General features: G+C 72.2%; 48 protein-coding genes and 3 pseudogenes (1 of these 51 running past the window's edge). 28 read left to right on the top strand and 23 right to left on the bottom strand.

Going from position 1 to position 57,671, the window contains the following annotated elements:
* The 5 genes from ACFC02_RS18770 to ACFC02_RS18750 all read left to right on the top strand — a co-directional run.
* Positions 1–203, top strand: part of the annotated coding region (locus tag ACFC02_RS18770; RefSeq protein ID WP_376358000.1) for a BadF/BadG/BcrA/BcrD ATPase family protein (this coding region is incomplete at its 5' end). The annotated region extends 665 nt beyond the left edge of the window; 203 of its 868 annotated nt are in view.
* A 2-nt stretch (positions 204–205) separates the two neighbouring features.
* Entirely contained in the window at positions 206–1,777 is a 1,572-nt protein-coding gene (locus ACFC02_RS18765) for a sodium:solute symporter (protein WP_376357997.1), read from the top strand.
* 115 nt (positions 1,778–1,892) lie between these two features.
* Complete coding sequence (locus tag ACFC02_RS18760; protein WP_376357994.1) at positions 1,893–3,077, top strand: anhydro-N-acetylmuramic acid kinase; 1,185 nt, start codon at positions 1,893–1,895, stop codon at positions 3,075–3,077.
* A 120-nt stretch (positions 3,078–3,197) separates the two neighbouring features.
* Positions 3,198–3,692, top strand: a complete 495-nt coding sequence (locus tag ACFC02_RS18755; RefSeq protein ID WP_376357991.1) for a GNAT family N-acetyltransferase — start codon at positions 3,198–3,200, stop codon at positions 3,690–3,692.
* A 177-nt stretch (positions 3,693–3,869) separates the two neighbouring features.
* Entirely contained in the window at positions 3,870–5,048 is a 1,179-nt protein-coding gene (locus tag ACFC02_RS18750; protein WP_376357988.1) for a PP2C family protein-serine/threonine phosphatase, read from the top strand.
* A gap of 71 nt (positions 5,049–5,119) precedes the next feature.
* Here the strand turns inward: ACFC02_RS18750 and ACFC02_RS18745 are convergent, their stop codons facing one another.
* Positions 5,120–5,578 (bottom strand): MarR family winged helix-turn-helix transcriptional regulator, encoded by a 459-nt coding sequence (locus tag ACFC02_RS18745; RefSeq protein WP_376357985.1) that lies wholly within the window; start codon positions 5,576–5,578, stop codon positions 5,120–5,122.
* A 63-nt stretch (positions 5,579–5,641) separates the two neighbouring features.
* Here ACFC02_RS18745 and ACFC02_RS18740 point away from each other — a divergent pair, with 63 nt between their 5' ends.
* Positions 5,642–6,010 carry a VOC family protein gene (locus tag ACFC02_RS18740; RefSeq protein ID WP_376357982.1) on the top strand — a complete coding sequence of 123 codons (369 nt, stop codon included), beginning with the start codon at positions 5,642–5,644 and terminating at the stop codon, positions 6,008–6,010.
* 188 nt (positions 6,011–6,198) lie between these two features.
* Positions 6,199–7,296 (top strand): FAD-dependent monooxygenase, encoded by a 1,098-nt coding sequence (locus ACFC02_RS18735; RefSeq protein ID WP_376357979.1) that lies wholly within the window; start codon positions 6,199–6,201, stop codon positions 7,294–7,296.
* Positions 7,297–7,890: 594 nt separating this feature from the next.
* On the opposite strand, the gene ACFC02_RS18730 is transcribed toward ACFC02_RS18735, so the two are convergent.
* Both ACFC02_RS18730 and ACFC02_RS18725 read right to left on the bottom strand, forming a co-directional pair.
* Entirely contained in the window at positions 7,891–9,882 is a 1,992-nt protein-coding gene (locus ACFC02_RS18730; RefSeq protein ID WP_376357976.1) for an ATP-binding cassette domain-containing protein, read from the bottom strand.
* A gap of 1,427 nt (positions 9,883–11,309) precedes the next feature.
* Positions 11,310–12,149, bottom strand: a complete 840-nt coding sequence (locus ACFC02_RS18725; protein WP_376357973.1) for an NAD(P)H-binding protein — start codon at positions 12,147–12,149, stop codon at positions 11,310–11,312.
* Between the two features lie 93 nt (positions 12,150–12,242).
* Here ACFC02_RS18725 and ACFC02_RS18720 point away from each other — a divergent pair.
* Positions 12,243–12,530: pseudogene (locus ACFC02_RS18720) on the top strand (winged helix-turn-helix transcriptional regulator); the annotation flags it as partial.
* Between the two features lie 26 nt (positions 12,531–12,556).
* On the opposite strand, the gene ACFC02_RS18715 reads toward ACFC02_RS18720, so the two are convergent.
* From ACFC02_RS18715 to ACFC02_RS18695, 5 genes are read right to left on the bottom strand one after another with little or no spacing between them, the layout of a single operon-like run.
* Entirely contained in the window at positions 12,557–12,997 is a 441-nt protein-coding gene (locus ACFC02_RS18715; RefSeq protein WP_376357970.1) for a hypothetical protein, read from the bottom strand.
* A 46-nt stretch (positions 12,998–13,043) separates the two neighbouring features.
* Positions 13,044–14,153: a hypothetical protein gene (locus ACFC02_RS18710; RefSeq protein ID WP_376357967.1), complete on the bottom strand. Its 1,110-nt coding sequence runs from the start codon at positions 14,151–14,153 to the stop codon at positions 13,044–13,046.
* A complete protein-coding gene (locus tag ACFC02_RS18705) occupies positions 14,150–16,144 on the bottom strand; it encodes a hypothetical protein (RefSeq protein ID WP_376357964.1) in 1,995 nt (664 codons plus the stop codon). Before ACFC02_RS18705 ends, ACFC02_RS18710 begins: the two co-directional genes overlap by 4 nt.
* Positions 16,141–16,896, bottom strand: coding sequence for a TIR domain-containing protein (locus ACFC02_RS18700; protein ID WP_376357961.1), 756 nt, complete (start codon positions 16,894–16,896; stop codon positions 16,141–16,143). The genes ACFC02_RS18705 and ACFC02_RS18700 overlap by 4 nt, the downstream gene beginning before the upstream one ends.
* A 13-nt stretch (positions 16,897–16,909) precedes the next feature.
* On the bottom strand, positions 16,910–18,199 hold the full coding sequence (locus ACFC02_RS18695) for a helix-turn-helix domain-containing protein (RefSeq protein ID WP_376357957.1): 1,290 nt from the start codon (positions 18,197–18,199) through the stop codon (positions 16,910–16,912).
* A gap of 738 nt (positions 18,200–18,937) precedes the next feature.
* Between ACFC02_RS18695 and ACFC02_RS18690 the strand changes: the two are divergent.
* From ACFC02_RS18690 to ACFC02_RS18670, 5 genes and pseudogenes are all read left to right on the top strand, one after another.
* Positions 18,938–19,372, top strand: a pseudogene (locus ACFC02_RS18690) (glycosyltransferase family 2 protein); the annotation flags it as partial.
* A gap of 705 nt (positions 19,373–20,077) precedes the next feature.
* Positions 20,078–21,481, top strand: a complete 1,404-nt coding sequence (locus ACFC02_RS18685) for a polysialyltransferase family glycosyltransferase (protein ID WP_376358006.1) — start codon at positions 20,078–20,080, stop codon at positions 21,479–21,481.
* A 405-nt stretch (positions 21,482–21,886) separates the two neighbouring features.
* On the top strand, positions 21,887–24,577 hold the full coding sequence (locus ACFC02_RS18680; RefSeq protein ID WP_376357954.1) for a YfhO family protein: 2,691 nt from the start codon (positions 21,887–21,889) through the stop codon (positions 24,575–24,577).
* Between the two features lie 127 nt (positions 24,578–24,704).
* Positions 24,705–25,622: a DUF6891 domain-containing protein gene (locus ACFC02_RS18675; RefSeq protein ID WP_376357951.1), complete on the top strand. Its 918-nt coding sequence runs from the start codon at positions 24,705–24,707 to the stop codon at positions 25,620–25,622.
* A gap of 777 nt (positions 25,623–26,399) precedes the next feature.
* Positions 26,400–26,834: a hypothetical protein gene (locus ACFC02_RS18670; protein WP_376357949.1), complete on the top strand. Its 435-nt coding sequence runs from the start codon at positions 26,400–26,402 to the stop codon at positions 26,832–26,834.
* A 224-nt stretch (positions 26,835–27,058) separates the two neighbouring features.
* On the opposite strand, the gene ACFC02_RS18665 is transcribed toward ACFC02_RS18670, so the two are convergent.
* From ACFC02_RS18665 to ACFC02_RS18655, 3 genes are all read right to left on the bottom strand, one after another.
* Entirely contained in the window at positions 27,059–27,544 is a 486-nt protein-coding gene (locus ACFC02_RS18665) for a nuclear transport factor 2 family protein (RefSeq protein WP_376357946.1), read from the bottom strand.
* 86 nt (positions 27,545–27,630) lie between these two features.
* Complete coding sequence (locus tag ACFC02_RS18660) at positions 27,631–28,158, bottom strand: hypothetical protein (RefSeq protein WP_376357943.1); 528 nt, start codon at positions 28,156–28,158, stop codon at positions 27,631–27,633.
* A 297-nt stretch (positions 28,159–28,455) separates the two neighbouring features.
* On the bottom strand, positions 28,456–29,100 hold the full coding sequence (locus ACFC02_RS18655) for a dihydrofolate reductase family protein (RefSeq protein ID WP_376357940.1): 645 nt from the start codon (positions 29,098–29,100) through the stop codon (positions 28,456–28,458).
* 314 nt (positions 29,101–29,414) lie between these two features.
* Here ACFC02_RS18655 and ACFC02_RS18650 point away from each other — a divergent pair, with 314 nt between their 5' ends.
* A complete protein-coding gene (locus ACFC02_RS18650; protein ID WP_376357938.1) occupies positions 29,415–30,527 on the top strand; it encodes an ADP-ribosylglycohydrolase family protein in 1,113 nt (370 codons plus the stop codon).
* Positions 30,528–30,542: 15 nt separating this feature from the next.
* Here the strand turns inward: ACFC02_RS18650 and ACFC02_RS18645 are convergent, their stop codons facing one another.
* Both ACFC02_RS18645 and ACFC02_RS18640 read right to left on the bottom strand, forming a co-directional pair.
* Positions 30,543–30,941 carry a hypothetical protein gene (locus ACFC02_RS18645; RefSeq protein WP_360968129.1) on the bottom strand — a complete coding sequence of 133 codons (399 nt, stop codon included), beginning with the start codon at positions 30,939–30,941 and terminating at the stop codon, positions 30,543–30,545.
* Complete coding sequence (locus ACFC02_RS18640; RefSeq protein ID WP_360968131.1) at positions 30,941–31,219, bottom strand: hypothetical protein; 279 nt, start codon at positions 31,217–31,219, stop codon at positions 30,941–30,943. Before ACFC02_RS18640 ends, ACFC02_RS18645 begins: the two co-directional genes overlap by 1 nt.
* Positions 31,220–31,365: 146 nt before the next feature.
* Here ACFC02_RS18640 and ACFC02_RS18635 point away from each other — a divergent pair, with 146 nt between their 5' ends.
* Positions 31,366–31,980, top strand: coding sequence for a GNAT family N-acetyltransferase (locus tag ACFC02_RS18635; protein ID WP_376357933.1), 615 nt, complete (start codon positions 31,366–31,368; stop codon positions 31,978–31,980).
* A gap of 36 nt (positions 31,981–32,016) precedes the next feature.
* Here ACFC02_RS18635 and ACFC02_RS18630 read toward each other — a convergent pair whose 3' ends face one another.
* The gene (locus ACFC02_RS18630) at positions 32,017–32,391 is read right to left on the bottom strand and encodes a MerR family transcriptional regulator (RefSeq protein WP_360968136.1); all 375 of its coding nucleotides are present in this window, start codon (positions 32,389–32,391) and stop codon (positions 32,017–32,019) included.
* A gap of 131 nt (positions 32,392–32,522) precedes the next feature.
* Here ACFC02_RS18630 and ACFC02_RS18625 point away from each other — a divergent pair, with 131 nt between their 5' ends.
* Both ACFC02_RS18625 and ACFC02_RS18620 read left to right on the top strand, forming a co-directional pair.
* Positions 32,523–33,602, top strand: coding sequence for an alkene reductase (locus tag ACFC02_RS18625; protein WP_376357930.1), 1,080 nt, complete (start codon positions 32,523–32,525; stop codon positions 33,600–33,602).
* A 165-nt stretch (positions 33,603–33,767) separates the two neighbouring features.
* Positions 33,768–34,289, top strand: a complete 522-nt coding sequence (locus ACFC02_RS18620) for an adenylate kinase (protein WP_376357927.1) — start codon at positions 33,768–33,770, stop codon at positions 34,287–34,289.
* Between the two features lie 112 nt (positions 34,290–34,401).
* Here ACFC02_RS18620 and ACFC02_RS18615 read toward each other — a convergent pair whose 3' ends face one another.
* Entirely contained in the window at positions 34,402–35,163 is a 762-nt protein-coding gene (locus ACFC02_RS18615) for an SDR family oxidoreductase (protein ID WP_376357925.1), read from the bottom strand.
* A gap of 399 nt (positions 35,164–35,562) precedes the next feature.
* Between ACFC02_RS18615 and ACFC02_RS18610 the strand changes: the two genes are divergently transcribed.
* Positions 35,563–36,690 carry an ABC transporter substrate-binding protein gene (locus tag ACFC02_RS18610; protein WP_376357922.1) on the top strand — a complete coding sequence of 376 codons (1,128 nt, stop codon included), beginning with the start codon at positions 35,563–35,565 and terminating at the stop codon, positions 36,688–36,690.
* Positions 36,691–36,726: 36 nt separating this feature from the next.
* Here ACFC02_RS18610 and ACFC02_RS18605 read toward each other — a convergent pair whose 3' ends face one another.
* Both ACFC02_RS18605 and ACFC02_RS18600 read right to left on the bottom strand, forming a co-directional pair.
* Positions 36,727–37,137, bottom strand: a complete 411-nt coding sequence (locus ACFC02_RS18605; RefSeq protein WP_376357919.1) for a GNAT family N-acetyltransferase — start codon at positions 37,135–37,137, stop codon at positions 36,727–36,729.
* The gene (locus ACFC02_RS18600) at positions 37,134–37,733 is read right to left on the bottom strand and encodes a TetR/AcrR family transcriptional regulator (protein ID WP_376357916.1); all 600 of its coding nucleotides are present in this window, start codon (positions 37,731–37,733) and stop codon (positions 37,134–37,136) included. The genes ACFC02_RS18605 and ACFC02_RS18600 overlap by 4 nt, the downstream gene beginning before the upstream one ends.
* Before the next feature lie 131 nt (positions 37,734–37,864).
* Here ACFC02_RS18600 and ACFC02_RS18595 point away from each other — a divergent pair, with 131 nt between their 5' ends.
* From ACFC02_RS18595 to ACFC02_RS18580, 4 genes and pseudogenes are all read left to right on the top strand, one after another.
* On the top strand, positions 37,865–39,556 hold the full coding sequence (locus tag ACFC02_RS18595) for an amidohydrolase (RefSeq protein ID WP_376357913.1): 1,692 nt from the start codon (positions 37,865–37,867) through the stop codon (positions 39,554–39,556).
* Positions 39,549–40,907 carry an APC family permease gene (locus ACFC02_RS18590; protein WP_376357910.1) on the top strand — a complete coding sequence of 453 codons (1,359 nt, stop codon included), beginning with the start codon at positions 39,549–39,551 and terminating at the stop codon, positions 40,905–40,907. Before ACFC02_RS18595 ends, ACFC02_RS18590 begins: the two co-directional genes overlap by 8 nt.
* 504 nt (positions 40,908–41,411) lie before the next feature.
* The gene (locus tag ACFC02_RS18585) at positions 41,412–41,843 is read left to right on the top strand and encodes an Rrf2 family transcriptional regulator (RefSeq protein ID WP_376358003.1); all 432 of its coding nucleotides are present in this window, start codon (positions 41,412–41,414) and stop codon (positions 41,841–41,843) included.
* 15 nt (positions 41,844–41,858) lie between these two features.
* Positions 41,859–41,984: pseudogene (locus tag ACFC02_RS18580) on the top strand (SDR family oxidoreductase); the annotation flags it as partial.
* Here the strand turns inward: ACFC02_RS18580 and ACFC02_RS18575 are convergent.
* Entirely contained in the window at positions 41,981–42,511 is a 531-nt protein-coding gene (locus tag ACFC02_RS18575) for a GNAT family N-acetyltransferase (protein ID WP_376357907.1), read from the bottom strand. The pseudogene ACFC02_RS18580 and the gene ACFC02_RS18575 overlap by 4 nt on opposite strands.
* Before the next feature lie 390 nt (positions 42,512–42,901).
* On the opposite strand from ACFC02_RS18575, the gene ACFC02_RS18570 reads away from it, so the two are divergent.
* The 5 genes from ACFC02_RS18570 to ACFC02_RS18550 all read left to right on the top strand — a co-directional run bounded on the left by ACFC02_RS18570 (position 42,902) and on the right by ACFC02_RS18550 (position 47,682).
* Positions 42,902–43,750, top strand: a complete 849-nt coding sequence (locus tag ACFC02_RS18570) for an oxidoreductase (protein WP_376357904.1) — start codon at positions 42,902–42,904, stop codon at positions 43,748–43,750.
* Entirely contained in the window at positions 43,750–44,364 is a 615-nt protein-coding gene (locus ACFC02_RS18565) for a TetR/AcrR family transcriptional regulator (protein WP_376357901.1), read from the top strand. The genes ACFC02_RS18570 and ACFC02_RS18565 overlap by 1 nt, the downstream gene beginning before the upstream one ends.
* A gap of 137 nt (positions 44,365–44,501) precedes the next feature.
* On the top strand, positions 44,502–46,262 hold the full coding sequence (locus ACFC02_RS18560; RefSeq protein ID WP_376357899.1) for an amidase family protein: 1,761 nt from the start codon (positions 44,502–44,504) through the stop codon (positions 46,260–46,262).
* A 303-nt stretch (positions 46,263–46,565) separates the two neighbouring features.
* Positions 46,566–47,264, top strand: coding sequence for a DUF4097 domain-containing protein (locus ACFC02_RS18555; protein ID WP_376357897.1), 699 nt, complete (start codon positions 46,566–46,568; stop codon positions 47,262–47,264).
* An 82-nt stretch (positions 47,265–47,346) separates the two neighbouring features.
* Entirely contained in the window at positions 47,347–47,682 is a 336-nt protein-coding gene (locus ACFC02_RS18550; RefSeq protein WP_376357894.1) for a hypothetical protein, read from the top strand.
* Positions 47,683–47,700: 18 nt separating this feature from the next.
* Here the strand turns inward: ACFC02_RS18550 and ACFC02_RS18545 are convergent, their stop codons facing one another.
* The gene (locus ACFC02_RS18545; protein ID WP_376357891.1) at positions 47,701–48,534 is read right to left on the bottom strand and encodes a helix-turn-helix transcriptional regulator; all 834 of its coding nucleotides are present in this window, start codon (positions 48,532–48,534) and stop codon (positions 47,701–47,703) included.
* Between the two features lie 103 nt (positions 48,535–48,637).
* Between ACFC02_RS18545 and ACFC02_RS18540 the strand changes: the two genes are divergently transcribed.
* On the top strand, positions 48,638–49,855 hold the full coding sequence (locus tag ACFC02_RS18540; RefSeq protein ID WP_376357888.1) for an MFS transporter: 1,218 nt from the start codon (positions 48,638–48,640) through the stop codon (positions 49,853–49,855).
* Between the two features lie 134 nt (positions 49,856–49,989).
* Here the strand turns inward: ACFC02_RS18540 and ACFC02_RS18535 are convergent, their stop codons facing one another.
* The 4 genes from ACFC02_RS18535 to ACFC02_RS18520 all read right to left on the bottom strand — a co-directional run bounded on the left by ACFC02_RS18535 (position 49,990) and on the right by ACFC02_RS18520 (position 57,474).
* On the bottom strand, positions 49,990–52,122 hold the full coding sequence (locus ACFC02_RS18535) for an FG-GAP-like repeat-containing protein (RefSeq protein ID WP_376357885.1): 2,133 nt from the start codon (positions 52,120–52,122) through the stop codon (positions 49,990–49,992).
* A 148-nt stretch (positions 52,123–52,270) separates the two neighbouring features.
* Positions 52,271–52,417: a hypothetical protein gene (locus tag ACFC02_RS18530; RefSeq protein ID WP_376357882.1), complete on the bottom strand. Its 147-nt coding sequence runs from the start codon at positions 52,415–52,417 to the stop codon at positions 52,271–52,273.
* A 567-nt stretch (positions 52,418–52,984) separates the two neighbouring features.
* Positions 52,985–54,373 carry a lanthionine synthetase C family protein gene (locus ACFC02_RS18525; RefSeq protein WP_376357880.1) on the bottom strand — a complete coding sequence of 463 codons (1,389 nt, stop codon included), beginning with the start codon at positions 54,371–54,373 and terminating at the stop codon, positions 52,985–52,987.
* Complete coding sequence (locus ACFC02_RS18520) at positions 54,370–57,474, bottom strand: lantibiotic dehydratase (protein WP_376357877.1); 3,105 nt, start codon at positions 57,472–57,474, stop codon at positions 54,370–54,372. Before ACFC02_RS18520 ends, ACFC02_RS18525 begins: the two co-directional genes overlap by 4 nt.
* Positions 57,475–57,671: the final 197 nt, after the last annotated feature.

Here is a 57,671-nt window from a genome sequence, read left to right as displayed (position 1 = left end):
CGCTGCGGTCGGCCCTCGCCGCCGCCCCCCGTCCGCTGCACCTGCGGCCCCCGCTCGGGGACCCGCTGGACGGCGCCCGCCTGCTGGCGCTGGACGCCGCCGCACCGCACGAACCCCATGTCGCCCGCGTACGGCGGACGACGCTCCCGCCCACCGCCCCCACCCGGCCGGCGGTGACCCCACCGGCCCCTGCCAAGGAGTGAGCGTGCGCCAACTCGACCTCGTGGTGGTCGTCGTCTACCTGGTCGCCATCGCGGTGATCGGACTGCGGCTGGCCGGCCGGCAGAGAACGTCGAAGGACTACTTCGTCGGCGAGGGCCACATGCCGTGGTGGACCGTCTCCTTCTCGGTCGTGGCCACCGAGACGAGCGTGCTCACCGTGATCAGCGTCCCCGGCGGCGCCTACAGCGGCCAGGGCTTCGGCAACGTGGAACTCGCGCTGGGCTACGTCGTGGGCCGCGTCGTCGTGGCCACCGTCCTGATCCCCCTCTACAAGCGCGGCGGCTTCGTCAGCGCCTACCAGTACCTGGGAAGCAGGTTCGGACTGAAGCTGCAGGGGCTGGCCTCGGTCACCTTCGTCTTCACCCGGCTCCTCGCCGAGGGCGTGCGGCTGTTCGCCTCCGCCATCCCGATCAAGCTGCTGCTCGACGAGTTCGGCGTGCACGCGAGCTACCGCACCATCATCGTCGTGCTGACCGTCATCACCGTCGTCTACACCTACCTCGGCGGCATCAAGGCCGTCATCTGGACCGACGCCATCCAGATGACCCTCTACCTGGGCGGCGCGGTCCTCGCCCTGGCGGTGCTGTCCTCCCACGTCGGCGGCGCCGGCTTCGCGGACGCCCTGCACGCGGGCCGGTTCCGGCTGTTCGACACGGACTTCGGCCTGGCACACATCCTCACCAGTCCCTTCGCCCTGCCCACCGCCATCATCGGCGGCGCCATCTTCGCCATGGCCAGCCACGGCTCCGACCAGCTCATCGTCCAGCGCATCCTGGCCACCCGCACCCTGCGCGACGGTCAGAAGGCCATGATCGCCTCGGGTGTCTTCGTCACCCTCCAGTTCGCCGCCTTCTCCCTGGTCGGCGCGCTGCTGTGGTCGTACGACCAGGGCAGGAGCTTCACGGACCTGGGCCTGGCCAGTTCCGACAACCTCTACCCGGACTTCATCCTGCACGGCCTGCCCGTGGTGATCTCCGGCCTGATGGTGGCCGGCATCCTCGGTGCCGCGATGGGCTCGCTGTCCTCCGCCCTGAACTCCATGTCGAACTCGACGGTCGCCGACATCATCCACAGCTTCTTCCGCGGTACGCCCTCCGAGGAGACCCTGCTCAAGCTCGCACGGGTGATGACGCTCGTCTGGGCGGTGCTCATGGCCGTCTTCGCCTGCGCCTTCAGCACCAGCACCGGCAACGTGTACCTCACCGGCCTGACCATCGCGGGCTACACCTACGGTGCCCTGCTCGGCGCCTTCCTGCTCGGACGGCTGGTCAGGCGCGCGGGCGAGACGGACTCGATCGTGGCGTTCCTGGTGACGGTCGGCGTGATGACGTACGTCGTGCGCGAGGTGAAGATCGACGTCACCACGGCCGGGACCACCGTGCCGACGTCCATCGCCGCCCAGTGGCTGGTGCCGCTCGGCGTGGTGATCACACTGGCCGTCGGCGGGGTGCTGAGCCTGTTCCACCGCGCTCCCGACCTCCCGCGCGGCACCGCGGACGACGACGAGCCGGACGCCGGCACCGGCCGCCTCACGCCAGCCGCCGGCCGGGAGTGATGACAGCACACCCCCCGGCCCACCACCCACGAGGAGAAGCCATGCCGCACCCCCACCCGACACCGCCCCCGCCCGCCTCCCCGTCCGCGCGGCGCAACCCCCGCCGGGAGGCGTCGTGCGGGTGATCGGCCTGATGTCGGGCACCTCCTACGACGCCATCGAGGCCGCCGCCGCGGACCTCGCCCTGGACGGCGACACCCTGCTCCTGCGGCCCCTCGGGCACCTCTCGCTCCCGTACCCGCAGCGGGTGCGGGACCTGATCGCCGCCACCCTGCCGCCGGCCGCCACGACCAGCCAGGCCGTCTGTGCCCTGGACACCGGCATCGGCCAGGCCTTCGCGGACGCGGCCGTACGGGCCCTGCGCGAGCTGTGCGACGGCGCCGCCGACCTCGTGGTCTCGCACGGGCAGACCATGCACCACTGGGTCGAGGACGGCACCGTCCGCGGCACGCTCCAGCTCGGGCAGCCGGCCTGGATCGCCGAGGCCACAGGTGTCATGGTCGTCTCCGACCTGCGCAGCAGGGACGTGGCGGCCGGCGGCCAGGGCGCACCCCTGGTCGGCATGACCGACACCCTCCTGCTGCGCGCCCTGCCCGGCACACCCGCCGCCCTGAACCTGGGCGGCATCGCCAACGTCACCGTCGTCGCCCCCGGCGCCGCACCCCTCGCCTTCGACACCGGCCCGGCCAACGCCCTGCTGGACGCGGCCGTACGCCACTTCACCGACGGCGCCGCCGGCTACGACGAGGACGGCCGCCGGGCCGCCGCCGGCCGCACCAGCCCCGCACTGCTCCGCGTCCTCCTCGACGACCCCTACTACCGCAGAGCCGCCCCGAAGACCACCGGCAAGGAACACTTCCACCTGCCCTACCTCCAGCGGGCGTTGGAGGCGGCGCCCACCCCCCGCGCCGACGACGTCCTCGCCACCCTGACCCGGCTGACCGCCGTCACCGTGGCCGACGCGTGCCGCGCCCACCGGGTCACCGAACTCGTCGTCTCCGGCGGCGGCACCCGCAACCCGGTCCTGATGCGCATGCTCGGCGACGAACTGCCCGGCGTACGCCTGCGCCACAGCGACTCCCTGGGCCTGCCCTCCGACGCCAAGGAGGCCCTCGCCTTCGCCGTCCTCGGCTACCTCACCGTCAACGGTCTGCCCGGCACCCTCCCCTCGGCCACCGGCGCCCGCCGGGCCACGCTCCTCGGCAGCATCACCCCGGGCCGCGGACCCCTGCGCCTGCCCGACCCCGCGCCCCGGCCCCCGCACCGGCTGCGCGTCACGGGCCCGTACGCCGACCGGTGACCCCGTCGCCGCTGGGCGTCGAATCAACGTCTGCCCCGCGCCGCCCAGCGGTGCGGGAACGCCTGCCCGAGCAGCCGACCCGCCGTACAAAGGCACCTCCCGGTGCGAAATACTCTCCCGATGAGTGCACGCACCTCCCCGATCAGTGAGCCGGTCACGATACGCAGGGCCGTCGCGGGGGATGCCAGACGGCTCACGCGGCTCGTGCGTGGCTCAGGCGCCTACGAGGGCAAGTACGCAGCCGCAGTCGCGGGCTACCGGGTCGGTCCCGACTACATCCAGGCCCATCGCGCCTTCGTGGCCGTGGACGCCGACGAGCATGGAGGCCGGGGCCGGGTCCTCGGGTTCTACTCGCTCGTCCTCGCTCCACCGGAGCTCGACCTGCTGTTCGTCGCCGACGAAGCGCAGGGACGGGGCATCGGGCGACTGCTCGTCGCACACATGCGGTCCGAGGCCCGTGCCGCCGGGCTCGACCGGGTCAAGGTCGTGTCGCATCCTCCCGCCGAGGGTTTCTACCACCGCGTCGGTGCGGTGCGGATCGGGACAGCGCTCGCGAATCCGCCCGCCGTACTGTGGGACCGTCCTGAATTCGAGTTCCGCATTCCTTCGGAATGACGCGGCGCGCCGGTTCACAGGGCACCGGCTGCGCCCGCCCGGCGGCCGGAAAGCAGGAACCCCGCCGGAAGCAGGAACCCCGCCGGAAGAGAGAACCGCGAGCGGGCCGTGATGGATGTACCAGGTGAAGAGGGGCGAACACGGGGAAGAAGGAGCGGCAACCGACAGGAGGTTGTCATGAGTGGCGGGGATCTGGAACTGGGGCAGCTGCTGGCCGCCGCCGAGGCGGCACCCCCCGGAGAGTCCGTCGAGGTGCTCGCAGACGACCTGCGCAAGCGCTTCGGGGCCGAGCGTGTGTCGTTCCTGTTCGTCGACCTCGTGGGCCGGCGGCTGCTGCGCCTGACCACACAGGCCGAGGATGACATGGGGGGCGCTCCCGAGCGGATCGACCTGGAGGGCAGCGTCTACGACGCGGTCCTGCGCAGCCAGCGCCAGCACGTGGAATCGGACGGCCAGGGCGGGCGGCGCGTGATCTCACCGGTGACCAACCGCGGCGACTGCATCGGTCTGCTGGAGGCGACGATGCAGAACGCCGACGACACCGTGCTCGCGCAGATCGAGGACGCGGCGCACGCACTGGCCTACATCATCGTCACGGACCGCCGCTTCACCGACCTCTACCACGCGGGCCGGCGCACCACCCGGACCAGCCTGGCCGCCGAGATCCAGCACCAACTGCTTCCCTCGGCCGCCTGCTGCGAGGCACCCCAGTTCACCCTCGCGGCAGGGCTGGTGCCGGCCGACGACATCGGCGGGGACACCTACGACTACACACTCGATCGCGACACACTGCACCTGTCCATCACCGACGCCATGGGCCACGACACCAACTCCGCGCTGCTGGCCACGCTCCTGGTCGGTGCTATGCGCGGCGCCCGCCGCAGCGGCTGTGACGCACTCCAGCAGGCGCAACGCGCCCACGACGCCCTGCTGACCCACAGCCGCGGTCTGGCCACGGGACAGTTGCTGTGCATCGGCCTCGCAACGGGCACCTGCGAACTGGTCAACGCAGGCCATCCCCGGCCTCTGCGTCTGCGCAGAGGCGCCACGGAGGCCGAAGAGGTCCAGCTCGCAGTCAACCTTCCCTTCGGCGTGGCAGCCCCCACCTCCTACCGTGTCCAGGAACTCCAGCTGCTGCCCGGCGACCGTCTGGTTCTGCTCACCGACGGCATGCAGGAACGCGGTGCCGGAGCCGTCGACCTGGCATCCCTCGTGCGGGACACCCGCACCTCACATCCCAGGGAAGCCGTGCGCAGCCTGACCACCGCGGTGCTGGACGCCTGTCGGGGAAAGCTCAGGGACGACGCCACTGTCCTCATCCTGGACTGGCATGGTCCGCGGCGCGAAGACGGGTAGAGCCCGGTTCGCCGATCAACCTGTCCGGGCGCGCGGAGACGTGCGAGGGGGGACGTGCGCCGGGGAACGAGCTAGGCACCGTCGGGGCCATCGCGCAGCGAACGAATCATGCTCTGCAGGATCCGGAACGCTTCCGACTGCTCGGTCCCGGTCATGCCGGCCAGCATTCTGACCTCGACGGACCGGACCGCTACGGTCGCCTTCGCCAGGCTCCGTCGGCCGCGAGGCGTGAGCCGGGCGGGAAGGACCTTCCCGACGGGCGCCTGGGCGGGCCGGGTCACGTAGCCCTCTCGTTCGAGGGTCTGGAGCAGCACGTTCATCGACTGCCGTGTCACGAACGCGCCACGCGCGAGCTCGGAGTTCGACAAGCCCGGCCGTTGAGCCAGCAGTTCGAGGCAGGAGTAGTGCGTCACGCTCATCCCGAGTGGCCGCAGCACCTCCTCCATGGCTGCGCGCAGGGCGCTCGAAGCCTCTTTCAGCAGGTAGCCCAGGGACTTGTCCAGGTCGACACCGGCACCGTTTTGACTCATGTCAGGATTCTGACATACCTTGGTCCGTGTCAGGAATCTGACACGAAGAGAAGGAGCATCACCATGCCCGCCACCGGCCCCGACTTCATCTCGCTCCAGGCGCGCGACCTCGACGCTGCGCAGGCGTTCTACGAGCAGTACCTCGGCCTCGTCCGCTCGCAGGCCGGACCTCCGCACGCCGTCGTCTTCGAGACGAAGCCGATCGCGTTCGCACTCCGCGAGGTGGTTCCCGGCACCGATCTCGCATCCGTTGCCCAGCCCGGCATCGGTGCCGCGATCTGGCTCCACGCCACCGACGTCCAGGCCATCCACGACGCCCTGGTCGCCGACGGTCACACCATCGTCTCCGCACCGATCGACGGCCCCTTCGGCCGGACGTTCACCTTCGCCGACCCCGACGGCTACCACGTCACTCTCCACGACCGCACCTGACGAGCCGGACATCACCGCCGTGGCACTAACAGATCAGAAAATGGACCAGGTAGTAAAGACTAACGGTTAGTGTTAAGTTGGCTGGGTGAAGAGAGTGAGCTTCGCCGAGTCCGACGGTCCTGCGCACGGTCGGTGTCTCCCGTCGTCGGCTGGTCTCACCACCGCACCGGCCGGCAAGGGGAGCAACGATGCGCACTGTGATCGTAGGAGCGGGCCTGGTGGGGCTCACCACCGCGGCTTCGCTGCGGTTGATCGGGCACGAGGTCATCGTGCTGGAACACGCACCGCAGGTGCGGGCCGCCGGGGCCGGCATCGCCCTGTGGCCCAACGGGCTACGGGAGTTGGACGTCCTCGGCGTCGGCGACGACGTCCGGCGCATGGGCAGGAACGTCGACGCCTGGTTCTTCGACGCCGCCGGACACCCGATACGCGCCGCCGGCTACGACGCTGCCGTCCACCAGTTCCTGATGGTGCCGAGGCCGGACCTGAACAACCTCCTCGCCGACACCCTCGGCAGGGACCGGATCCACCTGGGAACACACGTCACCGGCTTCACCGAACACGACACACACGTGGAAGTGCACCTCGCCGACGGTGCCCCGCTGCGGGCGGATCTGCTGATCGGGGCGGACGGTGTGTACTCCGACGTGCGCGCCGCCCTGGTGCCCGGCAGCGCGGCGGTCGCGCATGCCGGCAACTTCGCCTGGCGAGCCGTGCTGCCCTCCGGGAACGAGCGGCCAAAGGGCACAGTCGTCACGATCGGCACCGCCCGGACCCGAGGCGGGTACACACGAGTCGCACACGGCCGGACCATGTGGTGGGTCGGCCAGTTCGACGCCGGTGAACTGGCCGGCAGCAAGAAGGACCGGGCGCTGCGACGGGCCCGCAACGTGGCCGAGTCCGGCTGGCACGACGAGCTTCTGGAGATGATCGCCGCCACGCCGGAGGAGTCCATCCTGGAGAATCAGATCATGCTCGTCCCTGAGCTGCCGCGCTGGACCACGGACCGGGTCGCGCTGATCGGGGACGCCGCGCACGGCCTGTCCCCGCACATCGCGGCGGGCGGCACCCTGGGCATCGAGGACGCCGGAGTGCTGCGCGCCGAACTGGCGAGCGGATCCGCCACACCCGCCGCCCTCGCCCGCTACGAGAGCGCCCGCCGACTCCGGTTCGCGCAGGTGCGCGAGCATTCCGCCGCCATCGAGCACGCCGACGGGGCCGCCGAGTCCGCCGAGCGCTACGCCGCCTTCACCCACTGGATGATCACCACCGCGCCCACTGCCTGATCCCTGCCCAGGACCGTCATCCGCGGCAGCCGAGGTCATGGCGCCGACGCCAGGTTCCCGCCCGGTGGGCCGGGGGCTTGCGGGGTGTCATGCCATGCATCCACCGATGCCGAGGGCGGTGGGCCGTAGGCGAAGGGCGTGAAGTGCGCGGGGGTGTGGTCGATGGGCAGGCCGGGACGCCGGGCCGTTCGCCGGTCCCGCACCCGACGTCGAGAGCCCATCCGTCGGCACCGGGAGGCACATGTGCGGCGAGCAGCGAGCGTTCGGCGTCGGTGAGCGGCCGGTAACGCCGTCCTTCCGCGTAGCCGCGGTCCCATTCTTCCTGCGTGGTGAACATGGGTGGAAGTACGCCCTTCTCGATGTCGGTGTTCGGGCCATGCAGGCGCCGGAGCTGATTTCCAGGACGCGGTCGCCGGGCTCCGGGCGGGCGGCTTCCAGTGGGTCGGCCTGCGGTCAGGGCGCCGAGGCCGACCGCGGGGGTCCGGATGTGGTCGGCCTCGGCGAGCCGGTCGGTCAGCTGGTGCCGCGGTGTGCCTGCTTCGTCGAGTTCTGGGGGAGGAGGCGGCCTCACGGAGTGCCTCTCCGTCGGGCGGGTCACGCGTGATCCGCGACGGTGGGGGAGGTGGGGTTGGGGATGCCGGCGGTGGGGGCGTACTGGGCGGCCTGCGCGTCGAACATCGCGGCGTACCGCCCCTGGACGGCCATGAGTTCGTCGTGTGTTCCGTGTTCGACGAGGTGTCCCGCGTTGAGGACGTAGATGCGGTCGGCGTGGCGGACGCCGGACATGCGGTGGGTGACCAGGACGACGGCCCGGTGGGGGGCGGCGAGGCGGCGGATGCGGTCGAACGCTTCGATCTCGGCTTCGGGATCGAGGGCCGAGGTGGGTTCGTCGACGATGAGGACGCTGTCCGCCTGCGAGGTCGTGCTGCGCCAGTGGGTGCGGGCCAGACCCACTTTCTGCCATTCGCCGCCGGAGAGTTCGACGGCACCGCGGAACATGCGGGCCAGCAGACTGTTCAGGCCGTCGGGGAGTCGGGCGACGACCGGGCCTGCGCCGGCGTATTCGACCGACGGCCGCAGGTCCTGTGGTGCGGCGGCGTGGGCGGGGCGGCCGAGACGGATGTTCATCGCGGCGGTCACGGGCCAGCGTTGGAAATCCTGGGTGAGCAGGGAGACGCGCTCGAAGACCTGCGATCGGTCGAGGCCGGTGATGTCCGCCTCGCCCCAGCGCAGGGAGCCGGTCTGCGGCAGGAGCATGCCCGAGAGGATCTTCATGAGTGTGCTCTTGCCGGAACCGTTCTCACCGACCACGGCGGTGACCGACCCCATCGGCAGGGTCAGGGACACCTGTTCCAAGGCAGCCGTGTCCCGGTCGGGGTAGCGGTAGGTGACGCCTTCGAGGGCGACCTCCTTGATCCGCTCCGGCACCGGTTCGCCTCCCGTGGGGAGGGTGCGCTGCGCTGCCTGGGACAGGAACCGGCCGTGGTCGCGGACGTAGAGGGACTCCTCGTGCAGTTGGTTGATGTTCATCACCAGCGCGCCCAGGCTCGCCGATCCGGTCCGTACCGCGATCACGGCGGTGCCGGCGATGGCGAGACTCATGTGCCCGGCTGTGATCAGCCAGAACATGGTCCCGTAGGTCGCGGCCATCGCCAGGCCGGACAGCGCGGAGGCCACCCATTCGGTGGTCGCCTTGCTGGAGGCGAGGCGCTCCTGCTCGGCTTCGGCGCTCTCGGCCATGCGCTCGTAGCGGCTGAGGAGGAAGGCGCCGACGGCGTGCAGGCGGACCTCCTGGGCGGCGGTTCGCTCGGTGAGCAGGTTGCCGATGAGGCGGCTGGCTCGTACGTGCTCGATCCAGCTCATCCCCGACACGTACCGCTCCTGGGCGACGCGCATGGCGCCCCAGCCGCGCGGGGCGGCGATGAGGATCAGCATGGGGAGCAGGAGAGGGTGCAGCACGGCGAGGACGCCGGCGGTGGTGACCAGGGAGATGAGGCCGTTCAGGGCGGCGACGCAGGCGCCGATCATGCGGCGGGCGGAGCTGGGGCCGTGCTGGGCGATGTCGACGAGCCGGCGGAAGTCGGGATCGTCGATGGCCTCCAGCTCCACGTCGGCGGCGGCGGCCAGGTATTGGGTGGTGGCGATCCGTTCGACCTTCGGTTCCAGGCGTCCCGCGCGGGAGGTGGAGCATGCGGAGAGTGCGGAGTTGACGACGGCGATGGCGGCGGCGGCCAGCAGTCCGGGTAAGAGCGCGTGAAGCCTCTGGGCGGCGGTGCCGGTTCCGGCGAGCAGGGCGTGCATGACGGCGTTGATGGCGAGCAGGCCGATGGCGGCGGCGATGCCCTGGCCGAGTTCGCTGACCGCCACGGTGAGCAGGGCGCGCCGGTCGGCCTGCCACGCCATGCGCAGGGTGGTGCCGACGAGGGCGGGCATGGAGCGCAGCGCGGACATCATGGTCAGGTCCAGGCTCGCGTGCTCGTGCTGAGCCCAGCCCAGGTCGTAGCGCAGCGGTCCGCCGAACAGCTCTTGCTCGGCGTCGGAGACGCGGGGTTGGGCCATCTTCACCGGTCCGAAGAACCTCTTCACCGGGCGCCTCCTGGGGTGGGCCGGTTCTGGGCCCGGTATGACGGGCCGTGGGCGAGCATGCGGAAGACGACGGTGGTGGTGTCCGAGGAGACAGCAGGATTTTCGAACGCAGGATGAACGAGCGCGGAGCGGCCTACGGGATGCATGGGACTCCTCGGTGTGGGATGCGGACAGACGATCGGATAACGGGGGTTCTGCTGTCGCCGTAACGGGTGCGCGCGGGCGAAATCTAGAACCTGATTTCGAATATCGGCCTCTCTCCTTGTCTGGCCGCGTGTGTGGTGCCGTGATGCTGTGTTCGATCACTCTTGTGGGTTGCGATACCTCTTCCGGGGGATTGCCGGGTATCGCCTTGACGTTGAGCACCGGACGCTTCAGCCCGGTCTCCGCGAGTGCGACGGGCTTGGTCAGCGACTGCGGGCCGACGATGAGCAGGACGCCGGGCCCTTATCCCGTCGCCCGTGATCGCCTGCCGCGTCGAGGGTCCGCTCGGGCAGCGCTCAGGGCAGCTCGCGTGGCGGTACGGCGCGGGCCGCTCTCGCGCCCGGCGTAGGCGCTGAGTCGAAGTCACGGCGGCGACGGCGTCGAGCAGGGGACCCGCGTACGGCCAGCCGCGGCACCTCGCCGAAGGTGTGGAGAAGGCCGGATCGCGCCCCTGTTGCCAGCGTGGGCGGCCTCGCCGAGGCCGTCGCGGAGCGGCAGCGGGGAGGGGGCGGGAGGGGCGAACAGCGGCACCGACGACACGGTCCGGCCGATGTCTCGAAACTCGGCGACGCGGTCGGCTCAGCCCGCTTCGGCGGCGGGACGGTGGACACCGTCCGCGTCCCATGAGGCGCGCCGCATCGCGGGGGCGGCACTCCGGGAGGATCCGAAGGGGAATCGGCGGTAGCCCCTGAACCGGATCAAGGCCGGGCTGTGACCGCGAGGGCGCTGACGCGGCCCTCGTACTCGCGGCTCACCCGTGGCGTGCTCGCGGCGTGTTCGCGCCGGGCCGGGACCGGCGGGCCGCCCTGGGCGCCGCCGAGGGGGTGGCGGCGCCCAGGCACGCGGGGCGGGTCGTGTGGGTTGCCGGGGCCGGGATGCGGCGGGACGTGCCCGCGTCCTGCTCGAAGGCGCCCGGGGCCTCGACCCCGGCAGCGGCCAGGGCGAGGCTCTGCCGGGGGATTGACTGCTGGTCGGTCGGGACCTGTTGGTGGACCAGGCTCGTTCGCCCACGGGGCGGAGCAGTTGGAGATGTTCCTGGGCTCGTCGGGCCGACGGGGTCGGGCTGCCCGGCCGTACAGTGCGGTTGCAGGGCCGGGCGGGGCCCGGCAGGGGGCCATGTCAGCGTCGGCTTCGGCTTCGGCTTCGGCTTCGGCTGAGGTTCCTCCATTCGTCAGCAGTGGATCGCCGAGCACCGAGAGCGGTTTTGGCGGTGTCGACCGGGCTCAGCGGAAGGCGGCTGCATTGCGGGCGGCCCAGTCGGCGAAGGGACGTGGGGCGCGGCCCAGGACCCGCTGGACGTCCGGGCTGACGCGCAGCTCGGCCGGGTTCGGGGAACCGAGGATGTCCAGAGTGTCGTCGGCCAGCTCCGCCGGCATGCTCTGGGTCATGGCGGCCTTGGCTTCGTCGCGGGTGAGCTCGTGGAACCTCACCGGCGAGCCCAGCGCGGCCGCGATGGCCTCCGCCTGCTGGCGCGGAGTGATCAGCTCCGGGCCGGTCAGCTCGTACACGCCGCCTGTGTGCCGGTCCTCCAGCAGGCAGGCCGCCGCGACCGCGGCGATGTCCGCAGGGTCGATGATCGGCACGCCGACGTCACCGAAGGGCGCGGCGACGGCCTGTTGCTCGCGGACGGACTCGGCCCACCACAGGGCGTTGGAGGCGAAGCCGCCCGGCCGAAGGACGGCCCATTCCAGGCCCGACCCCCGCAGCTTGTCCTCCAGTGCGCGCATCGCCATTCGCGTCGGGCCGAAGGGCCTGGTCACCACGCCCTGCGTGGAGAGCAGGACGACCCGGCGGACCCCGCTGCCCGCGGCCTCGCCGATGATGGCGGCAGGGTCGGCTCCAGCGGCGTGCAGGTCGCCGGACAAGAGCAGGAACAGCGCCTTCGCCCCGGCCAGCGCGGGCCTGAGGCCGACCGGCTCGGCCAGGTCGGCCGCCACGTGCCGGACGCCGTCCGGCACCGCCGCCGATCGCCGTGACACCGCCGTCACGTGCTGGCCCGCCTCGGCCAGCGCCTGCGTCAACGGTCGGCCGATGTTCCCGGTAGCGCCGGTCACCACGATCATGAGCTGCTCCTTGTCGGATGTCTTCTTGGGGCCTTCACGCTAGGAGCAGGGGCTAACTCTTGGTAAGGACATACCTTCAGGTAAGCTCATCACGTGGCGGGAGGCGTGCAGCACAGACGGGCCGGCGCGGCGGAGCGGTATGACGTGTTTCACACGGACTGCCCCGCGCGCGATGTGGTCGACCACGTGACCAGCAGGTGGGGCATCTGGGTGCTGATCTCGCTGCGGAGCAACAACCTCCGGTTCTACGAACTGCGCGAAAGCATCCAGGGCATCAGCGAGAAGATGCTCGCCCAGACCCTGCGCGCGCTGGTCCAGGACGGCCTGGTCTGGCGCGAGGTCGAACCGACGACGCCGCCCCAGGTCACCTACGGGCTCACCGGACCGCTGAGAGCAGCTGGAACGGTTCACCCGTCGGGCTCTGCTGCTCGGCCCGTTCGGTGTCCTGCCCTTCCTCCACCCTCGGCGCGGTCCGAGGACCGGTGGGTGGGGAAGGTGAGTTCACTGATGCGGCCCGTTTGGATGACGGGGCCGTGCTGGACGCCACCGCTGATGTGGTTGTGCGTGGTGTCGCCCCGCGCAGCCGATGCGTCGGACAGCTGTCGCAGGGAGGTGAGCAGAGCGCGCAGGTCGTCTCCGGTGGCCTGTCCGGCCGCGACGAGCCGGCGCAACTGCGCCTGCCACTGGGCCGTGACGTCGGAGGCGGCCTGCTCGCCCTGCGCGGCTTCGGCGGTGAGCAGGCGGTTCCTTGCGTCGTCCAGGTCGGCCAGCGCAGCGGGGCCCGAACCGGTCCGTGCCAGCAGTCGTCTTACGAGTTCGCGAGCGTGCGTCCATGAGTCTGTGACCATGAGGGAGACCAAGGTGGTTGCCCCCGACGCCGCGAGTGTGGCCAATTCACTGTCCATGGTTGCCCTCCGAATCGGCCGCGACGCCGGATGACCTGTCGGGAGCGCCGGCGGGGGGAGGTGACTCCTCACCGTCGGGGGCGGAGGTCGTCGGCGGGTCGAATCGGCGTAGCAGGTCCTCGGCCGACTCGTGGCGGTTCTGCTGTTTGATGACGTGGGAGAACTGCCTGGCCACCATTGCTCGCCTGGCGTCCCCCTCGGGGAAGCCCAAGGCGTCGAAGAAACCGAAGAGATGGTCTGCGGCTGTGCGTCCAGGGGGAGCGGAAGCGCAGTCCTCCTGCGGGTGCTCCGCAGCAGTCGGCTCGCCCAACTGCCCTGGCAGGAGGGTCTGAAGCCGCTCGGGGATGTCGGTGTCGTTGGCCGCCGACGTGAGTTGCGCGAGCAGGGAGAGGTCCGCCACCGTCCTCTCCACATGTTCGTCGTTCTTGGCGAGCCACCAGACTACGGCGCTCCCCGTGTCCTTGAGCACGTCCTCGCCCAGGTACTGGCGCCTGCTCTGCTCGTAGGTGCGTTGGTGTTCCCACACCGCCTTGTCCTTGCGGACTTCGGCGAGCCTGTCCAAACGCTGCTGGTCCTGTTCGAGCAAGGTGAGGCTGATGTCCTCCGCCATGGCCTGGAGGTGCCCCGCGGGGTCGAGAAGCATACGGCTGAGGTTGCCGCCGAGCTCGTGCCGCACGATCGAGACCTGGCCCGGCTCACGTTTCTCGGTGATGGCGCGGGCCCGGTTCAGGACGGCCTCGACGGCCAGGCCCGCCGGGTTGAGGACGGAGGAGACGGCGGGTGATTCGACGGGATACCACCGTACGGTCGCCGAGAAGACGAAGTCGTAGTCGTCCCAGAGGCTCGGCAGCGCCACTTGGCTGACACGGCACTCCGTGCGCTCCACCGGGGGAGCCGTGAGTTGTTCCTCGAAGCCGGCCGGTATCGGGCCGCGGCACGACGAGGCGATCCGGAAGGCGGCTGCGGGGACGAGGAGGAGGAGCACCGCAAGGGCCGGCCACATCCATGCGGGCCACCGTTGTGTCAGGCCTACGATGGTCAGCAGCAGGCCGCACAGGATGGTGAGGAAGACGGCTGTCGTCTTTCGTGCGGTCGTCACGGTCGCGTCCCCCTGGCTGATGCCGGTGGTGGGGTGGCCGGGCCGATGCCCTGCGCCACGCTGATCTTGTGGAGTAGCAGTTCGGTGGCTTCGGCGCTGCGTGTGGGGGCGCCGGGGGCGGTGCGCTCGGCTTCGCGGGCACTCGCGTACAGCGCGGCGAAGGCCTCGCCCCGTCCGTCCCCACACCGTTCGGCCGCACCGACGAGCAGGTCGAGCAGAACGTCCCGGAGGCCTCCGGCGTCCTCCGCCGCCCAGTGGAGCCAGTGTTCCGCCTGTGGTTGCCACGTCGGGCGCGGCAGGTCGGCCAGCACCGCCTGCCAGCACGTGGTCAGGGAGCGTTGGACACCGGACTCCTCCACCAGCGCGCGTGGGCTGCCGGAAGGGTCCGTCAGCGGCTCTGGATCGCAGACGCCGAGGAAGATCTCGAGGTCGGACGGCGACAAGGCGGAGCGCGCGAGCCGGTCGAGGAGTCGTCGGCGCAGTCGGCGACTGCCGACCACCAGAACCTTCACGGCTTGCAGGGCGCGTGTGGTGCCGCGTTCCCGCCGGGCCAGGTAGTACAGCCTGAGCAGAGCCTGGTCCGGGTGACTGGCTGCGAGGACATCCGCGCAGACCTGGACGAGGACCTGCGCGAAGTGTTCCGTGAGGCGCCGGTAGGCACACCACTGGTAGATACGTTCGCGGAACTCCCTGCCGTGCGCCGGATCATTGAGCCCACAGGCGAGCGCCAGCACAGCTGCGGCTTCCAGCCGCGTCCTGCTCGCCGCTCCGGAACTCCACCGTTCGGCGAGTGACGCCAGCCCCTCCGCGCGGCCGGTCCGCAGGTACTGACCGGCGAGACGGGTCACCAGATCGTCCCGGACGGCACGGGTGACGTGCGGCTCGGTCGAACTCACGACGTCGGCGGCCCAAGTACCGAGGTGGGGCCGCAGGTCGGGCATGTGGTCCCAGAAGTGTGCGCGGACGGCAGAGTCGAGAGCCAGCTCCGTGAAACGCACGTGTCCGTCCGGTCCGGTACGGGCGGATACCTCGTCGAGTCGCTGGGCCAGGTCCTTGTGCCGGAGCAGCGGGACCTCTTCCGGGGAGGGATCGACCGTGCCCAGCAAGAGGCGGGCGGCACAGTGGATGACGTCGGCGTGCGCCCCGTGGAGCAGGGAAACGGCGATCAGCAGGGCCCGTTGAGGTGCCTCGCGCAGCCCGGCGACGAGTCTGGCGACCTCCCGCCGCCGGTCGTTGCGCGCTCTCGTGGCCGCCAGACACCACTGTGCGAACCCCTCGTCGGGCCGAGCGGATTCCCGGGCACGGCGCACCAGGTCCGCGAAGTCCGCGATCTCCCGCATCGGCCTCGGCTCGTCCAGGAACTCCTCGACGCTGACGTCGTGCCGCATGTAGTGCTCGTACGGCAGGCCGTGCAGGCGCAGGTGCCGCCTGAGAACGTGCCGGCCGTCGGGCGGTCCGATCTCGACCCGGCAGTGCTGGAGACCGGGGTCGAGGGTGGCGTCGTGTGGCATGACGACCACGAGGTGTGCGTCCTGTTCATGGACGGTCCTACGGAGGGCGGAGAGGCCGGCCCGTGCCGTGGACCACTGTGTGTCGTCGGCGGCGGACAGGTCCAGCAGCAGCTGGTCGCCGTTCTCGACCAGAGCCGGATCATGAAGAGGCAGCTCGTCCTCCTCGTCCGGCAGCAGTTCATGGAAGACACCGCCTGCCTGGTGGTACTCGCGCAGGAGCACCCGAGCCGCGGCGGTTCGGCCGCTGCCCGGCGTGCCGTCGAGAATGACGGTGCCGGTGTCCGCGAGCGTGGCGCGAGCCTTTCCCATGTTTTCCGGGGCGACCAACGCACGGCGTAGCCAGCGGAGTTCGTCCTCGGCGATTCGCCGGAAGGTCGGCCTGTCGGACTCCGGTGAGTGCGCGCCCACATAGATGTCGCCCGAGCCCGTGTGTGTGACGCCCTGCAGGTTCTCCACTCGTGTGCTGGTGTACGGGCTCACCGGCCGTCGTCCTCCCGCTCGTCCGGCTCACCGAACCGGTGCTGGATGTTGCCGTGGTGGTCGCCTTCGAAGTAGGTCATGCCGTCGCCCGAGATGTGCCGACCGCCCGACACATGGCGGGAGTTCTGGTAGATGTGACCATGGCCCGTGTGCACCGGGCCGTGCGAGCCCTTGATGACGGTACCGCCGACGTCTCCGGTGAAGTCACGGCTCTGCACGGCCGTCCCGCTCACGTCGCCGATCGAGTTGGTCACGGTGTCCTGGGCCCGCGGGGCCGCTTCGTCCTTGCTCAGGTCGCGCAGGCCGGGGACCATCTCAGCCACCAGGTCGCCGATGCGTCCGACACCCGCCGCGGTGTCGTGGGTGTCGAACGGGACGGACTGGAGGTCGGCGAGCCGGGCCAGTTCCCTCGGCAGATGGGCCTTGTTCAGCCGGTTCGTCTTCCGGCCGTCCAGGACGGGAACGACCGGAACCTCGCAGGCGAACGCCTCCTCGATCTCCCTGCGCACCCAGTCCTCCGGGTCGTTCAGCCGGGTCCGGGAGTTCGTCCAGTCCGGCCCGACGACGGCCAGGAGAAGGGCGCTGCCCCGCAGCGCGGCCAGCAGTTTCTCGGGATACGCCTCGCCGGGAGGGATGGACTTCGACGCGCGGAAGATGTGCTGCGGGCCGAAGCGGCGGGACAACTCCTGGTCTAGCAGGGCGGCGGTCTTCTCCCCGTCGCCGGTGCGGTAGTTGATGAATACCTCGTGCATGGTGGCGCCTCCCTCAGGAAGTGGACAGATGTGCCAACGTGCCGAGCCGTGGCCCCAGTCGGAGTACCGAAGGGTGATCCGAATGGCGGGCGAGGACCCGGGCCAGGCGTCGTAGATCGGATGTGACGGTCGCTGAGCGCACTGCCGCCGCACTGTCGAGCAGCGGTGCCGTCAGCGCGCATGCGTGGTCGATCTCGCCGGCCGACGCATAGGCGAGCGCACGTCGCACGCCGTACCGCACCTGTGTACGCACCGCGTCCTGGCCGACCAGGGCGAGTTGCCGGTCGAGTTCCTCGGCTGCCTGCCGCGGTCGGCCGAGGTCGACCAGGCACCACCCGGTGACCATGCCGACCGGGTCGGGAAGGTGCATGGTGCCGATCACCGGCTCGTCGGAGTCCTTGTCCTGGCGGGTGAGGAGCGCACGAGCGCGGTCCAAGGCGTGCAGACAGGCACGGGGATCACCCGCGAGCGCGTACCCTTGCGCCTCGCGCTGTGCGGCCAGCCCGCGGATGCGTGGTGGCAGTGTGCCGCTCTGTGCGCGGCGGGCCAGGGCGATCGTCTGCTCGGCGTCGTCCCGGTAGAGCGTGACCAGTGCTCTGCGGACCAGGGCGTAGCCTGCCAGTGCCGGGTCGCCGCCGGCAGCCGCCAGATCGACCGCGCGCTGCGTCCACCACAGTGCCGCGCGTTCGTCCCCGGTTTCCTGCACCAGCCAGCCGACGTACTCGGCGTACCGGGCGCCGAGGGTCAGCAGTTGCCTACGTGTCCCGGTGTCGGTCTGTGCGGACAGCTCCCGCAGCGTGTGCGTCTGGGCGATCAGGACGGGCAGGAGCAGACCGGGGTCCACGGTCTGGCCCAGCTTCCGGTAATGCGTGAACAGTGAGCGGGAGGCCTCCAGCATGCCGGCGCCCGCGGCGGGGGAGGGCGGGGCCCCGTCCGACCGCCAGGCCATCACAGACGCGACGCCGGCCCCCATCACCTCCCGCCGGCCCACGGGCTGGAATCGGTTCGGGCCGTCCGGTGACAACTGCATGACCCAGTCCTCCTCGTCGACGTGGCCCAGTGCTGGTCCGGCGGGTGTGGCGGCAGCGGTCCGGGGGACCAGGGCGGTCAGAGCTCCGTCGGCACCGAGGGCGGCGTCGCACAGTCGGACGAGGTCCCGGCTGGGCGTCTTGAGGCCTCGCTCGACTTTGCTCAACTGGGCCTTGCTGTAATGCACGGCTGCGGACAAGGCCGTAAGGCTCAGCCCCGCCGCCAGTCGCCGCTTCCTCAGTTCCTCGCCGAACTCGATGGACGGCTGCGGCACGGAAACCTCCAAACACCTGACCGTCCGGGCGAGTTGCCGCCGTAGGAAAGGGTGCGGCAAGTCCTCCGGGCGGACAAGGAGATCGATGTCGTTTCCCGTTTCCTTCTCCGACGCCGGGGCGCCGCATTCATGGGCGCTGGAATTTGTTCCGGACACAGAGCCGGCCGTGACGTGCCCCACCGACCGCGCTGCGCCGCCGCCGCCCGGCCGCCCGGTGGCCGGCCGGACTGGAGCCGTGACGTGAAGGTGAGGGTCCTTGGCCCGACGAAGCCACTGGATGCCGGAACCGGGCCTTGCGTGCTGGGCCGGTTCGCGCACCTGGCGCGGCTCGGGGCCGGTGGACCGGGCGTCGCCTGTTCTCGCCCGCGGCGTCCCGCTGGACGGCCTCACCGGCTACTCGGGTCCGGCGACGTCGTCCGGCGCGATCACCTTGTCAAAGTCCGAGGTGCCCTCGCCGCGGACTCCTGCGTGACGCACCGGCTTCCCCTTCGTGGACGTCCTGCTTGAGTGGCGGCCTCCCTGTCTCCCAGGCCGGAGCGACCGGCGAGACCGGGCCCCGCCGGGCCCCAGAGCATCCGCGGGGCCGGCAACGGCCACCGCGTGACCATCGGCCGTTGTGCGGACGCTTGATCGTCAGATCGCCATCGGCACGCCACTGGCCGGGGCCGAGGCGTGACGTCAGCCCGCCTCGACCACCGCCCACTTGCCACGGCTTCAGCACTGTTCACCGTCGGGTCCATGGCCGTTCACTTACAGGCCATGGAAAGACTTCGGAGACGGATAGCATGCGCGGGATCTTGGAATGAAAATCCCCGGGGGGACCCGCACATGTCCACACTTTCCGTCATCGTCCCGTGCCACAATGTCGAGGCATATGTCGCGGAAACGGTGCGCAGTCTGGCTGTCAACGCGGACCCCGAGTTCGAGTTCCTGCTCATCGACGACTGCTCGACCGACCGCACCGGGCAGATCATCGAGGACATGATCGGCACGCTGCCGAACGCGCGGGCGATCCACCACGAGACCAACCAAGGTGTGGCCCAGGCCCGCAACACCGGACTGGACGAGGCGAGCGGCGACTACGTGACGTTCCTGGACGGGGACGACTGGTACGCTCCCGGCCACCTGCGCGCCATGGTGGACCGCATATCGCGCCTCGACTGCGACTTCGCCCGCACCGACCACGTGCTGGCCACCGGCCGCAAGCGGCAGATCCGGTACGCCCCCGCCCCGCGGCGGGACGTCGTGATGGACCCGCGCGACGGCATCGCGCCCGCCCACATGGCCACCATGGTGGACTACCCCTTCGTTCCGTTCGGCGTCTACAGTTCCCGGCTCTTCGCAGACGGCGAGGGCAGGTTCGAGACGCGGCTGCGGACCGCCGAGGACCGCCTGTGGGTGTGGCGGCTGCACCTGCGGGCCCGCAGTTACGCGGCGCTCGGACTGCACGGGGCGTTCTACCGGCGGGGCGTGGAAACATCGCTCACCCAGATCTCCGACACCCGCCAGCTGGATTTCATCCCCGCCTATGACACCGTCCTGCGGGAAGTGGCCGCCGATCCGGAGGGCGACCGTTTCATGCCGAAGGCGGTCCGCACCTATTGCGCGATGATCGCCTTCCACATGAACAAGGCCGACCAGTACGAGAGTTCGGTGGCCAGGCGGCTCAAGGCCGAGTCGACGGCAGCGTTGCACCGTATACCCCAGGACGTCCTCGACGAGACCCTCGCGACGATGGACCCCGCCCGCGGCACGCTGCTGCGTCGCCTGCGCGACGCGGGGGAGGCCCACCCGGGCCGCACAGCCCCCGCGGTGGTCGGGCCCCCGGTCTTCCGCACACCGAGCACCACGGCCGCCGCCGGCCCCGCCCCGCGCCCCGTGAGCACCCCCGACTCCGCCGACCGGTCCCGAACCGGGACCGGGCCCCGGCCGCGACCGGTGCAGATCTTCCAGGCGTCCACGCTGTACGGCGCCGCGACGCTGGCCGCGGCCCTGGACGCCGGCCAGTTCGGTCCCGCCGCCCAGGCCCGGCGCGTGCTGCTGCTCACCAACAACGCGGCCGTCCCCGAGGTGGCGCCGCGCCTGTCCGACATGACGGGCTTCCAGGAGATCGCCGCCCGCTTCGACCAGGTCGAGGACTGGAACGAGGCCATCGCCCCGCACCACCCGGCCGGCTGGCAGCCGCGCCCGGACGACGCGCCCCTGTGGGAGCGGGTACTGCGCACCAGGTGGGCGCTCGGCACCGGAGCGGTGACGCTCGTCGTGGAGTCGATCCAGGTCAGCCCGGCCCGCAGCCTCGCCGCCGTGTTCGCCGGCGCTGCGGTGCACGTGTACGCCGACGGCCTGATGAGCTACGGACCGACCCGCGACGAGCCGCCGCACTCCGTCGCGGTCCGCGTCCAACGGCTGCTTCACCTGGACCTGGTGCCGGGACTGCGCCCGCTGCTGCTCTCCGAGTTCGGCGTCGAACCCGAACTCGTCCCGCACGACGCCTTCCGCGCCGTGCTGTCCGAACTGTCCCTGGCCGCCGCAGGCGACCCGGAGCCGGCGCGGGCGGCCGAGGCGGCGCCCACCGCGCTGCTGCTCGGCCAGTACCTGGCGGCGCTGGACATCCTCACCGCCGAGGAGGAAGAGCACCTGCACGTGCGGATGCTGCGCGCCGCCGCCGCGGCCGGTCACCGCTCGGTCGCCTTCAAACCGCACCCCACCGCACCCGACCGCTACAGCGAAGCCCTCCAGCGCGAGGCCGCCACAGCCGGGGTACGGCTGACGACACTCGGCGGAACGCTGCTCGCCGAGGTCTTCTACGCCCGCCTGCCGCTGGAACTGGTGGTCGGCTGCTTCTCCACCGCGATGCTCACCGCGGCGGCGTACTACGGCATCCCCACCGCCCGCGTCGGTACCAGGACGGTGCTGCACCAGCTGACACCCTACGAGAACAGCAACCGCGTACCACTGGTGATCGTCGACCACGTCGTCCCCGACCTCGAAGCCGGGGCGACTCCACAGCGGCCCGAAGCCCCGCCCACCCTCCAGCCGCTGCTCCAGGCGGTCGGGTACTGCATGCAGTCCGCCCGGTACCCCTGGCTGCGCACCGGTGCCGAACAGCTGCTGGCGCGGGTCACCGCAGACCCGGGCGCCGACCGGGACGGGGCGCACGCCGCGTACTTCGGCACCGAGCGGCTGACCGAACTGGATCTGCCCGGCGGTCGGAAACGGCGCGCACCCCTGGTGCGGCAGGTGCTCTCCCGCGGCCGGCGCGAGACGGCGTCCCGACACTGACGCCCGGGACGGTAACCCGCGTCCCGGGCATGCCACTTGCGGCCGACCAGGCAACTCGCGCCCCGGTCATGTCACTTGCAGCCGACCAGGCAACTCGCGTCCCGGGCATGCCGCTTGCGGCCGACCCGGCGACTCGGGCCCGGGCATGCCACTTACGACCGGGGCCGCCCACTCGGGCCCGCTCATGTCACTCACGACCGGGGCCGCCCATTCGCGCCCGGTCATGTCACCCACGACCGTGGCCCGTGGCCAACGGCCCGGGTCATGCCACTGACGACCGGGCCGGGTGTCGGAATACCGGCGGCTGTCGTCGGTGGGCGGCCGAACCCGCTTGCCTACGCCGGCCCCCCAGTCCCCAGTCCCCACCCCCGTACGAGGCGGCCTGCCCCAGACCCCGGAGGAATCGTGCCCGCTCCTGTCAGGCCCCGGCCCGGCCCCACCGCACCCGATGGCGCCGGTGACACCGCGACCGGTGACGTCCGCGCCGGCCGCGTCCGTGCCGACCGCGTCCTCGCCCGGCTCCGTACGCTGGCGGCCTGGTCACGCGGCAGCGTGCCGCTGCGCGCGGCCCTCGGCGCCGGCGTGCTGTCGTGCCTGGTGTTCTGCCTGGGCAGCCTGCTCGCCGGGAGCTACCCGCTGGGACCGCACAGCCGCAACGTCGTCGACATGGGTACGCAGTACGTGCCCTTCCACGCCTACTGGCGCAAGGCGCTGCTCGGCGGCGCCGACGGCGATCTGTTCATGAACTGGAACTCCGGCTTCGGGTCCGACTTCCTCGCCGACATCGGCACCTACTTGAGCAGCCCCTTCGACCTGATGGTGGTGCTGTTCCCGGCCGACCACGTCGAACTCGCCCTCTACGTCATCAGCACGGCGAAGATCACCGCGGCCGGGGCGGCGATGGCGGTGCTGCTGCTGAGGCTGCGCCGCGGGCCGTGGCCGGTGGCGGCGGTGCTGGGGTCGGGGTACGCGCTGTGCGGCTGGACCCTGGACAACGGCACCTACGTACCGATGTGGCTGGACGGCCTGCTCGCCTTCCCGCTGCTCTGCCTGGTCGGTGAGTGGGCGCGCACGGGACGGCGCCCGGTGCTCGGGCCGGTAGTCGTGGCACTGGCCTGGGTGTCGAACTTCTACACCGCCTACATGGCCACCATCGGCGCGGGCATCGTGCTGCTCGTACGGCTGCTCACCGACGACGAGAACCGCCGGCGGCTGACCGGTGCGCTGCCCGCCGCCCGGAACGCACTGACGGGCATGCTGCCCACCGTCCGAAGCGTACTGACCGGTGTGCTGCACGCCGTCCGGAGCGTCCTGATCGGTGTCGGGCTGGCCGCCCCGCTGGTCCTGGTGGTCTACTCGGCCACCAAGGCCGCTCATCCCACCCCGCCCGTCATCTTCTCCCCGGCCACCTGGCCGGACGTCTTCGCGCGGCTGCTGCCCGCCACCAGCAGCACGGAGTCACCCGCGCTGTACATCGGCACCCCGGCGCTCGCACTGGCGCTGACCATGCCGTTCAACCGCCGCCTGCCCGCCCGGGCACGGTTCGGCTGGCCGGCCGCGATCTGCCTCGTGGCGCTCTCGCTGCACTGGCGGCCCACCCATCTGCTCTGGCACGCGGGCGCCGAGCCCAACGGCGTCACCGACCGCCAGGCCTTCGTGCTGTGCGGCCTGCTGCTGATCGCGGCCTGGCTGTCCACCGCCGACGGGCTGCCCCGGCCGCCCGCGCTCGCCGCCGGCCTGGCGGTCCTGGCCGCGCTGGTACTGGCGGCACATGGCACGTACGCCGTCGACCGGTGGTCGTACCCCCTCTTCGCCGTCGCGCTGCTCCTCGGTGTGCTGGCCGCTGCCGCCGTGCTCGTCGCACCCCGCTCGCGGAACTTCCGGAACAGTGCCCGGGTGCTGCCGGTGCTGGCCGTGGCCCTCCTGGTGACCGCCCAGGCGGGCGAGACGGCGGTGGCCGCGATGCGGGTCTCGCAACTGGAGCGTCAGAACAGGTCCATGTCGCCGCGGCTGGGCCGTCAAGTGCGGGAGACGGCGGCCCTCGTCACCGCCGAGGACGACTGGCCGCGCTCGCGCACCGATCCCGGCGCGGGCTCCGACCGCAACGCCCCCATGGTGGTCGGCGGACAGGGCGGCAACTACTACAGCAGCCTGACCGCCCAGACCACCTACACCACCCTCAACGCGCTGGGCTACGGCTACTACGCCAAGGGGCGCCGCCTGATGAGCCTGGACAACCCCGTCACCGACGCCGTCTTCTCCATCGGCACCCGGATCCGCCTGGTACAGGACCCGTCGGGAGGGGGCGGCAAGGTGCCACGGGCCACCACCACCGCCGTACCGCCACTGGTCACCGTCCGGCCGGACCTGCGCCTGTCGCACAACGCGGCGCGCTTCGGCGGGTCCGTCTTCGCCAACCAGGAGATGCTGCTCGGCGCCCGTGTGTACGACCCGCCGGCCCGCACCACCAAGACCCGCCACGGCAAGGGCGCGGTCACCGTCTCCACCACCTGCACGCCCGGCAGCCGGGCCTATCTGTCGGCGCTGACGTTCAACGGCACGGCGACCATGAACGGCGGCCGCCCGGTGGCCTTCACCGGCAAGCTGCCCTCCGTCCGGCCACCTCTCCAGGACATCGGCGTCGTCCCGGCCTCCGGGAAGGTCCGGGTCGAACTGCGCCACACCGGGTGGCTGGACCTGCCGAAGCAGCCGGTCGGCTGCCTGGTCGCGAGCCGTCTGGAACAGGCCGTACGGCACCTGAGCGCCGAGGGCGCCACGGGTGTCCACGTCGGCGGGCACTCCGTCACCGCCCGCATACCGGCCGGCAGCACCGGCACCGCGGTCCTCGCGATACCGCGGATCCAGGGCTGGACGTGCGCGGCCGGTGACGGCCCCGCCCGCCCCGCCAAGAACTACCTGGGCCTGATCGCGGTGCCCCTGGACGGCACGGCGACCTCCGTCAGCTGTGGCTTCCGCCCGCCCGGTCTCCTGCGGGGCCAAGCGATCGGCGTGGCCGCCCTGGTCTGTCTCGCGGCCACCGCGTTCTGGTACCGGCGCACCCGCCGGCGGCAGGAGGCACTGCGGTCGGAGCCGTGACCTGCCGGGCGCCCAACCTGCCGGGCGCCCAGCCCGCCGGGTGCGCAGCCGGGAGGAGCGGCGTGTCTCAGGGTGCGTCGGAAGGCTCCCAGAGGGGTGTGTCAGAGGGGTGTGTCAGAGTCTGCGCATGCTTGAGATCGTGGTGAAGACGGAGAACGGGGAGCGGCACGTCCGACCGTCAGCCGGGCAACTGGCCTTGCTGGTCCGGCGCATCGGCGGTGACGGGGACCGGTTCCTCGTGGTCCAGCGGATACCCGACCTGCCCGACGTCTTCGCGCAGGTCTGGCACGAGGCCGGTGGTGACTACACGCTGGAACACCGCGACGGGGCCGCCGACCGGCACTTCCAGGCGCGGGTCGACAGGCCCGAGGCCGTGTCCGCGGCGATCACCGGCTGGGCCCGCCAGGAGTGCGGAGGGGATGCCGGTCCGGCCTGGTCGCCGCTGGACATGGGCCCCGTTCGTGAGGTGCCGCCGCTCGACATCGAGGAGGACGAGCGAGAAGAGGTGGAGAAGCGCGTCCGCGAGGTGCTGGCCGGCGGCTACGCCTCCCGTGCCGAACTGGCCGAGGTGGCCGAGGAGTATCTGGTCAGCGAGGACCGGCGGCCCCTCTCGCGCGAGCAGGCGCAGGCGCTGGCGGACCGGATGTGGCTGGAGCGCGTCGCGGAACAGGCCGCGTGGCAGGGCGAGACCGATCCCGAGCGACTCACCCGCGCCTTCACCGCGCTGGAGGCCGTCGGCATCACCGCCCGGGAGAACTTCACCTGCTGCCGGTCCTGCGGCAACGCGGAGATCGGCGCCGAGGGGGCACCGGGTGCGCGCGGCTTCGTCTATTTCCACACCCAGTGCACCGACTCCGCCGCCGCCGGGCACGGGCTGATGCTCCTGTACGGAGGCTTCGACGGCTCGCAGGAGACCACAGCGGCGGTCGGCCGCGAGGTGGTGGCCGCGCTCGACACCGCCGGCCTGCCCACCGCCTGGAACGGCGACCCGGGCCAGGCCGTTCACGTCACCCCACTCGACTGGCGCCGGCGGCTGGTCGGTTGACGGGCGCCGAGGACCCCTCCGCGGGAAGAGCGAGAGCGAGGAGGCGTACCGCCCCCAGTGCCTCCCCGCTCTCGTGGATCTCTCCGCCCGCGTACGCGAGGGCGCACTGCTCGGCACCGTCCCGCGCCACCGAGAGGCCGAAGAACGGCTCGCGGTGTCTGTTCGTGCGGTGGGCAGGTGCCCGTCCGGTCCGGGGGGCCGGGCGGGCACCCCGGTGTCACATGCAGGCCCGAGTGGACCAGTGGCGGGACAAAAGCTTGCGCCGGCCCCGCCCATGGGCTGTCGCGCGGCGCCGCATGTCCCGGAAACCGGATACGTCTGCCCGAATCCCGCGCAACCGGCGGCCGACGCAGACCCTCCGAGCACGCCGCGCCCGGCCGCCGCCCCCACGGGGGTTCCCGCCGCGCACAGCGGTCTCCGGCGGGCCGCGGCGGCGGCCGGCGCCGGGCCCTGTTCCGCGCGGTCACCGCGGGCCGAGACCCACGACTCCGCCCAGGTGGTTCAGATCCGGCCCAATCGCGGTCGCACGGGCGTCCTTGGTGGTGGGCACGGGGAAGACCTCGCACTTGGTGTGATCGTCACGGCAGTCAAGAAGACGTGACAACGTAACAGTGTTCGCCGGACGCAACCCGTGGGGCGATCCGCCCATCTGGATGGTTGGCGGGCCGCGGGGGACGCTCATGAGAGCCGCTGAGCACGCACCCGCCACACAGTGACTGATCGACGACACATGTTCAGTGGATGTCACTTGGGGGAGATCCACGGAAGGGAACGTCCATGACCAGGACGACGAAGACCGAAGCCAAGGGGCTGAGCCGACGCCGGCTGGCCGTGACCGGCGCGCTGGGGCTGGTCTCGCTGGCGCTCGCCGCGGTGCCCGCACACGCCAAGGGCGACATCGACATCACCGCGCCGCACAAGGCGGGCGTGGGCAAGACCTTCACGGTCTCCGCGCACGGGTCCGACGACGCCGCCGTCTACCAGCGGATTTGTCTGCAGGAGCGCACCGCCGGGCAAGCGTGGCACCAGGTGGCGTGCGGCGCCACGGTCGGCAGGGACACGGGCAAGGACGCGCGGGCCACGGTCCACCTGAAGAGCAGGCACCACCGCACGTTCGAGTTCCGCGCGGTGATGTACAGCCTGACCGGCCCGCACGACCACCACCCCAAGCGGTGGAGGACGTCGGAAGTGGTGAAGGTCCAGGTTCGCTGACGTCCGTAGCCGGGGTGACGTCACACGTGTGCGGGAACCGGCCGTAGGAGTGACGTCACACGCTGGCTGACATCAGCCATGTCCCGGGCCTTGTGGGGTGGGTGTCCACCGCGCCCGGCCCGGGACTCGGCCGTGGAGCGCCGCCTACGGCGCTCGATGGAGAACGAAATGCCGTCCGTGAGCGGACGCGTCGCCCGAGGCTCCCTCCGTAACGTCTGCAAGTCTCAGTCTGCCGGTGTAGGTGTAGGTGTAGGTATAGGTATAGGTGTCGGCACGGCGCAGGCGTCGGCGATGGCCCGCGTGTCCCAGTAGAACGGGCGGACCCTGGTGATCAGCCCGTCCTCGACCGTGATCGCCTGCAGAAGCGGGAAGCTGAGTTCACGGCCGGTCGCGCGAGCGCGAGCACGCACCTGTGTGAGCACGACCGCAGTCTCACCAGTGGCAAGAAACTCCTGCTCCACCATGTCGAACGACTCCCACACCTCTCCCATCACGAGGAAGAACTGCGTCACGCCCCTGTGCCCACACCAAGTGCCTCCATAGGGCAGAGCATCCGCTTGATGCAGCTCGACATCCGGCGCGAAGAAGGGGGCGAGCAGGTCGAACGGAGCCTCGCCAGGTCCTCCTGCCGCCAGGTACTCCGCCTCAGCCGCGTACATGCCGGTGAGCACTCTCACTGACTCAGACTCTTCAGCGGATGACGTCGTCATGTCGTCAGCATCAGCGCCACAGCAGGACCTTGCTGGCGGCAATCAGACATCGTTGTGCCGCCCGGTCGGCACTTCCGCGACAGGATCTAGCCCGCCCACTCCCGCAGCAACCGCTCCCGCTCCGCGCCGCGCGGCGTTCCGCTGGCCTGGCTGCGGCCCCACTGCGACATCGCCGCCAGCGTCGTGGCCATGGTCGCGGCGCCCTCCGTGAGGCGGGAGAGAAGGGCGCGGGAGAGGTCGACCTCGGTCGCGGAGTAGCCGACGGCCGCGGCGACGTAGGCCGCCAGCTCGTGCTCGCCGCCGGACGACTCCACGCGCACCGTCATCATCGGGGGCGCCTCGTCAGCCCGGCCGGGGTGGAGGGACAGCGCCAGGTTCATCACCGTGTCCACGGCCAGGTCCTTGACCACGCCGACCTGCCGCATCAGGGACTTCACGGGGACGTCCGCGACCGTGAGCGCCCGTACGTCCTCCCACAGGTGGAGGGCGGCCTGGCCGTCACCCAGGGCCATCACCCCCTCGGGGGTCAGTCGGACCCCGGGCGCCAGACCGGACGGCTTCGCGCCCACGTACACGTCGCCCTCGGCGATCCAGAACAGGCCCACCATGGCCATGGGTTGCTCACTTCCCCCGGCGACGGCACCGCCGCCGCATCACGCGTCGCACGATCAGGTCCCCCCCGCCGCACCGCGCGAAGGAGCCGGGAAGATCCACCTTCCCGGCCGCAAATACGCTACCTGAACTGCGCGGGGATGTCTCTTCGCCCGGCGCGCACCGAGCGAGGTACGGGCGCCCGGGGCCGGGGCCGGCCGGCCCCGGCCCCGGCCCTCGTGGCGTACGAGCGGCTGCGCGGCGACCTCGTACAGGACGAGCGGCGGTCCGGCCGGCCGGTCACTCCGCCGGAACGCCGGTCACTTCCGCCAGAACAGGTGGTGCGTCACGCCGCTCGGGCTGGGCACCACGTCCAGGTGGTACCGGTCGAGCAGTTCGTCGGGCGAGTCCCACAGGCGCAGCCCGGAGCCGAGCTTCACCGGCGAGACCACCACGTGCAGGGTGTCGACGAGACCGGCGTCGAGGAACTGCCGGATGGTGCTGACCCCGCCGCCGAGCCGTACGTCCCTGCCCCGGGCCGCCTCGCGCGCCCGCGCGAGCACCGAGGCCGGGTCGCCGTCGACGAAGTGGAAGGTGGTGTCGGAGAGCGTGAACGACGGGCGCGGGTGGTGGGTCATGACGAACACCGGCGTACGGAACGGGGGTTCGTCCCCCCACCAGCCGAGCCACTCATGGTCCTGCCAGGGCCCGCGCTGGGGCCCGAACTTGTTGCGGCCCATGATCTCCGCACCGATGTCGCGGGCGTAGTCGCGCGTGAAGTAGTCGTCGAGGCCCCGGCTGCCGCCGGGATCGGTGCGCATGGGCCAGCTCGCCGTGGCACCGGCCCAGGCGAACAGCCTCTCGGGATCGACATGCCCGAACGGCCGCTCGAAGCTCTGGTCCTCCCCGGCGGCGACGCCGTCACTCGAGACGTTGAAGTTCTGGACTCTCAGCAGTTGGGCCACGTGCTCCTCCTGTGCGGGCGACGATGCGATGACAGATGCGGATGAGGGATCAGAGGTGAGAAATCAGAGCTGACAGGGGGCAGACTCCTCGTCCCGGGGAAACTCATCGGCCGGAGCCGTGGACGTGCCTCTCGGGGAGCCCAAGGCGTCGGGGACGCCAAGGCGCCGGGGACGCCAAGGCGTCGGGAGACGGCCGCCGACCGGCGCCGGACCTCCCGCCGCACCGGGCAGGCGTCATGAGACCGGCTACCCTGCCCGAACACTTCTCTGCCCGAACACTTCTCTGCCCGAACATCTGTGAAAGGCCCGCTGACGTGCCCCATGCGAAGGATCACCAGAGGCAGCTGCTGGGACGGCAGTCCCGGGTCCGCGGGCTGATGCTCGGCCTGGCGCTCGGGGACACCCTGGGCGCGGCACGGGGCGGGCTGCCCGCTGGTGGCCCGCTGCGGGCCGGGGTCAGCACGCAGCTGGCCTGCTTCACCGCGGAGGGCATCATCCGCGCGCAGGTCCGCGGAAACCACAAGGGCATCTGCCACGCGCCGGGCGTGGTGCTGCACGCCTACTGCCGATGGGCCTTCCTGCAGGGCATCGAGACGGCGAAGATGCGGCGCCGCTGGTGGAGCAGTGGCAGCACACCGTGGCCGGACGGCTGGCTCGCCGCCGTGCCCGCCCTGGCCGAGCGGCGCGGCAGTGCCCCCGCCACGGTGGCGGCCCTGTCCCGGATCGAGGAAGGCTACGAGCGGATGGCCACCGCGAGCCGGGGCTGTCACGCCCTGACCCGGGGTCTTCCGATCGCGGTCACCGGGGTCAGCGGCATCGCCCAGGCCGCCGCGGTCGCCGCTCTCACGCACGGCGACGCCGCCGCCCAAGCCGCCGGCGTCCACGCGGCCGTACTGGCGCACCACTGCCTGACACATCCGGCGGCGGAGAACGGCCCGCCCTCCCGGCCCGGCGGGCCGGCCCGGTCGGCACTGCGCGCCGGTGTCGCGGACCTGCCGTCCGTAGACCGGTCGATCACCGGCGACGAGCACCGTCGGCTCGTGACGGTGTTGCGGCACGCGGAGGAGGAGCCTGGGGACGTGGCACGGCTGGTCCGCCTGGCACCGGATGCCACCGCGCCCTCGGCGCTGCTCGGCGGCCTCTACACGGCGGCCTCCTTCCCCGGGCGTGCCGAGTTCCGTGCCGCCCTGGAGTTCGCGGCGGGCGCGCCGGACGGCGATTCCGTCGCCTGCGTGGCGGGCGCGCTGCTCGGTGCGGTCCACGGGGCCGAGGCACTGCCCGTGGACCTGGTCGCTCGGCACGAACTGGCGTGGGTACTCGACACGCTGGCCCGCGACCTGGTCACGGAACTCGACGACTCGCCCAGCGGCAGCGAGTACGTCCGGGGGTGGGACCCGCAGTGGTGGAACCGCTATCCCGGCTGGTGACGTCCCGGTCGGCGATCACGCGCCGGGGTGGACCGCCTGCACGCCGGTGCCCGCGTACGCCTTCGGGGTCAGGGTCAGCAGGAACCGGCCCGTGGGGTGGGCGGCCGACGGCCGGGCGGCGTGGATGGCGTGGACGGTGGCCCAGGAGTGGCCGAAGCGCAGGAGCTCGGTGGCGGTGACGGCGGCGTCGGTGTCGAACGCCTCCAGCCGGATGAACCGCAGTCCCTTGATGTAGCTGAACAGGCCCGGCCGCTCGGCATCGCCGGCCGTCAGCGACAGCACCGGCGCGTAGAGGCTGCCGAGCCCGCCGGAGGCCTGCACGTAGAACGCGGCGACGGCCTCGTTGAACGGGTCCTTCGGGTCGTACAGGGCGGTGGCGGTGGTGTGGTCCAGGACGACCGCGATCGCCGCCACTACGCGGCGGCCCGCGGGCTGTGCGGGCCTGCTCCCAGACGCTCCAGCAGGGCCCGGGCCCGCGCCTCGGCCTCGGGGCTCGGCGTGCTGCCGAGGGCGGAGGCGAGTTCGGCGCGGGCCAGCTCGGCGCGCTCGGCGTACTCGGCCTGGGTCGGGGTGCCCTGTGCCAGTTCCTCGACCAGACTCCGGATGGTCGTGCCGTGCTCGGCGGCCAGCCGGGCCAGCCGGTCCCGCGCGGCCGTGCTCACCTTGATGCTCGTCTCGTCTGCTGCTGCCATGTTCCGACTGTACCGCTTTCCTCTACTCGTGGTAGAGGGAAACGGTTGCGGTGCGGTCGGGGCAGGGGGGGCGCAGGGGGAGGCACCGGGCAGTGGGTGGGCAGGGAGAGGTACCGGTCGGCCGTTTCCGTGGGCATGATGACCTGGTGATCGATCCGACAGGTCCTGTGGTGCCGCCCGGCCGGATGAGACGGAGCCGGCAGCCGGACCTCGCGCTCCCCGGGCACCCGCGCACGCGCCTGCGCCGCTGGCGGGAGGGCGACGCGCCGGTCCTCGTACGGTCGTGTCTCGACCCGGACATCCAGTACTGGAACCGTCCCGGCCGACTGACCACCGAGGCGGCGGCCCGCGAGCGGATCGCGCGCTGGGAGCAACGCTGGGAGAACGAGGAGGCCGCCGTCTGGGCCGTCGCGGCCGAGGACGACGACGTACCGATGGGGCTGATCGGCCTCGCCGACCTGGATCTGCGGGGCGGCAGCGGGGAGTTCGTCTACTGGCTGCTGCCGGCCGGCCGCGGGCGCGGGGTCATGGCACACGCCACGGCGGCCGTCAGCCGGTGGGCCTTCGACAGCCTGGGGCTGCACCGCCTGCGCATCACGCACTCCGTGGCCAACACGGCCTCCTGCCACGTCGCCACAGCGGCCGGCTTCGCGCTGGAAGGGACCATGCGCAGCGCGCTGCTCCACGCCGACGGCTGGCACGACGAACACCTCCATGCCCGGATCCGCGACGACACGGAAACGGAAGGGGTCCCGGGCTGACGGGCTCGCCTCCCCGTTCCGTCCCCCCGGTGATTGTCAGGCGGCCGTCGACCGCAATGACTCCCGGTACTGCCGGGCCGTGGTCATCAGCGTGTCGAGCGCGTCCCGGGTGCGGAGCAGGTCGGTGATGTGCTCGGAGAGCCGGTCGCGTTCCTGGGCCATCCGCTCCAGCGCGGCGTCGGAGGTCTCCTCGCTGGGCATGTCGACGCACGGCAGCAGGTCGATGATGGTGCGGCTGGAGAGGCCCGCGGCGTACAGCCGCTGGATGAACGCGACCCGTTCGACATCCTCCTCCGTGTAGTGCCGCTGCCCGCTGGGGCTGCGCGCGCTGCGGAGCAGCCCCTGCTCCTCGTAGTAACGCAGGGATCTGACGCTGACCCCCGTACGCGACGCGAGTGCACCGATCCGCATACGTCCTCCCGGATATGACCTGTGCCACAGGAATCCTGCGGCGCAGAGCTTGCCTCTGACATGGATGTGAGGTTTTAGCGTAACTGCCGTGCCCGAGATCCGGGTACGGCAGAACACGATGGAGCCCTGACGTGACAACCCTTTTCGACAGCTATCGGCTCGGGGACCTGACGCTGCCCAACCGGGTGGTGATGGCCCCGATGACGCGGGTCCGGGCCGCCGCGGGTGGTCTGGCCACACCGTCGATGGCGACGTACTACGCCCAGCGGGCCACGGCGGGGCTGATCGTGACCGAGGGCGTGCAGCCGAGTCCCGTCGGTCAGTCGAATCCGGGCACGCCGGGACTGCACACCGAAGAGCAGGTCGCGTCCTGGCGTCCCGTGACCGCCGCCGTGCACACCAACGGCGGCCGGATCTTCGCCCAGATCATGCACGGCGGACGGGTCTCGCACCCCGACACGACCGGCATGCGGCCGGTCGGACCGTCTGCTGTCCCCGCCGTCGGCGAGGTGTTCACTCCGACCGGTCCCCAGCCCGCGCCGACCCCGCGCGCCCTGGACACCGCGGAAGTGCCCGAGCACGCCCGGGCGTACGCCGAGGCGGCCCGGCGCGCCGTCGCGGCCGGCTTCGACGGCGTCGAACTGCACGGCGCCAACGGCTACCTGATCTCGCAGTTCCTCTCCTCCAACGCCAACCTGCGCACGGACCGCTACGGCGGCTCGGTGACCAATCGGATCCGGTTCGCCGTCGAGGCGGCCGCCGCGACCGTCGACGCGGTGGGCGCCGCCAGGACCGGCATCCGCCTCTCCCCGGGCGGCAGATTCTGGGGAGTCGAGGAGAGCGAGGTCCCCGCGCTCTACACCGCGCTCCTGACCGAACTGGCCCGCCTCGACGTGGCGTACGTCCACCTGGAGGCCACCGTCGGCGAGGACGTTCTCGTCGGCCTGCGCCGCACGTGGCCGGGCACCCTCATCATGAACCCCGTCTTGCCCATGGGCCCCAAGCAGACCGGCCGCGCCGAAGCCGACCACTGGCTCGGGCTGGGCGCCGAACTCATCAGCTTCGGCCGCGGCTTCATCGCCAATCCCGACCTGGTCGAGCGCCTGCGCACCGGTGCCCCCCTCGCCCCCGTCGACGAGGCCACGTACTACCAGGGCGGCGACGCCGGATACCTGACGTACCCGGCATACCAGTACGCGCACACGGCCTGAGCGGTGCCCGGCGGCAGCGGGCGGGACGGGTGCGGGCCGGGGGAGGAGCCGGAGGCCCCAGTGATGCGATCTGTCCGCCCCGCGTTCGTCGCGGCGGGCTGACAGATCCGACTGCGACACTGTCCGGCGCAGGAGTCAGGCGGCGGCGCGGGTTAAGGTGCAGTCGTGGAACGGGTCTTGGTGGTGGGTGCCACGGGTGCGGGCAAGTCCACGCTCGCCCATGCCCTGGGCAGCCGTCTGGGGTTGCCCTACCACGAGATGGACGCGCTGTACTTCAACGGCCCGGGGCGGGCCGTCAACGACAGGCTGGTCGAAGACGTGGCACGGGTCACCGCCGGGTCGCGCTGGATCATCGACTCCCTCGGCCACCCGGAAGTCCGCGACCTGCTGTGGGGCCGGGCCGACACGGTGATATGGCTGGACTACACCAGGCGCGTCATCATGCCCCGCGTGCTGCGCCGTTCCGTCCGGCGAACCGTCACCCGCGAGGTCGTCTTCGGCGGCAACAGGGAGACCTGGGTGGGCTGGCTGAGCCGGGAGCACCCGGTCTGGTGGTCCTGGTCCCAGCACAGGACCCGCCGCCGCGACATCGCGCTCCGCCTCCGTGACCCCCGCTTCGCCTCGCTCGAAACCCGCCGCTTCGCCCGCCCCCGGGACACGGCGGCCTGGCTGGCCTCCATCCGCTGAGGGGGAGGCCGGCCGGCGAGCTCCTCCCGCGAATTCGGATCGTTGGTCCGCCTTGGAGATTCGGAGCGCACCATCGGCTGCCGAGCCGCTTCGTCGGCGGCTGCCGGCCGCATTACCTGCGGCTCGGGAGCGTCGCGAGCGCCTGCGAGCGCTGGGCGACCAACTCCTCGTAGGTTCCGTCGCGTTCGGCCCACCGGTGCATCAGGACGCCCTCGACGAGCACCTCGCGCGGAGTGGGCTCGCCGCGGAGCAGGTCCATCACCTCGGTGGCGAACTCCGCGAGCCCGAGCGCACGGGGGTTGAGCCGTGCCTGCTCCGGCGTGGTGGCGACCGCCGGGGGGACGAGTTCGCAGACCTCGACGCCGGTGCCGTCCAGTTGGGCGCGCAGCGCCTCGGAGTAGGCGTGCACGCCGGCCTTCGAGGCGGCGTAGGTCGGCAGGAGCGGGAACGGCAGGAACCCGATGCCCGACGTCACCGTGACGACGGTGCCCGCGCCGCGTCCGATCAGGTGCGGGGTGAACGCGTCGACGACGCGGATGGTGCCGAGGAGGTTGGTGTCGACCGTCCGCTCCGCGACGCTGAAGTGCGCGGGGTCGCGCAGGTCCTCGGGAAGCATGACGCCGGACATGGTCACGACGGTGTCGAGATCGGAGTGGCCGGCCAGGACCGTGTCGCGGGCGCGGCCCACGCTGTCCTGGTCGGTCACGTCGAGGGGAACGGTGCCGAACCCCTCGGCCGCGAGCCGGTCGAGCAGGTCGGTGCGCCGTCCGCCGATGATGACGGTGCTGCCGGCCGCGGCGAAGCGGCGCGCGAGTTCGAGGCCGATGCCGGAGGTGGCGCCGGCGATGAAGACGGTGCGGTGGGTGATGTCCATGGGCTGTGCTCCTGCTGGGGCGGCCGGCCGCGAGGAACCGGTGGCCGCGGTAGATGAGTACGGGTGACGTTCCTCAGCGTGGACCTGTTCTCCGGCCGGAGGCAGGGCCCCGGCCTCCCGGGGGTCTGTCAGGGCCACCCTGCCGGCGCGGTGCCGTTCACCGACCGACACGTACGACGCCCGTACTCGCCTCCAGGGACTCGAGGGACTCAAGGGACCGTCTTCCTCATATGTGGTCTCCGTATTCGCCTCCCTCTGCGCGTTCTCCGTGTGCGGTGCCGGGCGGCACCCCCGCGGCTGGGGCGTTCGTCCCCGACTCGGCTACTCTCGGCGCCACTGATGTCAACTCAGCGATCCGGTCGGGCTGTGACCGGATCGCCACCCGGGAGACGCCGACACATGAACAGACCGGCATCGCCACCATCCGGAGCGGAGCGCACCGGGGCATCGGCCGTCACGATCGGCGCTCTCGTGCCGCTGACCCGGCCCGGCTGGGCCGAGGCCGGTCGACACCTGCTGGCCGGACTCGACCTGGCCGTAAGCGACGTCAACGACTCCGGTGGGATCGACGGAAGAGCACTGGAGTTGGTGGTCCGGGACACCGCGGCCGACCCGCAGCGGGCCGCGGCGGCCGTGGACGAACTGGCTCACCTGGGCGTGGCCGCCCTGGCGGGGGAGTACCACAGCGTCGTCGCCCGCGCCGCCGCGGCCAGGGCCGACGCCCTCGGCCTGCCGTTCCTCTGCTCCTCGGCGGTTCTCGACGCGCTGACCGAACAGCCGACGGACCACGTCGCGCGCCTCGCCCCGCCGCAGTCCCGCGGCTGGCAGATCTACGCGGACTTCCTGCTCGGCGCGGGCCGCAGCCGTATCGCCGTGGCGACCGCGCCGAGCGTCTACTGGGCGTCGGGGACCCGCATCCTGCGCGACCACCTCGCTCCGCGCGGTGGCAGCGTCGTAGAACTCGACATGGGCGCGCTCACACCTGCGGCGGTGTGCGATGCGCTCGTCGAGCATCGCGCGACGGCCCTCCTGCTGCTGGTCGGCCACCCGGAACCGGCGGTCTCGATCGTCAAGGCCGTACGCCGCGACGAACGCCTGGCCGACACCTTGATCGGCGCTCCGGCCGGGCAGCCGGAACTGACCGAATGGGCGACGCTGCTGGGCGCCGACGGCGCCGCGGTCCCGTTCCTGCGTTACCTGCCCGAGCGCCTCGGTCCACTGGGCGAACGGGTCGGGGCGGCCCTGCGTGAGCGGCTGGCCGAAGCACCCTCCTTCGTCGCCTTCGAGGGCTACGACACGATCGCCGTCCTCGCGGACGTGTTGCGTACGCACGGCCCGGACGGCACGCGCACCGCCGGCTCCTGGCCGCACGTCGCAGTAGAAGGCACCCGCGGGCCGATCCGCTTCTCCCGCGTCCCGGGCATCAGCGTGTGGCAGTGGGCCGGGGCCCCGGTCCAGGTCGCCGACCGGGACCCGGCCCGACCTGACCGCTTCCGAACCCGTCACGTCCCCGTGCGGACTCCATGACGGCATGAAGGCCGGCCGTCATTCACCTGAGCGTGGTCACGCGAGGGGATCCACGTTCCACGCCTCAGGCGGATCGCTGCCGCAGAAGAAGGTGCCCACGCGTAGAAAACCCAGGCGGGTGGCCGGTCGGAGGGAGCGGGTGTCGGCGGTCCGGGTCACCAGCAGGACCGGCTGGTCGGGCAGTTCGGCGGCGGCACGCAGGGCGGCCGTGGTGCCTTCGAAGGCCGGCCCCGCGCCCTGGCTGCTGTGCCGCAGAAGGTATGCAAGCTCCAGCTCGCAGCCCTCCGCGGTGACGTGTCCGGGCAGGTCGGCCGTGCGTCGGTCGAGCACGTGGGTCCCGAGGAGCCGGTCGGTCTCCTGGTCCGCGACGACGTAGGCACCGGGCTTGCCGGCGACGGTGCCGCGACCCGTCTTCCCGTCCCCCGGCCCGTTCCGCAGCCCCTTCACGCGGCCGGTGCGCCGAACGCCCGTGCTGCGGCGAACATCGCCTCGACGGCCCGCCGCACACTGATCTGACCGTTGCCGGCCACGATGTGCAGGCCGTAGGCGTCCTCCAGCGCCACGAGGTTCAGGGCGGCCGTCGGCGTGTCCAGGGTCAGGCGGAAGGCACCGGTGTCGACGCCGTGCTCCAGCACGGTCCGGTACGTGGCCAACTGCCGTTCGTACATCGACTCGACCAGCGTGGTGTGCAGCGGTGAGGTTCCCGCCACCACGTCGAACTCGTACAGCAGGCGCATCAGCGCGTCGTCGGGACCCGTCGGCAGCCCCGCGCGGATCGTCTCGCCCAGCAGCCGCGCGGGGTCCTCGATGCTCTCCCGCAGCGCGTCCCGCCGGTCGCAGAAGCGTTCCATGCCCGCCCGGTAGGCCTCCCTGAGCAGGGCGTCCAGGTCGTCGTAGTAGTACAGGACGGCCCCTCGGGTCAGCCCCGCCCGGCGGGCCACGTCCGCGAGCGAGAGGGAGCGCAGCCCGGTGCTGGCGGTCGTGTCGATGACCGCCTGGATGAGGTGGGCGCGGCGTTCGTCCTGGTTCTTGGGGCGGGCCATGCCCTTGACAGTAGCCGAGAACCTCATGAGACTCGACCCATTCTTTGACGCCGATGACAAATAACGCGCGCACCGTCTCGGCATGCCTTCGCCACCCCCACGTGGCGTGCCCCCAGAACCGAGGACCCACCATGCTCGACACCCTGATCACCGGCGCTCGTGTGCGCACGTTCGACGACGCCCGGCCCTGGGCCGGCGCCGTCGGCATCACCGGCGGTCGCATCGCCTTCGTCGGCGAGGAGGAGGACGCCCCCGCGGCCCGCGAGCACCGCCGCCTGGACGGCGGCCTCCTCACCCCGGGCATCATCGACAGTCACAACCACCTGCTCCTCGGCTTCGACCCCGACGCCGTCAGCCTCGAAGGCGCCGAAACCCTCGAAGAGGTCCGCCGCCGCATCGCCGAACTCGCCGACGCCCGTCCCGACCTGACCTGGATCTGCGCCGAGAACGCCGTGTACTCCGTGGTCCCCGGCCGCCGCCCCGCCGCCCGTGACCTGGCAGGACTCACCTCCCGCCCCGTCTTCGTCACCACCTACGACCAGCACTCCGTGTGGCTCAACGACGCCGCCGTACGCGCACTCGGCTTGGACGAGGGCGGCGACATCCCCTGGGGCCGCCCGGAGCGGGACGCCGACGGACGCGCGACCGGGTGGGTCACCGACTTCTACACCAGCGCCATGACCACGGCGGGCCTGGCCGGCCTGCAGCGCGACATCCCCATGTACTCGCCCGAGCGGCGCTACCGCAAACTGCTGGGCAGCCTGGAGATGGCCACCGCCGCCGGCATCACCACCGTGGTGGAACCCCAGGTCCCGCTCGCGGAGATCGACCTGTTCCGGCGCGCCCGGGACGAAGGCCGCCTCAGCTCCCGCGTCGTCGCGGCGCTCTTCCACCCCATGGGGTCCGACGGCGCCTTCCGGCAGCGGCTGCGCGCGGCGGCCGACGCCGCCCCGAGCGGCGACCGCCTGGCGTTCGGCCCCGTCAAGCTCTACGCCGACGACGTCATCGAACCCCACAACGCCTGGATGCTCGCGGACTACGCCAACCGCCCCGGACACCGCGGCCACCCCTCCGCGCCCCTCGGCGAACTCACCCAGGTCATCACCGAACTGGACCGCCTCGGCTTCCAGACCCACACCCACGCCACCGGCGACGGCGGCATCCGCCTCGCCCTGGACGCGATCGAACACGCCGCCCGCGCCAACGGCACCCGCGACCGCCGGCACGGCATCGTGCACGTCGAGTGCCTCGCGCCGGAGGACCTGCCGCGCTTCGCCCGGCTCGGCGTCACCGCCGCCATGCAGCCGCGCCACTGCTCCCCGGACCTCGTGGCCGGCACCTGGATGGAGAACATCGGCGAGGCCCGCTGGGACCGCGCCTGGCGACTGCGTTCGCTCATGGCCTCCGGCGCCCACGTGGCCCTCTCCAGCGACTGGCAGGTGGGCGAGATGGACCCCCTCGTCGGGTTCTACTCGGCCCTGACCCGGGCCGGCCTCGACGGCAAGGACGCCTGGACCCCGCAGGAGCGCATCGGACTCGACGACACGTTGCGCGGCTACACCGCCGAGGGCGCCTGGGCCTGGCACCGGGAGGCCGAGTACGGCGTCGTCCGCGTGGGAGCGAAGGCCGACCTCGTCGCCTGGTCCGCCGACCTCTACGCGCTCGAAGCGGACCCGGCGGCCCTGCTGGAGCAGCGCGCCGAGACCACCTGGGTGGGCGGCGAGGTCGTCCACGAGGCCGCGACGGCGCGCACCACCCCCGGCCACCACGGTGCGCTCACCTCCTGCTCCGCCCACGCCGAAGGCGGCCATGCCCATGCCTGACCTCTCTGTCGGCGAGGGCGGCGCACAACTGCGCCGCAGCCTGAAACTGCGCCACATCGTCTTCCTCGGCCTGGCTTTCATGGCCCCGCTCGCGGTGTTCGACACCTTCGGACTGGTCTCCGAGGCGACCGACGGCCACGTGCCGCTCGCCTACCTGGCCGTCCTCGTGGCGGTGGGACTCACCGCGCTCAGCTACGCGCGGATGGCCCGCCGTATCACCTCCGCCGGATCCGTGTACACCTACGCCGGCAAGGCGCTCGGGTCGCCCGTGGGTTTCCTGGTGGGCTGGTCCGCCACGCTGGACTACGTGCTGCTGCCCATGCTCAACGCCCTGCTGGCCGCGATCTACATGGGCGCGGTGCTCCCGGACGTCCCGGCGTGGGTGTGGGTGCTGTCCACCGTCGTGGTGTGCACGGCGCTGAACCTGGTGGGCGTGAAGATGGCCGCCAAGGTGAACGTGGCCCTCGTCGTCATCCAGGCCGGTGTGGCCCTCGCGTTCCTCGTGTTCGCGGTGCGGGCCGTCGTCACCCATGGAGAGTCCTTCGGGACGACCGGTCTGGACCCGGCCACGGTGTCGCTGCCCGACCTGTTCGGCGGTGCGTCGCTGCTGGCGCTCTCCTTCCTGGGGTTCGACGCCGTCTCCACGCTCTCCGAGGAGGCCGAGCGGCCGCGCCGGGACATCCCACGGGCCATCCTGCTCATCGTGGTCGCCGCCGCGGTGTTCTTCCTGGCCGTCACCTACGCCATGCAGACGCTGTTCCCCGACGTGTCGGCCGTGGGTGACATCGTGGGCGCCTCACCGGAGATCGCCAAGTACATCGGCGGTGCCGCGTTCCAGTCGGTGTTCGTGGGCGGTTACCTCACGGCGGTGCTCGGCTGCGGTCTGACCCAGCAGATGAGTGCGGCACGGCTGCTCTTCGCCATGGGACGCGACGGCATGCTGCCGCGCGCGGTCTTCGGACGACTCGACCCGCGCACCGGCGTCCCCGCCCTCAACGTGCTCCTGGTGGGCCTCGTCGCCGCCTCCGCCGTCTTCCTCGACCTCGGCAGCGCGGCCTCACTGATCAACTTCGGCGCCTACGTCGCCTTCGCCGCGGTGAACCTGGCGGTGATCGGCTTCTGGGTACGCGACCGGCGCGCGGGGCGGGCGGAGGCCCGGGGCCCCGTCGCGGCCGTGCTGCAGGTGCTGCTGCCGGCCCTCGGGTTCCTCGTGAACGTGGCCCTGTGGATCAGCCTTGACACCCCGGCCAAGGTGGTGGGCGTCGTCTGGGCGCTGGCGGGTGTGACCGTCCTCGCCTTCCGAACGAGCGGATTCCGCAGGCCGGCGCGGACGCTGAACTTGGAGGAGTGAGCGGGGCGCCCGGAACAACATACGGGGCCGCCCCGGGGGAGGCGGCTCCCCGGACACCCCGGACATCCCCGTCCCGGATCTACGGGCCCGCCTCCGTCAGAAGCCTGAGGGCGCGCCCCGTCCGGACGCTCGGCCCGCACGCTCGGAATCTACGGGCCCATCTGCCTGAGACCCATGAGGCCGCCCGCACGGATCCAACGGGACCGCCCGCTCGGAGCGTACATCCGCTCGGAGCCTACGGTCCGCCCCCGCCTGGGCCGACGGGCCCGCCCGAGCCTGCGGCCCACCGTCGGCGAGTCGGGCGAGCCGAAGGTGGTCGCCCTGGCGGCGATGGGGGAGGAGATCGAGGCGGTGGCGACCCGCGACGAGCAGGCGGCGGCGATCGCTGCGATGTCCGAGCTGACGCCGCCACCGGCCCCGGCCGGCCCCGCGGCATTTGCCGCACACAGTTGTAACGACTATCGGTACGACCAGAACCGAGGGACGGGGGAGGTGGAGTCCGACGTGAGTGCCAACAGCAGACTGACCATCGCGGCGCACGCCCTGACGTGGATCGGGCTGTATCAGCGGCGTGGCCACGAGGTCGCCACCTCCGAGCAGGTCGCGACGAGCGTCAACACCAACGCGGTGGTGATCCGCCGCCTGCTGGCCCAGCTGAGCAAGGCGGGCCTGGCCGACTCACGGCGGGGGGCGGGGGCGGGCTGGATGCTCGCGCGGGACCTGGCGGCGATCACCCTGCTCGACGTCTACCAGGCGATCGAGCCGGGACCTCTCTTCGCCCTGCATCGCGCCACCCCGGACCCCGAGTGCGTCGTGGGCCACGGCATCGGGCCGGCGATGTCCGCCGTGTACGACGACGTGGAGGCGGCCCTGCGCGGGGAGCTGGCCAAGACCACGCTGGAAGACGTGCTGCGGGACGTCCTGAAAGCCGCCTGACCTCGGACCGCCGACCCCCCGCTCGGCCGCGTCGGCCGGCCCGACGAGGTCGCCGCCACCGCCCTCTACCTGGCCGGTGACCAAAGCACCTTCACCATCGGCGCGGAACTGTTCGTCGACGGCGGCGCCACGCGGCTCTAGGGTCGATCAGGAGGGCCCTGGATGCCGAACGGTGCGGCGTAATGGACCGTGCCGCTGGGCAGTGGGTGGTCGGCGTCGAGGGTGAGGGCCATCATGGCCTCGTCCGGGACGTCGATGCCGAGTCCGATGCCGTGCTCGGAAGCGCGGGTGAAGCCGAACCGCGGGTAGTACGCCGGGTGTCCGAGGACGGTGACGAAGTGCTCGCCCAGTTCCTCGGCGGCCCGCAGCGAGGCGCGGATCGCCGCGGAGCCGGCGCCGGTCCTCTGGTGTTCGGGCCGGACGGCGACGGGACCCAGGCACAGGGCCGGGATGTCGCCGATGTGGCAGCGGGTCAGCAGCGCGTGGCCGACGAGCCTGCCGTCGTGGCCTGCGGCGACTACGGACAGTCCGTTGATCCATGAGGGGTCGGCGCGCAGGGCGTCGACGAGGTCGGCCTCGGCAGGAGTGCCGAACGCGGCGAGGCTGATGTCGCGGATGGTGGAGATGTCGGCGCTGGTCTCAGCGCGCGTGATCCAGTCGATGCTCACGATGGATGGAGATCCGTTTCCTGGTCGGTTCGTATCGGTGTCGCCCCGCGAGCTCACGCTCCCGGCGAGGCGAATTCGGACGAGGTCAGGCCACGGCCCGGGACGTGAGGGTGGTCCGGGCAGAGCACAGGGCAGTGGCCTTGAGCGCGGTCATCGACCTCACCCCCCGACTTTCTCGATCCGGTTGGGACACGAACGCCGAACACCATAGCGCAATGACTCATCCAGGGCGCCGACCGGCGTGGAGCGGTCGACGGGGCTGCGGCGCCGTGGGGCCCGCGGGCCCGCGGGGCCGCCAGAACCTACACGGCGACGGTAAAAATCGACGTTGTGTAGAGTTTTTTCCAAGGGGGGCGCTCCAGCTCCCTTCGAGTACTCCCTGGAGGAGCAGTGCAGAAGCAGAACTGGCTCATCACCGGCGTCAGCACGGGCCTCGGACGTGCCTTCGCCGAGGCCGCCCTGGCCGCAGGTCACACCGTCGTCGGCACCGTCCGCTCCGAAGAGGACCTGCGGGCCTTCGAAGAACTCAGGCCCGGTGACGCGCACGGCCGCATCCTGGACGTGACCGACGGTGACGCCGTCTCGCATGTGGTCGCGGAGGTGGAGCGGAGCGTCGGCCCCCTGGACGTCGTCGTCGCCAACGCCGGCTACGGCCTGGAGGGCACCTTCGAGGAAACCCCGCTGGCCGAGGTGCGGCGGCAGTTCGAGGTCAACGTGTTCGGGGCGGTGGCCACCCTCCAGGCGGCGCTGCCCCACATGCGCCGGCGCCGCCGCGGACACCTGATGGCCGTCACCTCCATGGGCGGGCTCATGGCCGTGCCCGGCATGTCCGCCTACTGCGGCAGCAAGTTCGCCCTGGAGGGCATCCTGGAGGCGCTGGGCAAGGAGGTCGCACAGTTCGGGATCCACGTGACGGCGATCGAGCCCGGCTCCTTCCGCACCGACTGGGCCGGACGGTCCATGACACGTGCCGCGCGGTCCGTCGACGACTACGACGAGCTGTTCGCCCCCATCCGCGCAGCGCGGCAGAAGGCCAGCGGGAACCAGCTGGGCGATCCGGCCAAGGCCGGGGACGCCGTCGTGCACATCGCGTCGGTCGACCAGCCGCCGGCCCACCTCGTCCTGGGCTCGGACGCGCTGCGGCTGGTCACCGCCGCACGCACGGCCGTGGACGAGGACATCCGCGCGTGGGAGACGCTCTCCCGTACGACCGACTTCCCCGAGGGGGCCCAGCTCTGATGCCGGGCCACCACCCCGCGCGGAGCCGTCGCGCCGCCGAACGCAAGGGCGATGTCCGGGAGCGGGCCATCCTGGACACCTGCGAAGCCCTGCTGGCGCAGAAGGGCTACGACGCCATGACCGTAGGCGACCTCGCCCAGGGCGCCGGCATCACGCGCGGCGCCCTGTACTTCTACTTCGGTTCCAAGCAGGAAGTGGTCACGGCGCTCGTGGCCCGGACCGTCGAGCACCTGTGGGAGCGGTCCCGGGCCACCGCGCAGGCCGACGAGCCGCGCCAGGCCATCGCAGAGGCGATGCGGCGCACGGTCGAGCTGTGGAACGAGCACGGCCTGGTCATGCGTACGGCGATCGACCTGTCGTTGACCGTGCCGGAGATCGGTGAGTTGTGGAGTCATACGGCTGACTTGTTCATCACGGCCATCACCGCCGTCCTGGAACGAGCCGGCGTGCGGGCCGGCACCGGAGCGGAGCAAGCTCCGGCGATGGCACGCGCCCTGTGCTGGATGATCGAGCGGACCTTCTACCACGCCTCGCAAGTCTCCCGCGAGGAGCTGCAAAAGGCATCTTCGACCTGCGAACACATCTGGCTGACCAGCGCCGGTCTGACCGCCTGACGCATCTGGCACGGACGGTGAAGTCCAGGAACCGAGCTGGGACTTCCAGCCGTTCGCCGCTCCGCGATCGACCGAAAGCAGCGTGCGGGCGGAGGCGGGCTTGCGGGGAGTGAGGCGCCTGTAGTGGGCTGTCGGGCATGAGAAGGAGAAGCATCGCGGCGCTGGCCGCGGCCCTGACGATGGCGCCCCTCCTGGCGGCGGGCGCGCAGGGACAGCGGGCGGAAGCCGCCGAACCGGGCGGCGGCGCCGCACCGCCCTCCCTGGACGCACCGCCGGCCCTCGCCGCCTCGCTGTTCCACGAAGCCCCGCCCTCCGCCGACGCACCGTCACCCGGCCAGGCCCCACGCGTCGAGGGAGTCGATCTCGACACGGTGACCATCCCCGAATTACAGGTACGCATGCGGCACGGGTCGTTGACCTCGACGGCGTTGACCCGGGCGTACCTGCGCCGGATCAAGGCCGTCGATCCGAAGATCGACGCCGTACTGCGGACCAGCCCGACGGCCCTGCGGCAGGCGGCTGCCAGCGACGTGCGGCACCGCCGGGGCACAACCCGCGGGCCGCTCGACGGCATCCCCGTCCTGCTCAAGGACAACGTGAACACCCGCGACATGCCGACCACGGCGGGCTCGCTCGCGCTGGCCGGGAAGCCGCCGGGCGCGGACGCGGTCCTCGTCCAGAGGCTGCGGGCGGCGGGCGCGGTGATCCTCGGCAAGACCAACATGTCCGAGTGGGCCAACTTCCGTGCGGCGAAACCCACGTCGGGCTGGTCGGCAGTGGGCGGCCAGACCCACAACCCCTACGTTCTGGACCGCAACCCCTGCGGCTCGTCCTCGGGGTCGGCCGCCGCCCTCGCCGCGTCGCTGGCCCAGGTGGCGATCGGCACCGAGACGGACGGCTCCATCGTGTGCCCGGCCGGGATGAACGGGGTGGTCGGTCACAAGCCGAGCCTCGGCCTGGTCAGCCAGAAGGGCGTCGTCCCGATCTCCGCGGAGCAGGACACGGCGGGCCCCATGGCCCGCAACGTCACCGACGTCGCGCTCACCCTCTCCGTGCTCTCCGGGCTCTCCGGGAATTCACGTCCCTCCGGGATTTCCGCACCCTCAGGGACTTCCGGACCCTCCGGCCGCGACACCGCCCCTGCCGCGCGCACCGCGGACGCCGCCCGCCTCACGGACGCGGCACTGCGTCCCGCCGCGCTGCGCGGCAAGCGGATCGGTCTGTGGCGGCTGCCCTCGCTCGGCGCGGACGTGGACGCCCTGATGACCCGGACGGCGGCGCGGCTGCGCGCCGCGGGTGCGCAGGTCGTCGAGGTGACCCCGCCTTACCAGGACCGCCTCGCCGAACTCGAGTTCCCGGCGCTGCTGAGCGAGTTCCACCGGGACGTCGACGCCTACCTCGCCACCCGCCAGGGACCGCGGGACCTGGCCGGGCTGATCGATTTCAACCGTACGCACGCGGCAGAGCGGACCTGTTTCGCGGGCCAGGAACTCTTCGAGCAGGCGCTGGCCGCGCCGGCGACCACGGACCCGGGGTACCGGGCCATGCGTGCCGAACTGAAGGACCTCTCCCGGCGTTCCATCGACGAGACCCTGGCCGCCCACCACCTGGACGCGATCGCGTCCCCGACGAACCCGCCCGCGTGGACGACCGACTGCGCGCGCGGTGACAACGACGTGATCCCGTCCTCCACGCCGGCCGCCGTCGCCGGCTACCCGTCCCTGTCCGTGCCTGCCGGGTTCGTGGGCGAACTGCCGGTCGGCCTGCTCCTGATGAGCGGTGATCACCGGGACGCCGAACTGCTGTCGCTGGGGGCGGCCGTGGAGCACCGCCTGGACGCCCGCCGGGCGCCCCGCTACCTGCCCACGTCCCCGCCCGCCGTCTCCCGCTCCCACTGAGCCGCGCCCGCCGAGGCCGCGCCCGGTCACCGACACCGGGCGTCGGCCACGGCGCGGCCCCCGCCGCACACGGAACCAGTCCGGGCACGCGTATACCCTGCCGCCCCCGACTCGGGGGTTTTCCCCATGGCAGGCGGCTCCGTCGCTGCGTAGGATCGCGGGGACCGATCACCGGCCATCGGTCCCCGGTCACCGACCCCTGGGCACCGTTGGCCGGTCACGGGCACTGATCATCGATCCGATTCGCTCCGTACGGGGGATTCCATGCGACGCCGACCGGCTTACGCCGTCACAGCAGTGGCCTTGGCCGCGACAGCGGCCGGCGGGCTCTCCGCCTGCTCGGTCATCGAACAGAAGAGTTTCGAGGACGATGCCAAGGTGTCCCAGAAGGTCACCTCGGTCCGTCTCGACACCAGCGACGGAACGGTCGAGGTGGGCACTTCGGCGGACGTCTCCGCCGTCTCGGTGCACCGCAAGGTCAGCTACCGGGGCGACAAACCGGGCGGCACGTCCTTCCGGGTCGACAACGGCGTCCTGACCCTGTCCAGCTGCGGCAAGAACTGCGGCATCGACTACGCCGTGACCGTGCCCGCCGGGCTCCCGGTGAGCGGGGGCACGTCCAACGGCGGCGTCACCCTCACCGGCGTGGGCGCGATCGACGTGCACACGAGCAACGGCCGGATCACGGTGGACGGCGCGACCGGACCGGTGAAGCTGCGCACGTCCAACGGCGGCGTCCGCGTCAAGGACGTCAAGGGAGGCGGCATCGACACGCAGACCTCCAACGGCGAGGTGTCGATCGGGACGGCCACCCCGCAGAACATCAAGGCCCGTACGACGAACGGCGGCCTCGTCGTCACCGTGCCGGCCGCCAAGTACCAGGTCTCGGCGGACAGTTCCAACGGCCATCGGGAAGTGGCGTTCGAGAACGACCCTTCGGGAACGTACCGCCTCGACCTGTCGACGACCAACGGCGACCTGACGGTGAAGCGGGCAGGTTAGCCGGTCCCGGGGGGCGGACCGAGCCTCTGGAAATCCTCAAGTGGCTTGCCGCGGGGCGTGTGCGACCGGCACGGTGATGCGCATGGCAGCACTCGCGGGACTGAACAAGAAGCACGACTACGTGCTGGTCATCCGGGACGCCGACGTGGTCGCGGCGGCCCTGCGGCAGGCGCTGGCCGAGGCGTCCGCCGAGGAGCGCCCGGGCCTGGAACGAGCCGCAGCGCTCGTCCGGTCCACCGCCGCCGCCACCGAGAGCGCGCTGCGCGCCGACTGGGTGCGCTCCCGGCTGGCCGAGGCCGGCTTCACCGGCGACCTCGCGTCCATGGCCGCGCTGAAGGCGCTGCGGCGGGCGGAGCCGCAGCTGAGCCTGGTCGCGGCGGTGCGTCTGCAGAAGGAGGCCCTGGGGCACCCGGAGTGAACAGGGCCCGCCCCCGGACTACAGCAGGGCCTCCTGCGGGGAGTCGGCGACCAGGCGGGCCAGCGCGCGCTCGTCCGTCTCGGAGGCGGGCATGAACACCACCAGATGCTGGTCGGGCGCCTCCGCCACGTCCAGCTTGGTGTAGTTCAGGTCGAGCCGCCCGGCCGCCGGGTGGCTGAAGCGTTTCATGGTCGGCCTGAACGCCCGCACGGGATGCTCGGACCACAGGGCGCGGAACTGGCTGCTCGACCTGGTCAGGGTGTCGATGAGCGCGGTGGTCCGCGGATCGTCGGGGTGCTGGCCGACGGCGATGCGGAACTGGCCGAGGATGTCGCGCACCTCGTGCTGCCAGTCGACCAGCAGCGACTGCATCTGCGGGCGGGTGAACAGCAGCCAGATGCTGTTGCGTTCCTCCTGCGGCAGCTGCTCGAGGCCGCCCACCAGGGAGGCGTAGGCCCGGTTGGCGGCCAGCACGTCCCAGCAGTCGTTGATGACGTGCGCCGGGTTCGGGTCGAGGGTCTCCACCAGCTTGCGCAGGGTCGGGTTCACCGCCGCCGGCCGCGCCGGCTCGGTGGGCAGCGCCGTCTCCGCCAGGGTGAACAGGTGCCGCCGCTCGGCCGGGGTCAGCTGGAGCGTCTGGGCGAGGGCTTCGAGGACCTGCCGGCTCACCCGGATGTCCCGGCCCTGCTCCAGCCACGTGTACCAGGTCAGGCTCACCCCGGAGAGCTGGGCGACCTCCTCGCGGCGCAGTCCCGGGGTGCGGCGCCGCGGTCCCGGGCTCAGTCCGAGCCGCTCGGGGGAGAGCGACTCCCGCCGGGACCTGAGGAACGCCGCCAGAAGCTCTCGCTGCATGCCGGCCATCCAAGCATCCCCTTCCGGGCCATGTCCTGGTGGTCATTACACCAGCATGATTGGCCCTCTGTACCCCCTTCGCGCGAAGCCGCACTCTTCTTGTGTGACCACCAAATCGACCACCACGGGAACGAACAGCCCCGCCGCGGCGCAGCCGGCCGCACCCGCCTGGGGAAGGCCCGTCGCCGTCCTCGCCCTCGGCTCCTTCGCCATGGGCACGGACTCCTTCGTCCTGGCCGGCATCCTGCCCCAGATCGCCGGCGGCCTGCACGTCTCCACCGGCGAGGCCGGGCAGACCATCACCGCGTTCGCCCTGACCTACGGCCTGGCGGCGCCCTTCCTGGCCGTACTGACCAGCCGGCTGCCCCGCAAGCCCCTGCTCGCCGTCGCGCTCGCCCTGTTCGTCCTCGCCAACCTCGCCTCCGCCGCCGCCCCGAACCTGCCGCTGCTGCTGGTGGCGCGGGTCGTCGCGGGCCTGGGAGCGGCCCTGTACACGCCCAACGCCTCCGCCGCGGCGGCGGCGCTCGCCGGGCCCGCGGCGCGCGGACGCGCCCTCTCGGTGATCCTCGGCGGCCTGACCGTCGGCACCGTCTTCGGTGTGCCCGTCGGCACGGCCATCGGCCAGCACGTGTCCTGGGAGGCCAGCCTCGTCTTCGTCGCCGGCGTCGGCGCGCTCGCGCTGCTCGGTGTGCTGCTGGTGCTGCCCGGTCTGCCGATCCCGCCGTCCATCCCGCTCGCGCAGCGGTTCGCCGTCCTGGCCAACCGCCGGGTCGTGGTGATGGTCGTCTTCATGCTCCTGGCCAGCGGCGCCAGCATCATGGTCTACACCTACACCGCGACCGTGCTCGCCCAGATCGCTGGCATCCACGGCACCGCACTCGCGGCCGCGCTGCTCGCCTGGGGCTTCGGCGGCATCTTCGGTTCCTTCGGCAGCGGCTTCCTCACCGACCGGCTGGGCGCGGCCCGCACCCTCACCTGCGCCGTCGCCCTGCTCATCGTCACGCTCGCCCTGCTGACGGTGTGCACCTCGCTGGTGCCCGTCATCATCGTCATGGCGCTCAACGGCGCCGCGGGCTGGGCCGTGGCCACCCCGAACAACCACCGGCTGACCGAGCTGGTGCCGACGCTGCCCAGTGTCGTCATCTCCTTCAACTCCTCCGGCATCTACCTCGGCCAGGCCCTCGGAGCGGCCCTCGGCGGCATCCTCGTCGACCACGACATCACCGCACGCGCCCTGTGCCTGACCGGCGTCGGCATCGCCGTGGTGGCCGGCGTCGTGCACGCCCTGATCCCCCGCCCGGCCACCGAACCCGGCAACTGACGCCCCCGGGCGGGCATACGACACCAGGGCCTCTTGCCACTCGCCGGACTCGATGTCCGCGAGCTGTCAAGAGGCCCTGGTGTCATGCGGCGGGCCGGCCGGCGGGCAGGGCGCCCGCCGGCCGACAGCCGTTGCTAGGAAGGGCTGTTGTAGCGCTCGATCATGTGGGCGCGGCTGAAGGTCCAGTTGCCCTTCGCCGCCGACCAGCTGCCGGCCGGGGCGTTGAGGGTGCCGTCGGCCTTCGCGGTCCAGGTGATGGTCTTCACGCTGCCGTCGGAGTAGCCGTAGAACGTGGCCAGGTCGTCACGGCCGTCTCCGTTGAAGTCACCGGTCACGAGCTGCATGTTCTCGCGGTAGTAGTTGCCGGCCGGGGTGGTCCACAGCTCCGTGCGGTTGCCGAACACACCGTTGGGGCCGCTGGGGGAGAACCCGATCAGCTTGTCGCTGCCGTCGGCGTAGTCGTACCAGGCGGCGACGTTGTCACGGCCGTCGCCGTCGAAGTCGCCGGAGACGAGGGTGGCGCGGGCGAACTCCCAGCCGGTGGGCGAGTTCCAGCCGGCCACCGGATCCGCGAAGCCGCCGTCGGGCTTGGCCGGGAAGGTGAAGAGCTTGACCTCGCCGGTGGCGTAGCCGTAGAGCGCGGCGAGGTCGTCGCGGCCGTCGCCGTTGTAGTCACCGGTGGTGAACTTCATGTGGGTGACGTCCCAGTTGCCGCTGGCGCGGTCGAAGGAGGTGAAGGGGCTGGCGAAGCCGCCGTCGGGCCGGGCGAGGAAGGTGTGCAGCGTGTCGTGGCCGTCGGCGTAGTCGTACCAGACGGAGACGTCGTCGCGGCCGTCACCGTTGAAGTCGCCCGCGTTCACGGTCATCCGCGAGAACGTCCAGCCGGTGGCGGCGCTCCAGGAGCGCTGCGGGCCGGAGAAGGTGCCGTCGCCCTTGCCGAGCCAGGTGATCAGGGCGACCTCGCCCGTGGAGTAGCCGTAGAAGGTGGCCACGTCCGCGATGCCGTCGCCGTTGAAGTCACCGGTGAAGCGCTTCATGTTCTCGGCGTAGTAGTTGCCCGCTGCGGTGGACCAGCCCTCGGCCGGGCTGTTGAAGCCGCCGTCCGCCTTCGCCGGGAAGGTGTGCACCGTGTCGTGACCGTCGGCGTAGTCGTACCAGTCGGCCATGTCGCTGCGGCCGTCGCCGTTGTAGTCGTGACGGACCGTCGTGCCCGCGGCCCACTGCGCCTCGCCCTTGGCGTTGCGCAGGACGAGGTTGCCGCGGTCCTGGAGGACGAGCGAGCCGCCGGCGGCACTGGTGCCGGTGTGCCACAGGACGGTGGTCCCGTCGCTGTCGACCACGGCCAGGTCGCCGTTCGCGTCCAGCCGCGCACGGGCGCCCGGGTGGCCGCCGGTCTTCGTCGACCACCGGGTCTGGCCCGAGTCGGAGGCGACGACCAGGTTGCCGTCGTCCTGCATGGTCAGACGTGCGGAGTTGGACGTCAGGGTGTCCCCGGGCAGCAGGACGCCGCCGGAGGCGAGGACGTTGCCGCGGGCCACGTCGTCCAGGCGGGTGGAGACGGCGCCGTTGCGGGTCTCGGCCGGGTCGGTGCCGAAGCAACCCCCCTGCCAGGACTGGCTGCTGACGGCGACCAGTTCCGTCTTCCCGTCCTTCTGGCGTACGACGGGGCCGCCCGCGTCACCGGCGCAGACGGCGTCCGCAGCGGTCTTGCCGTGCAGGGCGAGCGTGCCGCCGTTCACCGAGTCGACGCTGAAGGTCCCGGTGTGCAGCTTGAGCGGCGCCCACTCGTCCTTGGTCCGGCCGAACCCGGCCACCGTGACCTCGTCACCGGCGGCCGGCGGCGTCGAGGCGAGCGCCACCGGGGTGATGCCGGTGGCGGGCGAGGAGAGCCGCGCCAGGACCAGGTCGCGGTCGCTGCGCGGAACCAGCTCGACGACCTCACGGACCTGACCGGCGGCGCTCGTCAGGTCCGTGCGGCCTATGGTGGCCGTCGTCTTCAACTTCGGCTTGCCCGCGGGCACCTGGGCGGCACCGTCGTCGGCGAAGCAGTGCGCGGACGCGGCCAGCCACTGCGGGGCCACCAGCGCCGCCGAGCACGCACGTTGCCCGTCGCCGATGTCCAGGCGCGCGGCGAAGGCGAACCCGTTGTCGGTGACGGCGGGGCCGGTGACGGCGTGTGCCTCCGACACGGTCAGGCAGCCGGCCGCGAGGACCGCGGCGGCCAGCAGGCCGGCGCTCCTCGCGGAGGTTGAGCGGGGTCTTGACACGATGAACCTCTCCCGTTGGGGTCGCAGTGCGCGGGCGGCCCGGCCAGGGCACCGGAGCAGGCTGGTGGGACCGGCCGCGCGAGAAGGCGGATGACGACGGCGGACCTGCCCTGAAGCACCTCGGCGGGGCTCAACGCAGGCGCATGTGTCAGCCGGTGGCGCTGAGTTCGGCGAGGTCGGGGCGCCGCCCGGAGCCGCGGGCATCGCCGGCGGCCCGGCCGGTGGCCTTCGGACACTCCGTCAGAACGCAGGTGGAGCCGGGCAGCAGCGCCCCAGAGGCACGACCTGTCGCCATGTGATTCCTTTCTCGGATCCGAGAGGGAGCGGAGTGCGGACACCGCGAGACGCAAGGGCCTCGCCGGGCGAAAGTAAAGCACATGGGGAAATCCCGTGAAGGTGACTCAACCCCTTTCACCAGCGAAGACATGACCGTACGGTTCCCCGCGCCGCGACCTGCGCACCGCAGGGAGCACACCGGCCGGGCCGGCACCGCCGAACCTGCGCTCCGCATGCATGGCCGGCCGCGCGCCGGGAAAGGACGGACCGAATACACGAGCAGGAGAAGGACCCCGGTGCGCTGGTGTCCTCGCAGGAGATCGTTCGCTGCACCGGGCGGGGCCGTTGCGCGCAGCGGTCGGCTCAGTGACGCCCTGGTCCGCGATGTCCCGCTCACCCCCGCAGGGCCGGCGCGCCCGCTGACGGGAAGACGCCCGGCGCGTGGGGCCGCCCGGACCGGGGCTCCGGCACGGGGTGGCCGTACTCCGCCCGGTCTCCGTGCGGCGGGCCGGCGACGACCGCACCCACTGCCGCACGGTCGGCAGCCCGCGTGCCGGACGGGCTCGGGCCCGAGGGCCGCCGCAGGTCAGCTCATCAGCAGTGCCGCGTCCCAGCCGGGCGGGTCGGCGGGGCGAGGCGGCTCGGCGTAGGAGGCCAGGGCGAGGGCGACGCCGGTGGCGCCGTCGAGCAGGGCGCAACTGTCCAGGTGCGTCAGGGGCGTGGTGCCCTGGACGGGACGCCGGTAGCCGAAGGCGGCGTCGGGAGAGTAGGCGGCCAGGAGCGCCTCGGCCAGGCGGTCGGCGCCGTTCCACAGGGCCGGGTCGTCGGTCGCGGCGGCCATCAGCGTGGTGGCGTGCAGGATGCCGGCCAGTCCGTGGCACAGGCCGGGGTCCTGGTCGGCGGCGAGTTCCTCGGGTGACCTGCGCAGCAGGCCCCGTAGCGCGCGTGCCGCCGTCCGGGTCACGGCCGGGTCGGCGAGGGCCCGGCCGGCCAGGTGCAGGGCCCCGGCGACGCCGGAGGTGCCGTAGCACCAGCCGGGCCGGATCCGGGCGGGGTGCGCGGGCCCGGCGGCGGGGGCAGGTGGCCGTCCGGCTCGGCCGGCGGTCTGCTCCTCGTAGGAGATCCGTCCCGGCCACGCCGGTTCGCCCTCGGGGCCGCGGTGGGTGTGCTGGGCGAGCCAGTCGACCACGCGCCGGATCGCGTCCGCGTCACCCGGCACTCCGTACCCGGCCAGTCTGGCCAGGGACAGCAGCGTCAGGGGGCCGCAGATGCCGTGTGCCGCACCAGTGTTGAAATCCCCGCGGGGGAAGGTCTCCCGGTCGCGCGGCACCAGGTAGTGCTCCGGGGCGCACCACCAGCCGGGGACCGTTATGCCGTCCACCTCGGCCGGCCGGGTCAGTTCGACCAGGCGGGTCAGGACGCCGGCCAGGACATGGGAGGCCCGGGCATGGCCGGTGGCGGCGGACAGGAGCAGGATCCGGCCGTGCCGGGACAGCCCGGTGATCGCGTCGTAGTGGTGGTACGCCGGTCCGCCGGGTCGTCGGTCGACGGGTGCCCGCAGCCGGGACGTGCGCGAGGCGAGGGCCGCGGTGTGCGCGTCCATGGCCTGGGCGGGCAGCTTTCCGCCCGCACCCGTGTGCCGCAGGTACAGCAGGGCGGGCAGGACGAGGTCGCCCGCCGAGGCGGCCCCGGCGCCCGGGCAGGCCGTGGCCGCCGCCACGAGGTGGGCGCGGGCGGCCACGAGCGCGGCCGGGTCGTGCCGGGCGCAGCGCAGTTGCAGCAGGGCGACCCCGCTGTGACCGAGGAGGACCGAGGAGCCCTGCCAGGCGGGGAGCATCAGGTCCGCGGGCAGCGCGGCGAGACCCGCGCGGGTGCGGGCCGCGGCGTGGAGGGGGTCGCTCAGGGCGCGGGCGACCCGGTGCGCGGTGTCGAGTGCCGCTTCCCCGAGGTGGCGGCTGGGGCGGGACGGTGTCATCGGCCGTGCCGGGTCCGGTCGAGGCGCAGGCGCAGTCCTTCGCGGGCCGTGGCGTGTGCGAGCAGGTCCGCGTCGCGGTCGGTGCCGAGGAGGCGGTTGCAGTGCAGGTGGGCCAGGCTGAGGGCGACGGACGCCCGGCTCTCGGGGGCGAGCGCCGCCCGCAGTGCGGCGGAACGGCCGCTCCACGGCGTCGGCGCGTGCGGGGTACCGGTCGGCGTGAGGGCGGATGCCACGGCCTCCTTGCGGGTCCGGGAGACGCCGGAGCGGCGGGCGAGGATCTCCGGGCCGCTCAGCCAGTCCAGTGCCTCCTGCGGGGTGCCCAGGGAGGTGAGGATGTGGAGGATGCCCGGGGCGGCGTCGGATCCGGCGTCCGCCGTGGCGAGTTGGCCGAGTACGGCCGCGCTGTCCGCCGCGAAGACCCGCTCCGCCTCCGTGAGGGCGCGCGGACCGCCGTAGCGTTCGGTCTCGGGGTCGTACGTGTCGAGGACGAGGCGGTCCATGAGCCCGGCCTCGCGCAGGCTCCCGGCCCAGGTGCGCAGCGCAGGCAGGAAGGCCGGCCACAGGCCTTGAGGTGTGCCGTGGACCCGCAGGCGCAGGTGCGGGTCCGGGTCGGCGTAGCGGAGGAAGAACCACCGGTCGGCGCCGGCCTCGTCGAGCAGGTCCGGTCGCAGCAGCGCGGGCAGGTGCCGGGTGAGGGCGTGTCGCTGGAGGGCGAAAGGCACGTACAGCTTGGCGTACAGCCATTCCCCGTCCGGCAGTTCGGCGCGCCGCCCGGCCGGGGGGTGCGGGAAGCGGCGGGTGGGCGGCGGGGCGGATGACGTCGTCGCGGGACGGGGCTGCGGACGGGGCGGGCGGGCGAACAGCGGCAGGGTCAGCTCGGCCGCGTGCGCTCCGCTCGGGCCCTGGAGCCAGCGGCAGCCGTCGGGGCCGCCGTACCACTCGGTCATCGGCGCCGGTGCGGGCCGCCGCAGCTCCTCGTGCAGCAGGAGCAGGTGCAGCGGGTCGTCGAGGTCCACGGTCAGGCGGTGGTCGGCGCGGGTGAGCCGCAGGTGGCGGGGGACGCGCCACTGCTCGCGCCAGCGGGCGACCTCGCGGTGCCAGCGGACGCCGGTGCCCTCGTCGCGGCGGGCGCTCTCGCGCAGCGCCCGGTCCGGCAGCCAGCGCGCCGGGCACAGCACGGTCCGTCCGTGGCGGACGCGCGGCAGGGCCGGAGCCTGCGCCCAGGGACCCCAGTCCCAGGGGGCGCACCAGCCGCGACCCTCGTGGCCGAGGTCCAGCAGGAAGCGGGCCGTGGCGGGTACGTGGCCGGAGGCAGGGTTGAGCATCGAGTACGAGACCGGCCGTACGAGGGTGCCGGTCGGCGTGTGGACCAGGCGGAGGCGGTCGCCGTCGGCGTACACGGCCAGATCCTCCAGCCGCAGGTCGGTGACGTGGGCCGCGGCCGGGCCGACGCCGAGGGGGATACGGTGCGGCAGCCACTGGGGTACGGCGGTGACGTTGCCGGAACGTACGACACGGGGGCGGTAGGCCACGACCGCCGGTGTCTCGGGCACGGGCTCCTGGGAGCTGGTCGTCGCCTCGCCGCGCAGGACGGTGTGCCGGACGGCCGGCTCCCCGTCGCCCAGGGCGGGGACGAAGCGGCCGGAGGTGGCGCCGGCCCGGGGGGAGCCCAGATGGGCGCCGAGCACGAGCGCGAACCGGCCCGCGCACAGTTCGTCCCATCCGGTGGCCGCGATCTCGGCGCCCAACTCCATGGAGGGCGGCGGCTGGTGGGGCCGGTCGGGGGCGAGGGCGGTGACAGTGGCGTCGTCGAGCAGGATGTCGTCGGACTCGGAGCGGGCGGCTCCCAGCAGGAGTTCACCGAGAAGTCCGTCCCGCGCGGTTCCGTTCCGGTCGCCCCCGTCGCGGGCGGCCGGTTGGGGAATCTCGGTGCCCGCGCCCGTCCGGTAGGCGGCGGGCAGGCCGAGTCCGCGTGCCTCGACGAGGAGTTCGCGCACCGGCACGGCCCGGTCGGTGCCGTACAGCTCCAGGAAATCCCGGTGGTAGGGGCGCAGAGCGGCCATGCCGGGCGGGTTGCGGGTGAGCCGCCACAGGGGGGTCGCCGCACGTTCGGCCTCCTCTCCCACCACGGTCGGCAGCACGAGCCGCGCGTCGAAGGCGAGGTCGCGCTGGATCAGGTGGCCGGACGGTGCCAGTGCGCGCATGCGGTCGGTCACCTCGGCCGCCCGCGCGCCGTGTTCGGTGAGCGGCGCGGTGTCCAGTGCGCGCAGCGCGGTACGCACACCGGCCAGGGCCTCGGCGTGGGGGTGGCCGGATCCGTCGAGCCGTTCCACGAGGTGGTCGAGCGGGGTGAGGCAGTCGGGCGGCGGAACCAGGTCGCAGAGCAGGAAACGCCCCGCCACGAGCCGGCCGAGGACCTGGCCGATCTCCTCGCGTGTGGCCCCCGGGAAGTCTTCGTGGAGCCGCCGCACGAGGGCGGGGAAGGCGAGGGGCGCGGCGGCGAGGTGCAGGGCGCTGCCGACGAGCCGGGTGTGGCGCGCGGAGTGGGCGCGGCGCCGGGTGCCGTCCGCGTCGTGGTGGTCGACGAGGACGACCCGGCCGTCGCGGACGACGTGCAGGGGGTTGGTGACCAGCCGCGACCGGGCGACGGGGCCGGGGGAGTCGAGCAGGCCGTCCAGGACGGTGTCGAGCCAGGTGGCGTCGGGCCGGCTGACGGCGTGGTGCGCGGTGCCGACCGCCTGGTGGGGGGCCGGTCCGAGGGAGGCGGGTGCCACACCGGCGAACAGGCCGAAAGGCGTGGGGCGATGGGTCATGCGCAGGTGGTACTTGAGTGCGGAGAGCAGGGTCCGCCGCAGCTTGCGGGGCGCGACCGCCTCCCGTGTGGCACTCTTCGCCAGGTCGCCGGCGAGGCTCGGGCTGGCCAGCCGGACCGCCGCGGCGAACAGCGGATCGCCGGCCAGCCGTGCGAGCCGCGTGCGCAGAGCGGCGGGGTCGTCGAGGTCTCCGCAGGCGGTCCCCGCGCGGTGCGGGGGCGGGAGCGGGAGCGCCGCGGCCCGCAGCAGGATGCCGCTCCCGGCCTCGAACACGGTGATGTGGCCCATGGGTGGGGTCTGCCTCCATCCTGGTCGGGGGAGAACCGCCGAACCGGCGGGAGGGGTGGGCACCGGTGCCGGCGCCCACCCCCCATCGGGCTCTTCGCGTGGTTCAGCAGCGGTAGTACGTGGGCGGGCAGAGCAGGCAGGTGCCCGTGCCGGTGGAGGTCGCGGGCTGCGGGCCGGGCCCGGCCTGCGGGCCGGGC

The organism is Streptomyces sp. NPDC056160 (genome assembly GCF_042268205.1).
In the GTDB taxonomy this organism is placed as follows: domain Bacteria; phylum Actinomycetota; class Actinomycetes; order Streptomycetales; family Streptomycetaceae; genus Streptomyces.
The sequence above is the reverse complement of the archived record's forward strand: the minus strand, read 5'-3'. Positions and strand labels throughout refer to the sequence as shown.

Bases quoted from the DNA above. Each gene is read 5' to 3' on its own strand.
- ACFC02_RS18670 (WP_376357949.1), top strand. From the start codon at position 26,400: ATGACCAGGACGACGAAGACCGAAGCCAAGGGGCTGAGCCGACGCCGG.
- ACFC02_RS18530 (WP_376357882.1), bottom strand. From the start codon at position 52,417: ATGGCGACAGGTCGTGCCTCTGGGGCGCTGCTGCCCGGCTCCACCTGC.
- ACFC02_RS18735 (WP_376357979.1), top strand. From the start codon at position 6,199: ATGCGCACTGTGATCGTAGGAGCGGGCCTGGTGGGGCTCACCACCGCG.
- ACFC02_RS18595 (WP_376357913.1), top strand. From the start codon at position 37,865: ATGCTCGACACCCTGATCACCGGCGCTCGTGTGCGCACGTTCGACGAC.
- ACFC02_RS18745 (WP_376357985.1), bottom strand. From the start codon at position 5,578: ATGAGTCAAAACGGTGCCGGTGTCGACCTGGACAAGTCCCTGGGCTAC.
- ACFC02_RS18640 (WP_360968131.1), bottom strand. From the start codon at position 31,219: ATGGCAGCAGCAGACGAGACGAGCATCAAGGTGAGCACGGCCGCGCGG.
- ACFC02_RS18700 (WP_376357961.1), bottom strand. From the start codon at position 16,896: ATGCACGAGGTATTCATCAACTACCGCACCGGCGACGGGGAGAAGACC.
- ACFC02_RS18740 (WP_376357982.1), top strand. From the start codon at position 5,642: ATGCCCGCCACCGGCCCCGACTTCATCTCGCTCCAGGCGCGCGACCTC.
- ACFC02_RS18545 (WP_376357891.1), bottom strand. From the start codon at position 48,534: ATGCAGCGAGAGCTTCTGGCGGCGTTCCTCAGGTCCCGGCGGGAGTCG.
- ACFC02_RS18675 (WP_376357951.1), top strand. From the start codon at position 24,705: ATGCTTGAGATCGTGGTGAAGACGGAGAACGGGGAGCGGCACGTCCGA.
- ACFC02_RS18520 (WP_376357877.1), bottom strand. From the start codon at position 57,474: ATGGGCCACATCACCGTGTTCGAGGCCGGGAGCGGCATCCTGCTGCGG.
- ACFC02_RS18725 (WP_376357973.1), bottom strand. From the start codon at position 12,149: ATGATCGTGGTGACCGGCGCTACCGGGAACATCGGCCGACCGTTGACG.
- ACFC02_RS18630 (WP_360968136.1), bottom strand. From the start codon at position 32,391: ATGCGGATCGGTGCACTCGCGTCGCGTACGGGGGTCAGCGTCAGATCC.
- ACFC02_RS18560 (WP_376357899.1), top strand. From the start codon at position 44,502: ATGAGAAGGAGAAGCATCGCGGCGCTGGCCGCGGCCCTGACGATGGCG.
- ACFC02_RS18525 (WP_376357880.1), bottom strand. From the start codon at position 54,373: ATGACACCGTCCCGCCCCAGCCGCCACCTCGGGGAAGCGGCACTCGAC.
- ACFC02_RS18750 (WP_376357988.1), top strand. From the start codon at position 3,870: ATGAGTGGCGGGGATCTGGAACTGGGGCAGCTGCTGGCCGCCGCCGAG.
- ACFC02_RS18660 (WP_376357943.1), bottom strand. From the start codon at position 28,158: ATGGCCATGGTGGGCCTGTTCTGGATCGCCGAGGGCGACGTGTACGTG.
- ACFC02_RS18615 (WP_376357925.1), bottom strand. From the start codon at position 35,163: ATGGACATCACCCACCGCACCGTCTTCATCGCCGGCGCCACCTCCGGC.
- ACFC02_RS18590 (WP_376357910.1), top strand. From the start codon at position 39,549: ATGCCTGACCTCTCTGTCGGCGAGGGCGGCGCACAACTGCGCCGCAGC.
- ACFC02_RS18600 (WP_376357916.1), bottom strand. From the start codon at position 37,733: ATGGCCCGCCCCAAGAACCAGGACGAACGCCGCGCCCACCTCATCCAG.
- ACFC02_RS18755 (WP_376357991.1), top strand. From the start codon at position 3,198: ATGAGTGCACGCACCTCCCCGATCAGTGAGCCGGTCACGATACGCAGG.
- ACFC02_RS18665 (WP_376357946.1), bottom strand. From the start codon at position 27,544: ATGACGACGTCATCCGCTGAAGAGTCTGAGTCAGTGAGAGTGCTCACC.
- ACFC02_RS18565 (WP_376357901.1), top strand. From the start codon at position 43,750: ATGCCGGGCCACCACCCCGCGCGGAGCCGTCGCGCCGCCGAACGCAAG.
- ACFC02_RS18715 (WP_376357970.1), bottom strand. From the start codon at position 12,997: ATGGTCACAGACTCATGGACGCACGCTCGCGAACTCGTAAGACGACTG.
- ACFC02_RS18550 (WP_376357894.1), top strand. From the start codon at position 47,347: ATGGCAGCACTCGCGGGACTGAACAAGAAGCACGACTACGTGCTGGTC.
- ACFC02_RS18610 (WP_376357922.1), top strand. From the start codon at position 35,563: ATGAACAGACCGGCATCGCCACCATCCGGAGCGGAGCGCACCGGGGCA.